53 protein-coding genes (2 of these 53 running past the window's edge) are annotated in these 56,211 nt (G+C 70.2%); 26 read left to right on the top strand and 27 right to left on the bottom strand.

Translation table 11 applies throughout. The features are described 5' to 3' along the window. The 4 genes from Q9G87_RS35310 to Q9G87_RS35295 all read left to right on the top strand — a co-directional run. A protein-coding gene (locus Q9G87_RS35310) for an alkaline phosphatase D family protein (protein WP_305920894.1) crosses the window boundary here: on the top strand, window positions 1-167 show its 3' portion. The gene continues 1,390 nt to the left of window position 1, outside the view; 167 of the gene's 1,557 nt are visible here — the last part of the coding sequence; its start codon lies off the left edge, out of view; the stop codon is at window positions 165-167. Window positions 168-188: 21 nt separating this feature from the next. Beyond that, window positions 189-905, top strand: coding sequence for a class I SAM-dependent methyltransferase (locus Q9G87_RS35305; RefSeq protein ID WP_305920893.1), 717 nt, complete (start codon window positions 189-191; stop codon window positions 903-905). Window positions 906-985: 80 nt separating this feature from the next. Then, window positions 986-1,567 carry an RNA polymerase sigma factor gene (locus Q9G87_RS35300; protein WP_305920892.1) on the top strand — a complete coding sequence of 194 codons (582 nt, stop codon included), beginning with the start codon at window positions 986-988 and terminating at the stop codon, window positions 1,565-1,567. Further along, window positions 1,560-2,795 (top strand): CU044_5270 family protein, encoded by a 1,236-nt coding sequence (locus tag Q9G87_RS35295; protein ID WP_305920891.1) that lies wholly within the window; start codon window positions 1,560-1,562, stop codon window positions 2,793-2,795. Before Q9G87_RS35300 ends, Q9G87_RS35295 begins: the two co-directional genes overlap by 8 nt. Window positions 2,796-2,925: 130 nt before the next feature. Here the strand turns inward: Q9G87_RS35295 and rocD are convergent, their stop codons facing one another. The 3 genes from rocD to Q9G87_RS35280 form a co-directional block, all read right to left on the bottom strand. After that, complete coding sequence (gene rocD / locus Q9G87_RS35290) at window positions 2,926-4,146, bottom strand: ornithine--oxo-acid transaminase (RefSeq protein ID WP_305920890.1); 1,221 nt, start codon at window positions 4,144-4,146, stop codon at window positions 2,926-2,928. A 1-nt stretch (window position 4,147) separates the two neighbouring features. Continuing rightward, complete coding sequence (gene ddaH, locus Q9G87_RS35285; RefSeq protein ID WP_305920889.1) at window positions 4,148-4,945, bottom strand: dimethylargininase; 798 nt, start codon at window positions 4,943-4,945, stop codon at window positions 4,148-4,150. 129 nt (window positions 4,946-5,074) lie between these two features. After that, window positions 5,075-5,548 carry an Lrp/AsnC family transcriptional regulator gene (locus tag Q9G87_RS35280; RefSeq protein WP_305920930.1) on the bottom strand — a complete coding sequence of 158 codons (474 nt, stop codon included), beginning with the start codon at window positions 5,546-5,548 and terminating at the stop codon, window positions 5,075-5,077. Window positions 5,549-5,641: 93 nt separating this feature from the next. Here Q9G87_RS35280 and Q9G87_RS60875 point away from each other — a divergent pair, with 93 nt between their 5' ends. Then, window positions 5,642-7,990, top strand: coding sequence for a GH1 family beta-glucosidase (locus Q9G87_RS60875; RefSeq protein WP_371825867.1), 2,349 nt, complete (start codon window positions 5,642-5,644; stop codon window positions 7,988-7,990). A gap of 6 nt (window positions 7,991-7,996) precedes the next feature. Here Q9G87_RS60875 and Q9G87_RS35265 read toward each other — a convergent pair whose 3' ends face one another. Continuing rightward, the gene (locus tag Q9G87_RS35265; protein ID WP_305920888.1) at window positions 7,997-9,169 is read right to left on the bottom strand and encodes a hypothetical protein; all 1,173 of its coding nucleotides are present in this window, start codon (window positions 9,167-9,169) and stop codon (window positions 7,997-7,999) included. A 62-nt stretch (window positions 9,170-9,231) separates the two neighbouring features. On the opposite strand from Q9G87_RS35265, the gene Q9G87_RS35260 reads away from it, so the two are divergent. After that, complete coding sequence (locus Q9G87_RS35260) at window positions 9,232-10,191, top strand: isopenicillin N synthase family dioxygenase (RefSeq protein ID WP_305920887.1); 960 nt, start codon at window positions 9,232-9,234, stop codon at window positions 10,189-10,191. Here Q9G87_RS35260 and Q9G87_RS35255 read toward each other — a convergent pair. The 4 genes from Q9G87_RS35255 to Q9G87_RS35240 form a co-directional block, all read right to left on the bottom strand. Further along, window positions 10,172-11,554, bottom strand: a complete 1,383-nt coding sequence (locus Q9G87_RS35255; protein WP_305920886.1) for a glycoside hydrolase family 16 protein — start codon at window positions 11,552-11,554, stop codon at window positions 10,172-10,174. The two genes, Q9G87_RS35260 and Q9G87_RS35255, sit on opposite strands and share 20 nt — an antisense overlap. A gap of 124 nt (window positions 11,555-11,678) precedes the next feature. Further along, entirely contained in the window at window positions 11,679-12,386 is a 708-nt protein-coding gene (locus tag Q9G87_RS35250; protein ID WP_305920885.1) for a vWA domain-containing protein, read from the bottom strand. A 118-nt stretch (window positions 12,387-12,504) separates the two neighbouring features. Further along, on the bottom strand, window positions 12,505-13,350 hold the full coding sequence (locus tag Q9G87_RS35245) for a hypothetical protein (protein WP_305920884.1): 846 nt from the start codon (window positions 13,348-13,350) through the stop codon (window positions 12,505-12,507). A gap of 179 nt (window positions 13,351-13,529) precedes the next feature. Further along, on the bottom strand, window positions 13,530-14,015 hold the full coding sequence (locus tag Q9G87_RS35240; protein WP_305920883.1) for a MarR family winged helix-turn-helix transcriptional regulator: 486 nt from the start codon (window positions 14,013-14,015) through the stop codon (window positions 13,530-13,532). A gap of 71 nt (window positions 14,016-14,086) precedes the next feature. On the opposite strand from Q9G87_RS35240, the gene Q9G87_RS35235 reads away from it, so the two are divergent. Then, on the top strand, window positions 14,087-15,364 hold the full coding sequence (locus Q9G87_RS35235) for an MFS transporter (RefSeq protein ID WP_305920928.1): 1,278 nt from the start codon (window positions 14,087-14,089) through the stop codon (window positions 15,362-15,364). Window positions 15,365-15,422: 58 nt separating this feature from the next. On the opposite strand, the gene Q9G87_RS35230 is transcribed toward Q9G87_RS35235, so the two are convergent. The 3 genes from Q9G87_RS35230 to iscB all read right to left on the bottom strand — a co-directional run bounded on the left by Q9G87_RS35230 (window position 15,423) and on the right by iscB (window position 19,058). Next, entirely contained in the window at window positions 15,423-16,142 is a 720-nt protein-coding gene (locus tag Q9G87_RS35230; protein ID WP_305920882.1) for a DUF5941 domain-containing protein, read from the bottom strand. After that, window positions 16,139-17,650: a CDP-alcohol phosphatidyltransferase family protein gene (locus tag Q9G87_RS35225; RefSeq protein WP_305920881.1), complete on the bottom strand. Its 1,512-nt coding sequence runs from the start codon at window positions 17,648-17,650 to the stop codon at window positions 16,139-16,141. Before Q9G87_RS35225 ends, Q9G87_RS35230 begins: the two co-directional genes overlap by 4 nt. 100 nt (window positions 17,651-17,750) lie before the next feature. Beyond that, on the bottom strand, window positions 17,751-19,058 hold the full coding sequence (gene iscB, locus Q9G87_RS35220; protein ID WP_305920880.1) for an RNA-guided endonuclease IscB: 1,308 nt from the start codon (window positions 19,056-19,058) through the stop codon (window positions 17,751-17,753). Window positions 19,059-19,530: 472 nt separating this feature from the next. On the opposite strand from iscB, the gene recO reads away from it, so the two are divergent. Both recO and Q9G87_RS35210 read left to right on the top strand, forming a co-directional pair. Further along, entirely contained in the window at window positions 19,531-20,265 is a 735-nt protein-coding gene (recO, locus tag Q9G87_RS35215; protein ID WP_305920879.1) for a DNA repair protein RecO, read from the top strand. After that, complete coding sequence (locus tag Q9G87_RS35210; RefSeq protein WP_305920878.1) at window positions 20,262-21,035, top strand: isoprenyl transferase; 774 nt, start codon at window positions 20,262-20,264, stop codon at window positions 21,033-21,035. Before recO ends, Q9G87_RS35210 begins: the two co-directional genes overlap by 4 nt. On the opposite strand, the gene Q9G87_RS35205 is transcribed toward Q9G87_RS35210, so the two are convergent. Further along, window positions 21,036-21,815 (bottom strand): alpha/beta fold hydrolase, encoded by a 780-nt coding sequence (locus tag Q9G87_RS35205; RefSeq protein ID WP_305920927.1) that lies wholly within the window; start codon window positions 21,813-21,815, stop codon window positions 21,036-21,038. It abuts the gene before it with no gap. Window positions 21,816-21,817: 2 nt separating this feature from the next. Next, window positions 21,818-22,693: an AraC family transcriptional regulator gene (locus Q9G87_RS35200; protein WP_305920877.1), complete on the bottom strand. Its 876-nt coding sequence runs from the start codon at window positions 22,691-22,693 to the stop codon at window positions 21,818-21,820. A gap of 223 nt (window positions 22,694-22,916) precedes the next feature. Here Q9G87_RS35200 and Q9G87_RS35195 point away from each other — a divergent pair, with 223 nt between their 5' ends. From Q9G87_RS35195 to Q9G87_RS35185, 3 genes are all read left to right on the top strand, one after another. Then, a complete protein-coding gene (locus Q9G87_RS35195; protein WP_305920876.1) occupies window positions 22,917-23,972 on the top strand; it encodes a saccharopine dehydrogenase family protein in 1,056 nt (351 codons plus the stop codon). A gap of 165 nt (window positions 23,973-24,137) precedes the next feature. Next, window positions 24,138-25,022, top strand: a complete 885-nt coding sequence (locus Q9G87_RS35190) for an RpnC/YadD family protein (RefSeq protein ID WP_305920875.1) — start codon at window positions 24,138-24,140, stop codon at window positions 25,020-25,022. A 338-nt stretch (window positions 25,023-25,360) separates the two neighbouring features. Then, on the top strand, window positions 25,361-25,531 hold the full coding sequence (locus tag Q9G87_RS35185; protein WP_305920874.1) for a dihydrofolate reductase family protein: 171 nt from the start codon (window positions 25,361-25,363) through the stop codon (window positions 25,529-25,531). On the opposite strand, the gene Q9G87_RS35180 is transcribed toward Q9G87_RS35185, so the two are convergent. Together Q9G87_RS35180 and Q9G87_RS35175 are read right to left on the bottom strand one after the other, a co-directional pair. Continuing rightward, window positions 25,518-26,012, bottom strand: a complete 495-nt coding sequence (locus Q9G87_RS35180; RefSeq protein ID WP_305920873.1) for a pyridoxamine 5'-phosphate oxidase family protein — start codon at window positions 26,010-26,012, stop codon at window positions 25,518-25,520. The genes Q9G87_RS35185 and Q9G87_RS35180 overlap by 14 nt on opposite strands. Window positions 26,013-26,091: 79 nt before the next feature. Then, entirely contained in the window at window positions 26,092-26,619 is a 528-nt protein-coding gene (locus Q9G87_RS35175; protein ID WP_371825871.1) for a CGNR zinc finger domain-containing protein, read from the bottom strand. Between the two features lie 50 nt (window positions 26,620-26,669). Between Q9G87_RS35175 and Q9G87_RS35170 the strand changes: the two genes are divergently transcribed. Beyond that, window positions 26,670-27,632 (top strand): DMT family transporter, encoded by a 963-nt coding sequence (locus tag Q9G87_RS35170; protein WP_305920871.1) that lies wholly within the window; start codon window positions 26,670-26,672, stop codon window positions 27,630-27,632. On the opposite strand, the gene Q9G87_RS35165 is transcribed toward Q9G87_RS35170, so the two are convergent. The 9 genes from Q9G87_RS35165 to Q9G87_RS35125 all read right to left on the bottom strand — a co-directional run bounded on the left by Q9G87_RS35165 (window position 27,569) and on the right by Q9G87_RS35125 (window position 37,213). Next, complete coding sequence (locus Q9G87_RS35165) at window positions 27,569-27,961, bottom strand: Fur family transcriptional regulator (protein WP_305920870.1); 393 nt, start codon at window positions 27,959-27,961, stop codon at window positions 27,569-27,571. The genes Q9G87_RS35170 and Q9G87_RS35165 overlap by 64 nt on opposite strands. Next, window positions 27,958-28,824: a metal ABC transporter permease gene (locus Q9G87_RS35160; protein ID WP_305920926.1), complete on the bottom strand. Its 867-nt coding sequence runs from the start codon at window positions 28,822-28,824 to the stop codon at window positions 27,958-27,960. The genes Q9G87_RS35165 and Q9G87_RS35160 overlap by 4 nt, the downstream gene beginning before the upstream one ends. Next, entirely contained in the window at window positions 28,824-29,624 is an 801-nt protein-coding gene (locus Q9G87_RS35155; RefSeq protein ID WP_305920869.1) for a metal ABC transporter ATP-binding protein, read from the bottom strand. Before Q9G87_RS35155 ends, Q9G87_RS35160 begins: the two co-directional genes overlap by 1 nt. Then, complete coding sequence (locus tag Q9G87_RS35150; RefSeq protein ID WP_305920868.1) at window positions 29,621-30,583, bottom strand: metal ABC transporter substrate-binding protein; 963 nt, start codon at window positions 30,581-30,583, stop codon at window positions 29,621-29,623. Before Q9G87_RS35150 ends, Q9G87_RS35155 begins: the two co-directional genes overlap by 4 nt. A 158-nt stretch (window positions 30,584-30,741) precedes the next feature. Then, window positions 30,742-31,602: a formate dehydrogenase accessory sulfurtransferase FdhD gene (gene fdhD / locus Q9G87_RS35145; protein ID WP_305920867.1), complete on the bottom strand. Its 861-nt coding sequence runs from the start codon at window positions 31,600-31,602 to the stop codon at window positions 30,742-30,744. A 20-nt stretch (window positions 31,603-31,622) separates the two neighbouring features. Further along, window positions 31,623-32,465, bottom strand: coding sequence for a 2Fe-2S iron-sulfur cluster-binding protein (locus Q9G87_RS35140; RefSeq protein WP_305920866.1), 843 nt, complete (start codon window positions 32,463-32,465; stop codon window positions 31,623-31,625). After that, the gene (locus Q9G87_RS35135) at window positions 32,462-34,291 is read right to left on the bottom strand and encodes an NAD(P)H-dependent oxidoreductase subunit E (protein ID WP_305920865.1); all 1,830 of its coding nucleotides are present in this window, start codon (window positions 34,289-34,291) and stop codon (window positions 32,462-32,464) included. Before Q9G87_RS35135 ends, Q9G87_RS35140 begins: the two co-directional genes overlap by 4 nt. A 4-nt stretch (window positions 34,292-34,295) precedes the next feature. Then, on the bottom strand, window positions 34,296-36,197 hold the full coding sequence (locus Q9G87_RS35130) for a molybdopterin oxidoreductase family protein (protein WP_305920864.1): 1,902 nt from the start codon (window positions 36,195-36,197) through the stop codon (window positions 34,296-34,298). 38 nt (window positions 36,198-36,235) lie between these two features. Continuing rightward, window positions 36,236-37,213: a 2-dehydropantoate 2-reductase gene (locus Q9G87_RS35125; RefSeq protein WP_305920863.1), complete on the bottom strand. Its 978-nt coding sequence runs from the start codon at window positions 37,211-37,213 to the stop codon at window positions 36,236-36,238. Window positions 37,214-37,372: 159 nt separating this feature from the next. On the opposite strand from Q9G87_RS35125, the gene Q9G87_RS35120 reads away from it, so the two are divergent. From Q9G87_RS35120 to Q9G87_RS35090, 7 genes are all read left to right on the top strand, one after another. Next, window positions 37,373-38,968 (top strand): molybdopterin-binding protein, encoded by a 1,596-nt coding sequence (locus tag Q9G87_RS35120; protein WP_305920862.1) that lies wholly within the window; start codon window positions 37,373-37,375, stop codon window positions 38,966-38,968. Between the two features lie 80 nt (window positions 38,969-39,048). Further along, window positions 39,049-40,719, top strand: a complete 1,671-nt coding sequence (locus Q9G87_RS35115; protein WP_305920861.1) for a thiamine pyrophosphate-binding protein — start codon at window positions 39,049-39,051, stop codon at window positions 40,717-40,719. Between the two features lie 202 nt (window positions 40,720-40,921). Next, window positions 40,922-42,148, top strand: coding sequence for a formyl-CoA transferase (gene frc / locus Q9G87_RS35110; RefSeq protein WP_305920860.1), 1,227 nt, complete (start codon window positions 40,922-40,924; stop codon window positions 42,146-42,148). Continuing rightward, window positions 42,149-44,260 carry an acetate--CoA ligase family protein gene (locus tag Q9G87_RS35105; protein ID WP_305920859.1) on the top strand — a complete coding sequence of 704 codons (2,112 nt, stop codon included), beginning with the start codon at window positions 42,149-42,151 and terminating at the stop codon, window positions 44,258-44,260. It abuts the gene before it with no gap. Window positions 44,261-44,423: 163 nt separating this feature from the next. After that, window positions 44,424-45,830, top strand: coding sequence for an Nramp family divalent metal transporter (locus Q9G87_RS35100; protein ID WP_305920858.1), 1,407 nt, complete (start codon window positions 44,424-44,426; stop codon window positions 45,828-45,830). Beyond that, complete coding sequence (locus Q9G87_RS35095) at window positions 45,830-46,318, top strand: hypothetical protein (RefSeq protein ID WP_305920857.1); 489 nt, start codon at window positions 45,830-45,832, stop codon at window positions 46,316-46,318. The genes Q9G87_RS35100 and Q9G87_RS35095 overlap by 1 nt, the downstream gene beginning before the upstream one ends. Next, window positions 46,315-47,280 (top strand): TerC family protein, encoded by a 966-nt coding sequence (locus tag Q9G87_RS35090; protein ID WP_305920856.1) that lies wholly within the window; start codon window positions 46,315-46,317, stop codon window positions 47,278-47,280. The genes Q9G87_RS35095 and Q9G87_RS35090 overlap by 4 nt, the downstream gene beginning before the upstream one ends. A gap of 42 nt (window positions 47,281-47,322) precedes the next feature. On the opposite strand, the gene Q9G87_RS35085 is transcribed toward Q9G87_RS35090, so the two are convergent. The 3 genes from Q9G87_RS35085 to Q9G87_RS35075 form a co-directional block, all read right to left on the bottom strand. Continuing rightward, entirely contained in the window at window positions 47,323-47,499 is a 177-nt protein-coding gene (locus Q9G87_RS35085; RefSeq protein WP_305920855.1) for a hypothetical protein, read from the bottom strand. Between the two features lie 90 nt (window positions 47,500-47,589). Next, complete coding sequence (locus tag Q9G87_RS35080; protein WP_305920925.1) at window positions 47,590-48,333, bottom strand: GntR family transcriptional regulator; 744 nt, start codon at window positions 48,331-48,333, stop codon at window positions 47,590-47,592. Between the two features lie 106 nt (window positions 48,334-48,439). Further along, window positions 48,440-49,786, bottom strand: a complete 1,347-nt coding sequence (locus Q9G87_RS35075; protein ID WP_305920854.1) for an MFS transporter — start codon at window positions 49,784-49,786, stop codon at window positions 48,440-48,442. Window positions 49,787-49,874: 88 nt separating this feature from the next. Here Q9G87_RS35075 and sucC point away from each other — a divergent pair, with 88 nt between their 5' ends. The 6 genes in view from sucC to Q9G87_RS35045 are tightly spaced (at most 16 nt apart) and all read left to right on the top strand, a layout consistent with a single transcriptional unit that may run on beyond the window. After that, window positions 49,875-51,005 carry an ADP-forming succinate--CoA ligase subunit beta gene (gene sucC, locus Q9G87_RS35070; protein ID WP_305920853.1) on the top strand — a complete coding sequence of 377 codons (1,131 nt, stop codon included), beginning with the start codon at window positions 49,875-49,877 and terminating at the stop codon, window positions 51,003-51,005. A 1-nt stretch (window position 51,006) separates the two neighbouring features. Further along, entirely contained in the window at window positions 51,007-51,888 is an 882-nt protein-coding gene (sucD, locus tag Q9G87_RS35065) for a succinate--CoA ligase subunit alpha (RefSeq protein WP_305920852.1), read from the top strand. Further along, window positions 51,885-52,649 (top strand): hydroxypyruvate isomerase family protein, encoded by a 765-nt coding sequence (locus Q9G87_RS35060; RefSeq protein ID WP_305920851.1) that lies wholly within the window; start codon window positions 51,885-51,887, stop codon window positions 52,647-52,649. Before sucD ends, Q9G87_RS35060 begins: the two co-directional genes overlap by 4 nt. Continuing rightward, the gene (locus Q9G87_RS35055) at window positions 52,646-53,506 is read left to right on the top strand and encodes an NAD(P)-dependent oxidoreductase (RefSeq protein ID WP_305920850.1); all 861 of its coding nucleotides are present in this window, start codon (window positions 52,646-52,648) and stop codon (window positions 53,504-53,506) included. Before Q9G87_RS35060 ends, Q9G87_RS35055 begins: the two co-directional genes overlap by 4 nt. Further along, window positions 53,503-55,224: a glyoxylate carboligase gene (gcl, locus tag Q9G87_RS35050; protein ID WP_305920849.1), complete on the top strand. Its 1,722-nt coding sequence runs from the start codon at window positions 53,503-53,505 to the stop codon at window positions 55,222-55,224. The genes Q9G87_RS35055 and gcl overlap by 4 nt, the downstream gene beginning before the upstream one ends. 16 nt (window positions 55,225-55,240) lie before the next feature. Next, window positions 55,241-56,211, top strand: partial view of an aldehyde dehydrogenase family protein gene (locus tag Q9G87_RS35045; RefSeq protein ID WP_305920848.1) — the 5' portion only. Its footprint extends 565 nt past the window's final position; 971 of the gene's 1,536 nt are visible here — the first part of the coding sequence; it begins with the start codon at window positions 55,241-55,243; its stop codon lies off the right edge, out of view.

The following is a 56,211-nucleotide window of genomic DNA, read 5'->3' as shown; positions in this document are numbered from 1 at the left end:
TGCTGGCGCGCCTCGCGCGCATCCCGCGGCCGCCGTTCCGCTGGCGCATCACCAAGGGCCCGTGGTTCCAGAACGCCGTCGCCACGCTCACCCTCCCCGACCAGGTGACCTGGTACGAGTCGCGCGACGAGGTTCTCAGGCCGATCGATTCTGTACGACTCGAGTGAAAACGGTTATCGTCACGCCCTATGGATGAAGACCACTACTCGCTGGCCGTGCCGTTCTACGACCTGTGGCATGAGGACGGGCACGTCCCCATGATCCGCGACCTGCTGCCACCCCTGCTGAAGGGCGTGCGGCGGAGCGTCATGGAGATCGGTGCGGGCACCGGCCTGATCACCCGGGTGATCCTCCGGGAGACGCCCGCGGAGGTCTACGCCGTCGAGCCGTCGTTCGGCATGCGCTCCGTCCTGCTCAACCGGCTGGCCGAGGACCCCGACGCGCTGAGCCGGGTGACCGTGTTGTCGTGCGGCGCGCTGGAGGCGGAGGCCGACGAGCCCGTCGAGGCCATCGTGATGATCTCGGTGCTGCACAGCTTCGACGCCGAGCAGCGGGCGGAGCTGTGGCGGGTGCTGCGCAGACAGCTGGAGCCGGGCGGGCTGTTGCTGTTCAACTGGCGCGAGCGGGCCACCCCCGTGCCGGGCGAGCCGGAGGTCGTCGGCTCCTACCGGGTCGGCAGGCACACGTACGAGATCGCGGGTCAGGTGCTCACGGTCACCGGCGAGACGGCCAAGACCCGCTACTTCTACCGCGTGAAGCAGCGCGGCGTGGTGATCAGCGAGGACGTGGTGGTCTCCGAGAGCCACTGGCCGGCACGGGAGCGCCTGGTCGCCGAGCTGGAAGCGGCGGGCTTCACCCGGGACGGCGCTCCCGACGGCTTGGAAGCCTGGCGGCTCACGAAATAGTGGGAACCGGACTCCGGCGTGCGGTCAACAACAGGGTGACCGCATGAGAGAGGACCGGCACAGTGGTGGGTGTTCAGGATGTGCCTGAGACGCTGGATGACTCGACGCTGATCGGGCATTCGCTCAGCGCCCCCGAGAGCTTCGCGGCGCTGTTCGATCGGCACGCCGACGAGATCCACAGGTACGCGGCCCGGCGTCTCGGGGCGGAGCTGGCCGAGGACGTGACGGGGGAGGTATTCCTCGTCGCGTTCCGCGGGCGGGCCCGCTACGACCGCTCCTGGCCCGACGCGCGGCCGTGGTTATACGGCATCGCGACCAAGGTCGTCGCCCAGCATCGCAGGGCGGAGCGGCGGCGTACCGCGGCCATGGCCAAGGTCGGGGCGGAGCGTCCGGGCACGTTCGACGAGCGCAGCGCCGACCGGGTCACCGCCGAGCAGCTCCAGCCCCGGCTGGCCAGGGCGCTGACCGGGCTCAGCGCGAGCGAACGCGACCTGCTACTGCTGGTGGCCTGGGCGGACTTGACCTACGAGGACACGGCACTCGCGCTCGGCGTGCCCGTCGGCACCGTACGGTCCAGACTGCACCGGCTCCGCGTCAAGGTGCGCAGGGCGCTCGGCGGCATCGATCCCTTCGCAGCAGCAGAGGAGCCCCAGCATGGATGATGACGAGATCCGCGTGTTCGCCGACGGCCGGCCGGCGACCCCGCCATACCGGGCCGAGGCCCGCGCGCAGGCCAGGGAGCGGCTGCTGGCGGAAGCACGCGGGGCCGGGAGCCGCTTTCGCCTGCCGCGCCTGGGCTGGCAGGCCGCGGCCGCGTTCGGGGTGACGGTCGCGCTGATCGGCGGCGTGGCGGTGACCCTGTCGAACCAGGGCACCGGAGCGACGGGCCCGGCCACGTCCCTGACCCAGTCAGCCGCCGTGTCCGATGAACTCGACCCCCGTCCCGGGCAGTACATCCTGATCGAGTCCGACACGATGTACGGCTCGTACAGTGTCGGCAAGGACGGCGAGGAAACCCGGCACCTCTACCGGACGCACAGGAAGATCTGGCAATCGGTGGACGGCAGCGCCGACGGCCTGCTGCTGATCGAGAGCCGCGACCCCAGACCGTGGCCGGGCCGGGAACTGCCGGAATCCGCCGAGAGCGAGGGCAAGGGCTCCACCTGGCACGTGCTGCCGTCATGTCCCGGCACCCGCGCCGACACCGCCTACACCTCGCTCAGCACGCTGCCGGCCGACGCCGCCGCGATGCGCGAGCACGTCTACCGGGCGGTCGAGGGGCAGGCGAGCGCCGGCAAGAACGTGTCCGAAGACGATGCGGCGTTCACTTACGTGACGGACCTGGTCAGAGAGACGTACCTGCCGAAGGCTCAGCGTGATGCGCTGTTCGGGGCCGCCAAGACCATCCCCGGCGTGCGGGTCGCCGAGGGCGTGGAGGATTCGGCGGGCCGCAAGGGGGTGGCGCTCGGCCGCATGGACCGGCAGGGAACGCTCACCCAGGCCATCTTCGATCCGTCCACGCACCTGTACCTGGGGGAGCGGCAGACGGTCGTGGAGGACAAGGGCGTGGGGGCGCCCCCAGGAAGCGTTCTGGCCCTGACGGCCCAGCTGAAGGTCTCGGTGGTGGACGAACTCCCCAAGGTCCCGCCCTCGGCCAGGTCCGGCTCATCCTGTGCGCCCGCCGAGCCAGAGCCCTCAGCCGCCCCATCGCAGGAGCCGTCCCCGTCGGAAGACCCGTTGCCGTCAGAGAAGCAGACGCCGACGGAGGAGACTCAGCCGGCCGAGGAAGCCGTGCCCGCTGACGAAGCCGTGCCTGCCGACGAACCCCAGCCCGTCGAGGAGCCCTCGACGGTCGACGAACCGATCGAGGAGCCCCCGGCCGGCAACTGACCACGGAGCCCGGTGCCCATGCGCCGTAACGGCGCCCGACCCCGTAAACCACAGGACCGTCTCCCTGGACAGGGCCCGGCCACGTACGGTGGTCGGGCCCAGCCGGCGCAGCCGTAAAGGATGGATGTCTTTATGGGTGTTGGTTTTTGATGTCGTAGAGGGCGTCGGCGAGCTGGTCGATCGCCCAGAGGAGGTCCTCCTCGGAGACGACGATCGGCGGCGCGAGCCGGATCGTGGACCCCTGGGTGTCCTTGGCGAGCACACCCCGCTTCATCAGCGCCTTCGACACCTCACGCCCCGTGGCGAGATCAGGAGAGATGTCCACACCGGCCCACAGCCCCCGTCCGCGCACCTCGACCACGCCCTTGCCGACCAGCTCGCGCAGCCGGGCGTGCAGCACCTCGCCGAGCTTGGCGGCCCTGGCCTGGTACTCGCCGGTGTTGAGGAGCTCGACGACCGCGTTGCCGACCGCACACGCCAGCGGGTTCCCGCCGAACGTGGACCCGTGCTGTCCCGGGTGGATGACCCCGAGCACGTCCCGGTTGGCCGCGATGGCCGACACGGGGACGACGCCGCCGCCGAGTGCCTTGCCCAGGACGTACATGTCGGGCACGACCCCTTCGTGGTCGCACGCAAACGTCTGCCCGGTCCGCCCCAGCCCCGACTGGATCTCGTCGGCGATCATCAGGATGCCCTCGGCCGTGCACAGCTCCCGGATGTCGGTCAGGTAGCCGTCCGGCGGCACCAGCACCCCGGCCTCACCCTGGATCGGCTCGACCAGCACGCCGACCGTGTTGGCGTCCACGGCCTCCCTGATCGCCTCGATGGACCCATACCGCACGATCCGGAAGCCCGGCGTGTACGGCCCGAAGTCGTCGTGCGCGTCGGGGTCAGTGGAGAAGCTGATGATCGTGGTGGTGCGGCCGTGGAAGTTGTTCTCCATCACGATGATGTTGGCGAGGTCCGGCTCCACGCCCTTGACCTCGTACCCCCACTTGCGCGCCACCTTGATGGCGGTCTCGACGGCCTCGGCGCCGGTGTTCATGGGCAGGATCATGTCCTTGCCCGTGAGGTCGCCGAGCCCGGCGCAGAACCGCGCGAACTGGTCGTGGTAGAAGGCACGGCTGGTCAGGGTCAGCCGCTGCAGCTGCTCCTGGGCGGCCTCGAGGATCTTCGGGTTGCCGTGGCCGAAGTTGAGCGATGAATAGCCGGACAGACAGTCCAGATATCGCTTGCCGTCCACGTCGGTGACCCAGGCGCCGTTGGCCTCATGGATCACGACGGGCAGCGGATGGTAGTTGTGCGCGCTGCGACGCTCGCTGAGCTCGATCAGCTCTGCGCTGCTGGTCATGTCAGTTCTCCCCCCTGATCTCCAGTGTGCAGCACTTGGGGCCCCCGCCTGCCTTGCGCAGCTCCGAGAGATCGACCGGAATGACCTCGTACCCACGGCGCTTGAGCTCCAACTGCAGGCCGGAGGCCTCGGCGTTGATGACGACGTGCGTGCCGTCGCTGACCGCGTTCAGGCCGAGCACCTCGGCGTCCTCGGCGGTGGCGAGCACCGCGTCGGGGAACATCCGGCGCAGCACCTCCCGGCTGCCCGCGGAGAAGGCTTCCGGGTAGTAGGCTACGTTGTGCCCGTCGAGCGGGAACAGCGCCGTGTCGAGGTGGTAGAAGCGGGGGTCGACCAGGGTCAGCGAGATCACCGGGCGGCCCACGTATTCCTGCGCCTCCTGGTGGGCCACCACCTCCGTGCGGAAGCCCGTGCCGGCCAGAATGACGTCCTCGAGCGTGAGGAAGTCGCCCTCACCCTCATTGACGTGCTGCGGCGCCTGCACCGGATAACCGTGCTCGGCGAACCACCGCAGGTAGGCCGGCCCCTCGGGACCGCGCTGCGGGTAGGCGAACCTGGCGCCGTAGACGCGCCCGCCCACGACCAGGGCGCCGTTGGCGGCGAACACCATGTCCGGCAGCCCGTCGATCGGGTCGATCAGGCTGACCTGGTGGCCGAGCTCCTCGTAGGCGGCCTTCAGCCCCTCCCACTGCCGGACCGCGATGTGGCGGTCGGCGCCGGCCTCGGGATGCATCCACGGGTTGATCGCGTACTCGACCGTGAAGTAGTCCGGACGGCACATGAGGAAGTGTTTGGGCATGCAGGTCTCCGTCGAGCTTTATGAGCGGATGTCCCTGATCTGATCGGAGGGGACGGAGACAGCCTAAGAATGTATGTTTATGCAGGCCAAGTCGTTGCATTGCGTGTTTGCGCGGGTCTGTTGCGTCTTTCAGGCCGTGGTGGGCGATCCATTGCGTACGACCCCCGGAGGGGCCTCGACCAGCCGTGACAGCACGATGGAGCTCTTGGTCCTGACCACGAAGGACTGCGCCGCGATGCGCTCGATCACCCGCTCCACGTGGCGCACGTCCGTCGCCCTGATGTGCAGCAACGCGTCCGCCTCGCCGGTGATCGTGGCCGCCCCCACCACCTCGGGGAACTTGGCCACCGCCAGCGCGATGTCCGACGGCTTGGTCTTGCCCTGGCAGAACAGCTCCACGTACGCCTCGGTCGTCCAGCCGAGCGCCTGCGGCGAGACCACGGCGCTGAACCCGGTGATCGCCCCGCTGTCGAGCAGCCGGTCCACCCGTCGTTTGACCGCCGACGCGCTCAACCCCACCTGGTGGCCGATCTCCGCGTAGGTCGCGCGGGCGTCGTCGACGAGCGCCGCGATGATGTCACGATCGAGCCGGTCCAGTTCCACGCGCTCTGTATACAGCGTGGCCAGGCTGGCGCGCGACGAGCGGCGCGCGGGAGACTGGACGCTCTGCCGCTTCACCGGAGGACTTCCGCCAGAATGAGCACAGCTGCCTTCCCCGAGGGATTCATCTGGGGTGTGTCGACGTCGGCCTTTCAAATCGAAGGTGCCACCTCGGCCGACGGCCGCGGCCAGTCCATTTGGGACACCTTTTCCGCGGACCGCGCCGACGCCTGCGACCATTACCACCGCTATCGCGAAGACGTGCGGTTGATGAAAGACCTCGGAATGGCCGCATACCGATTTTCCGTCAGCTGGCCGCGGGTGTTTCCCGACGGCTCCGGGAAATTGCACGCGGCCGGGCTCGATTTTTACGACCGGCTGCTCGACGAGCTGCTGGATGCGGGCATCACGCCGTATGCGACGCTTTACCACTGGGATCTGCCGCAGGCATTGGAGGACGCCGGCGGCTGGCCGTCCCGGGACACCGCCCGCCATTTCGCCGATTATGCCGCCGCCGTGGCCGACCGGCTGGGGGATCGGGTCGACACCTGGTTCACCGTCAACGAGCCGTGGGTGGCCGCCTTTCTCGGCTACGGGTCCGGCATTCACGCGCCGGGCCGGGAATCGGCCGCCGACGCCTTCCGCGCCGCCCACCATTTACTGCTCGCACACGGGCTCGGCGCACAGGCGTTGCGCGCGGCCGGGGCGGCGCGGGTGGGCGGCGTGCTCAACATCTCGCCCGTCATGACGCCCGGCCAGGTGAGCGACGCCGGCCGGGCCCTGTCGGCCGAGGACGCCGAGGCCGTGGCCAGGATCGACGTGCTGGCCAACCGGCAGTTCCTGGAGCCCATGCTGCGCGGCGCCTACCCTCCGGAGCTGCTGCCGATCATCGAGCGCACCGCTGGGCTCGGCCACGTGCACGACGGCGACCTGGAGCTCATCTCCCAGCCGATGGACCTGCTCGGCGTCAACTACTACACCCCGCTCGTCGTGCAGGCCCAGCCCAGCGAGCCCGCCGACCCCGCCTACCCGGGCAGTGAGGGCGTGCTGTTCTGCACGGTCCCCACCGCCGTCACCGCCATGGGCTGGCCCATCGTCCCCGGCTGCCTGACCCACCTGCTGCGCCGCCTGACCGCGGAGTACCCCGACACCGAGCTGATGATCACCGAGAACGGCGCCGACTTCGTCGACGTGGTGACCGGCGGCGGCATCCACGACGTGGAGCGCATCAGCTTCATCGAGGAGCACCTGCGCGCCGTCCGCGCGGCCGTCCAGGACGGCGCCAAGGTCCGCGGGTTCCTCGTCTGGACGCTGCTCGACAACCTCGAATGGGCCGACGGCTACCGGCGCAAGTTCGGCCTCGTCCACGTCGACTTCGCCACCCAGCGACGCCGGCTCAAGGACAGCGCGCTGTGGTACCGCGACGTCATCAAGCGCAACGGCCTGACCGAGACCCGCCCGAAGCGCCCCACCCTCGAGACCGTGGCCGCCCGCTCCGGCGTCTCCCGCGCCACGGTCTCGCGCGTCGTCAACGGCGAGGCGTCGGTCAGCCCCGAGGTCCGGGAGTCGGTGCTGCGGGCGGTCAGGGAGCTGGGATACGTGCCCAACGCGGCCGCCCGCAGCCTCGTCACCCGCAGGACCAACACGATCGCGCTCGTCCTGTCCGTCCCCCGGCAGGGCGGCGACCAGCTGACGGCGGCCGTCGTCCAATACGTGACCAGCCTGCTGGAAGGCGCGGGCAAACAGATCACGCTCATGCTCGCCGACACGGCCGACAGTCACCGGCGCATCGTCCAGCACGTGCAGGCGGGCCTGGTGGACGGGGTGGTGCTGCTGCCCCCGGACCGCGGCGACACGCTGGCCGAGCGCCTGTCCCGCACCGGCGTGCCGATCGTGCTGCTCGGCAAGCCGGCGATCGCGTCGATGATGCCGTACGTGGACGTGGACAACGCCGGCGGCGCGAAGGCCGCGACCGAGCACCTGCTGGCCCGCGGCCGCCGCCACATCGGCATGATCTGCGGCCCCATGGACCTGGTGGCCGTACAGGACCGGCTGGACGGCCACCGGACCGCGATGCGGCAGGCCAACCGGCAGCCGATGCTGGCCCTCGCGGACCTCACCCGCTCCTCGGGCGCGGCGGCGACTGAGCAGCTGCTCAGCGACGATCCCGCCCTGGACGCCGTCTTCGCCGCCACCGACCAGCTGGCCATCGGGGCGCTGCAGGCGGCGCGGGAGGCCGGGCGGAGAGTGCCGGAGGATCTGGCGATCGCCGGCTTCGACGACATCGACGCCGCCTCGGCCACCACACCCGGCCTCACGACCATCCGCATACCGGTCGCCGACCAGGCGCTGGCGGTCGCCCGGCTGCTGCTGTCCCGGTTGGAGGGCCGCCACACCGAGTCCGTGGTCCTGCCCACCCGCCTCGTCGTCCGCGACTCCACCTGACCGTTGTCAGGATCGGGTACGGCGGCGCAGCACGATGCGCTCGGCCCAGCTGGCCGCCTCCGGATCCTTGAGCCCTTCGACCACGCCGCCGAGGTACGCGGTGGCCAGGCTGTCGAAGCCGCTGTCCAGCTGACGCAGCCTGCTGGCCTTGCGTCGGTCCACCGCCTGCAGGTATTGGGCGATGCTCTCCGCGTACCCGGCGTCGTGCTGGTAGGCGCGCTGGGCGGCGGCGCTGGCGGCGGCCTCGGCGTCGCGTTTGGCCCGCAGCTCCCGCAGCCGGCGGTCGTTGGGGTTGTGCATGCGCCGCCCCAGGTCGGCGGCGATGAGCGCGGTGGCGATCAGCAGCGCCAGCAGCAGGATCATCGTGGGCAGCTGGCCGACGCCCTCCGACGTGGGGCCGATCTCCTGACCGTCCACGATCAGCGGCTTGACCAGGGCGTCCCTGCGCAGCACGGCGACGGCGACGATGAGGCCGAGCCAGACCAGCGCCACGCCGATCAGCAGCCAGCGGCCCTTGGCCGAGCTGCCGTGCTCCTGCCAGGACCGGAACGCCCTGCCGTACATGTGGGGCGCGACCAGCATGATGAGCGCCGCGCCCGCGGCCAGCAGCGCGGTCATCGCGATGCTGTCGCCCCAGCTCAGGATGACCTGGTAAAGGATCGGGACCTCGACGATCAGCAGGAGCAGCAGCAGGAGCGCGGCAGGCAGCCAGCGGCGGATCAATGGCCAGTGGCTGCCGGAGATCGCGATCGAGCTGGGCCGGCCGTCGCCCGGCCGCTTGCTGGGCTGCTCCAGCTCCGTCACCCGGCGCTGGCTGTCCTCCAGGGCCTTGCGCGCCTCCCCGAACGTGCGCTGCGACTCCGCGAGCCTGATCTTCTGGGACTCGAACTCGGCACGCGCCCGCTGGATCTCCTGCTCGGTGCGCTCGTCGAGCTCGGCCAGCTCCGCCAGCCGCTCGTCCTCCAGCTCGTGGAAGCGCGGCACGCTGCCGGTCTGCAGCGTCAGCGTGTCGATCTGGCCGTCGGCGGCGTGCGTACGGCCGAGCTCGCGCTCCTCACGGCGGCGGCGCGGCCAGTCGGGCAGGCGGTAGAGGTCGCCGTCGTACGCGACGGCAGGCGTGATGCGGGTGACCTGGCCAGGCTCGAACGACTCGTCCTGCTTGCGGCGTAAGAAGCGCATCGGGCCTCCAACGAGGGTCCTGCCTCCGATGCTAAGCGCCCGAACTGTAGAACAATGGCGTGGTGAGCGAATTGCCGGTCATCGAGGTCGCTTCCCTTCTCACCGACGCCCCGGATCCCGCCAAACGCGCCGTCGCGGACGCCATCGGCGCCGCCTGCCGCGACAGCGGCTTCTTCTACGTCACCGGCCATGGCGTGCCGCCGGAGCTGCTCGCCCGGCTCGATGCGGCGAGCCGGCGCTTCTTCGCCCTCCCCGACGAGGTGAAGGCGGAGATCTCCATGGACAAGGGCGGCACGGCCTGGCGCGGCTTCTTCCCGGTCGGCGGGGAGCTCACCTCGGGCCGGCCCGACCTGAAGGAAGGCATCTACCTCGGCCCCGAGGACCCGCCCGGTCCGCTCCCGCTGCACGGGCCCAACCTCTTCCCCGCCCAGGTCCCCGAGCTGCGTGAGGCCGTGCTCGAATACCTCGACAGGATGACCGCGCTCGCCCAGGCCGTCATGTCGGGCATCGCCCTGAGCCTCGGCCTGGACGAGGACTACTTCCGCACCGGCTACACCGCCGACCCGACCATCCTCTTCCGGATCTTCCACTATCCGCCCGCTCCGCCGGACGACACCGGCACCTGGGGCGTGGGGGAGCACACCGACTACGGCCTGCTCACCCTCCTCCTCCAGGACGAGAACGGCGGCCTGCAGGTCCGCACCCCGCGCGGCTGGATCGAGGCCCCGCCGCTGGCGGGCACCTTCGTCTGCAACATCGGCGACATGCTCGACAAGCTCACCGGCGGCCACTACCGCTCGACCCCGCACCGCGTACGCAACCGCAGCGGCAACGAGCGCCTCAGCTTCCCGTTCTTCTTCGACCCGGGCTGGGACGACGAGGTGCCGCCCCTGCCGTACGCGCCCGGCCACCGCTGGGACGGCCAGGTGGACTTCACGGGCACGTACAGCGAATACCTGCTTTCGAAGGTCGCGAAGGTCTTCCCGGCCCTCTTCGAGAACGTCAAGAGGTCGAGAACGTGAACCAGTTGACGTTGACGAAATCGGCCGGCTGACCGCTGCTGAAGGTCAGGTAGACGGTGTGCGTGCCCGTGACGGCCGAGATGTTGGCCGGCACCGTGCGCCAGCTCTGCCACCCGCCCGTGTTGGCGAGGGCGAAGTCGCCGATGGGCGCGGCCGTGGGGCTGTCCAGCCGCACCTGCACCAGCCCGCTCACCCCGGCCGCGGCTCCCGAAGCCACCCTGGCCCTGAACTGCCTGGCCGCCTCGGTGCCGAAGTTCACCCCGTCGAAGCGCAGCCAGTCGCCGTTGGAGATGGCGCCGACGTTCTGCCCGCCGCCCGTGTCGGTGGTCGTCTCCACGATGGTGCCCGACTGAGCCTGGTAGCGCTCCGCCTCGATGGTGGAGCGGGCGTCCACGCCACCGGGCGGCGTGGTCGGGGTGGTGGTGCCGCTCTGCCACACCGCCACGTAGTCCACCACCATGGGACGCCCGGGCACGGTGGCGGCCGTCGGGGTCTGGCCGCCGAGGGCGTTCGGGAACGCGCCGCCCATCGCCACGTTGAGCAGCAGGAAGTAGCCGGCGTGGCCGGTCATGTTGGTCCAGGTCGTGGCGTCGAACTGGGATTGGCTCACGCTGTGGAACTGCTGGCCGTCCACGTACCACCGCAGCTGGTTCGGGCTCACGCTGCGGTCCCACTCGAACCGGTAGGTGTGGAAGGCCGACTGGCAGGTGGAGCCGGGGCAGGCGCGGCTGGCGCCGAGGCCGGTCGTCTCGTTGCACGGCCCGCCCGGGTTGACGCCACAGTGGAGCACGCCCCAGACGGAGTTGATGCCGTTGACGTTCTCCATGATGTCGAACTCGCCGATGCCCGGCCAGTTCCAGTAGTTCCCCCGGTACGGCGACCCGAGCGCCCAGAACGCCGGCCAGTAGCCGAGGGCCGCGTCGCCGGTCACGTTCGGCATCTGGATCCGGCTCTCGATACGCAGGATCCGCCCGTCGGCGGGTTTGAAGTCGGCGCGCCTGGTCTCGATGCGGGCCGACGTCCACTCGCCTGAGCTGCTCCGCAGGGGCGTGATGCGCAGGTTGCCGCCGCCGTCGAGGCTGAGGTTGGAGGTGCTGGAGGTGTAGTTCTGGATCTCGCCGGTGCCCCAGTTGGCCGGGCCGCCGGGGTACGCGTGCCCCGTGTCGATGATCCAGTTGGTCGACGAGGGCAGGGTGCCGGCGTTGCCGTTGAAGTCGTCTGACCAGACCAGGGACCAGCCGGACGGGGTGGGCGGGACGGCGGCCGAGGCGCCGACGGCCACCTGAACGAGCAGGCCGGTGAGCGCCGTCAGCGCCACGGCCACGGCCGTCAGGCGCCGCCTTTGTCTGCTTGCTGTTGTCATCGTTTTCGCTCCTGGGGGGTGCGAGCGGCGTGTTTGAGAGAGCGCTCTCTCACGTGATGTGACCACAGCGTTTACGTGCTGTCAATATCGTTGCACCGGGGAAGAGTTGCTTCCGTGAGCGCTCTCAGAGCAGATCGACCGTGCTCGCCCCCGCGGACTCGAAGGCCTCCCGCCAGAAGTCCTCGAGCCGAGGGAACCGGTCGGGGTCCGACGTCTTCGCCCGCAGGAAGCCGTGGACGACCACCGAATACCCCGACATGTCGGGGAGCAGCCGTGCGTCCCGCAGTTCCTTGATCTTCTGCTCTCGCCCGCCCTCGCTCAGGTCCAGCTTGTTGATGTCCAGGTCGCCCCGGTTGTTGATGAGGTCGCTGAACACGATGATCTCGTGGCCCTTGTCCGGCTGCCGCTGTGCGCTGAGCTGCTTGACCACGTAGCGCAGGGCCCCCAGCACGTCAGAACCCTGTCCCTCTGTCGGGCAGTCGAACAGCTGGACCGCCCTGGGCAGGACCTCCTTGATGCGGTGGGCCCTGACGCGGTCCTCGACGACCGGGTTCTCGTTGGGGTTTTCGGCCCGGGTGGCGGCGATGGCCACGGGGTCCTGGCGGCACGTACTGCTCTCGGAGCTTCCTGTGACGGCGGCGAAGGCGATCCAATCGCAGTTCTGGGCGAAGGGGATCAGCTTTGAGGTGACGTCGCTCCTGGAGGTGGCGGGCTCGGCGTAGCTGGTCGAGTCGACGATCACACCACAGATGGAACGCGCCTCGGTGCCACACCCCGCCACCCCGGCCACGACCAGGAGCAACCCGCACACGGCCGCGACCAGCCTGTGCACGACCCCACGCCGGGTCCGCGCTCGTAAGGCCGCGCACCGCCCGTGAACGCTCCCTTCGCCACCGTCCCCCGCCATCAGGCGCCCTCCGCCATCATGTGCCTTCGTCATGCCGCGATCCTCACCGAGCGTCCTGGTCCGGCCCGGCCGAATCGTTCTGGGCGGGGTGGTCGTGCCCGGTGTGCTCGGCCGTGGGGTGGTCGTCGGCCGAGATCGCCGGGCCGAGCCGGCGGCGCGACTCGGTCGTCAGCTCGCGCGGCATCACCTCCGCCCGCCACACTTCGATCCGGCTCTCCACCTCCCGCAGGATCCGCCCGATCTCCTCCCGCCCCGAGACCGCCGCAGGTGTGTCACCGGCCGCCCCCATCGCGATGACCTCACCCTTCCACAGGGACGGAATCTCCTCCCGGCGCGGATGGGCCTCCAGCACGCCCCCCTTGTACGCGGCGATGAGCTGCTCGGCCCTGGCCTGCACCGCCTCCACCTCGTGCTCACGCTCGATCAGCGCGCTCTCCCACTCCTGGCTGAGCTGCTCGACCCGGGCCCTGGCCCGCTGCACATTGGCGTTGGCCTCCTCGACCACGGCCCGCCGCCGCGCCTCCGCCCGCCGCGTCCTGGCCTCCGCGATCGAGATGAACGCATCCTCATCACCCGGGGCGTGCCCGTTCACCTGTGAGGGCCGTGGCTCCGGCCGCGTGTCGCTCCTGCCCAGCTCCCGCAGGATCGCCTCCCGCGCCCCCACCGCCCGCTCCAGCAACGCCGTACGGGCGGCCGCTAACCGCCGATCGACCTCGGTGATCTGCTCGCGGGCCCGGGCCCGGATCTCCGTCACGTACACGGGCTGGTAGTCCGGATCCGTGAACTCGCCCAAGGGGTGCCGGCGGGCGTCCCGCATCCCCTGCCGGCGCGCCTCCTCGCGCTCGGCCAGCGGATCGCCCCGCTTGAACAGCCGCGACAAGAACGCCATCCGCGTCTCCTGGCTCGGGCCGGACCGGAACCCGGCCCGGGTCTGCCTGAACCCCAGACTATGCGCTCACTTCTCAGGGCGGCGGCCACCACGACGAGCTCCCGTCGACACAGTCGAAGACGAACGCGAAGTAGATCAGTACGCCGCCCAGCACCATCCACGGGCGGTCGCCGGTGGGGTCAGTGGGTGGCTTCTGTCTTGACGAGGAGTCTCTTGAGCAGGTCGTTCAGGACGACCTGATCGGCCGGGGTGAGGGCGTTCACCATGTTGGCCTCCACCTCCGCCCGGATCGTCATCGCGTCCATCCACAGGTCATGGCCCTTGGGAGTGAGCTCGACGTCCACCCGCCGGCGATCTTCCGTGCTGCGCACCCGCCGTACCAGGTCGGCTCGCTCCAGCGTGTCGAGCCGGCCGGTCATCCCGGCCGGGGACAGCAGGAGGTCCGTGGCGAGCTCGGACGGGGTGGCCGAGCCGCCGCGCGCTATCAGCCGGTGCAACGTCTCGAACTCGAAGTCCTGCATGCCCACGTCACTCAGCGCCGCCTCCTTGGTGTGGGCCAGGTGCTTAACGAGGACCTGCATCCGCGTCACGATCGCCTCCACCTGCTCGTCGAAGGGCGCCTTGCCGCGCCAGCGGGCCAGGTGACGGTCGACCGAGTCCTTCATGCGACGGATCATACGGCAGCAAGTATTTTGTTGACGAAACATTCGGTAGCGAAATATCGTGCTTTGTCGTGATGAACCGACTGCTGATCGGGCGATGCCTGTCCGCGCTCGCCACCGCTCTCATCCCCACCACCCTGACCCTCGCAGTGCTGCGGGCGACCGGGGATGGCGCGGCGCTGGGCGCCGTGCTGGCGAGCGAGATGGTGCCGCTGCTGCTGTTGCTCCCCGTGGGTGGGGTGCTGGCCGACCGGATCCGGCCCCAACGGGTCGCGTTGTTCGCCGACCTGACCCGATGCCTGTCGCAAGCGGCCATAGCCGTCGAGCTGTTGCTCGGAGTGAACCGTCTCCTTGACCTGGCGCTGTTGTCGGCGGTGGCGGGAGCGGCCATCGCGTTCGGCAGCCCGGCCGTGCCGAGGCTGGTGGTCGCGGTGGTGCCCGGGCCGGACCGGTTGCGGATGAACGCGCGGATCGGCGTGGCGACGAGCCTGTCCGCGGTGGTGGCTCCGGCGCTGGCGGGCGCTATCACGCTGGCCGCCGGTCCGGGCTGGGCGGCCGCGCTCACGGCGGCGCTGTTCGCCTGCTCGGCGCTGACGCTTGGCGGTATCCATACGGCTTCCCCAGGCGCTCGTACGTCTGGCCCACGTCAGACGTCCGCCGCGTCCGCGAGGCGACTTGTCGGGCGAGGTGCGGCCTCCTCGTTCGGCAGGGATCTGGTCGAGGGATGGCGGGAGATCAGGGAGCGTCCGTGGTTCATGGCGTGCGTGCTGGGACACGGCGTGTGGCACTTCATGGCCGGGTTGTTCCTCACGCTCGGCCCGGTGGCCGCCGTGCAGGAGTTGGGCGGCGAGGCGAGCTGGATGGTGATCGTGCAGAGCGGCATGGTTGGTCTGGTCCTGGGCGTGTTCGCGGCTCCTCGGCTGCCCATCCGGAGGCCGCTGGCCGTGGTGCAGCTCGGTGCCGCGTGTTACCTGCTGCCCATGGTGGCCCTTGCCGTGACAGCGCCCGCGCCGGTGATGGCGGGAGCCTACTTCGTGGGGATGTTCGGGCTGGGGCTGCTCAGCCCGCTGTGGGAGACCGTCGTGGCCGATGAGATTCCGGAAGCGGCGTTGGGGCGGGTGCGGTCGTTCGACCAGCTCATCTCGTTCGCGTCCAGGCCGTTCGGGCTGGCGGTGGCGGCGCCGCTGGCCGGCCTCACCGGGGTGACGGCGCTGGCGCTGACGGGCGGCGTGCTCGTCGCCGCCGCCAACCTGGCCGCGATCGTCCCGATGGCGCGTTCGCGCAGGAGGCGCGCCGCCGAGGAGGCCGAACCCGCGCTCCCCGTCGCGACGTCCCAAAGCGAGGGAGAATGAAAAGTGCGGCGCCGCTAGAGATCAGCGGCGCCGCACAAAACGAGATAAAAAAGGGAAGTTACCCCTTCTCGGCCTCGCCAGTGGCCTGCTCCAGGGCGTCCTCCGGGGAGGCCTCCAGGTCCTGCTCGGCGTCCGCGCCGGCCTGGGCGGACGCCTTGTCCAGGCGGACCCAGCTCGTCACGCTCTCCACCGCGAACAACACGAACAGGTACGCCGTCAGCACCGCCAGCACGGGCGTCACGATGCCGAGCGCCGCGCCCACACCGATGATCAGCAGCCGCACCTCCCAGCCGAGCCCTGCGTGGAACACCCACGCGGGCGGCCAGATGCTCTGCCGGGTGCGGTAAACGGTGTCGTAGGTGTGATAGCCCACGACGTACACCAGCACGAACAACAACCACTTCGGCGCGTCGGCGGCCAGGCCGATGGCGATGATGGCGAGGAACTCGGTGGCGCGCAGCAGCGGCGGCGTCAGCCAGTCGAAGCGGCCCAGGTGGTTGCGCGGCGCCGTGGGCAGGATGAGCAGCAAGCAGATCGCCACGGGCACGAGCAGGATCGGGCCGGGCTGGAGCAGCCCGGTGACCGCGACGGCGGTGACGGCGAGGAGGGCGGCGAGCGTGGCGGGCACGGGCAGCAGGCCACGGCCCAGCCGGGGCGCCAGCAGGTGGGTGAGGGGGCCGTCGTCGCGGTACGCGAGCAGACGGGCGGTCTGGATGCGCCGGCGCTCCTCGTCGGGGTCCGGCGTGGGGGTGGCCATGGCCTGCGGTGCGGTGATCATACGAGGGACCTCATCAAGCGACCGGTGAGGGTGTAGGCGGCGGCGAGGGAGCCCCAGATCACCAGTGTGAGGAAGGTGATCCGGGCGTCGAAGAGGGCGGCGGTGATCGCGATGGCCGCGAACCGCTCGCCGATGGGGAACACGATCATCTTGCGCGCCCAGTGGACAGCACGGAACTTGCCCGCCTTGGTCCACATCTTGAGCAGGCCCCGCAGGCCCTGGCTGCGCTCCTCTTTGCGGCGTACGAGGGCCTTGCGCAGTGCGCGGTCGTCCGGCGCGTCCAGCGGCAGCGTGGGCAGCTGCGCGGGCGGCTTGCGGCGGTTGGAGATGCCGAAGGAGAAGTCGAGCAGGTGGCGCACCGACTGCAGACCGAGCGCGGCCAGCGCCAGGATCCAGATGTCGTCGCTGTTGCCGGCGATCACGTAGCCGAGGGCCAGGCCGGCGAAGACCACGTATTCCTTGAACCGGTCGAACGTGGCGTCCAGCCACGCCCCCAGCACGCCGAACTTGCGGGCGTAGCGGGCGACCTGCCCGTCGACGCAGTCGAAGACGAACGCGAAGTAGATCAGCACGCCGCCCAGCACCATCCACGGGCGCTCGCCGGTGGCGAAGCAGGCGGCCGCGGCCACGCCCAGCGCGATCGAGATCAGCGTCACCTGGTTGGGCGTCAGCCCGCGGCGGGCCGCCCAGCGGGCGATGAAGCGGGAGTAGGTGGAGACGAAGTACGTAGTGAAGAAGCCGTCGGCGCCCTTGACCGCGTTGTTGAGCCGGGCGCGGTCCTCGTCCATGCCGGCCATCTCGGCGCCGGCCTCGTTGGCCTCCTCCTGGGTGGTGACCCGGCGGTAGAACAGGTCGCGGCGGCCGCGGATGCCGACGGACACGCCATTGCGCACCAGGCCGAACACGACGAGCTGCACCAGGTCGTCGTCCGGGCCGAAGGTGTGCGCCATGGCGGCCAGCTCCCGGCAGGTCTGCGCGAGCACGGGGGCGTTGCGCGCGCTGAGGTGCACGGGGCCGAGCATCACGGCGTTGGGCCGGGTCACGGCGTGGGCCGCGGTGCCGACGGACACCACGCGCGATTTGCCGACGCGAGAGCGCACGGGCAGCCCCTCGACCAGGCTGAGGCCGATCTCCGGATCTGCCTCGTCGATCGGGACGCTGTCCTCCTGAGCCTCCTCGTCCGCCATGTCCGGACGCGGCTCTTTCGCGACGAGCGCCAGCGCACCGCGCTTGGTCTTGGTGATCTGATAGATCAGCTCGTCGTGGACGACCGAGTTTTCCGGGATGATGAGCAGGCTCTCCGTCGTTGATTCCGCGACGTCGGCCAAGTCGAGAAGGGCGGCTGCCACGTCGTCTGGCGCGATGGTGGCGGGCCGCGGGTCAAGGGAAGCGAGTTGGCTGCGCAGCCGTTCGCCGACGGTGGGATTGCCGGGCAGCGCGGGCAGCCGCAGGCCAGTCGGTGAGGTGTCGGGGCCGGGCGATCCGCCCAGCAGCACCACGCGGGTCATCCGACTTTCTCCGTGAATACTCCGGCCTTCAGACGGGAGAGGATACAGACTCCCGCATAGCGGGACAGGGAAGGGCGGTTCGCCGCAGGGCGAACCGTCGTCAGGGCGTGCACTGGTGTTCTTCCTTCTTAGTCGTGTAGGCGTAGCCGTCGGCTCGCTGGAGGAGGCGGAGATGCTTGTGTGAGGTTTTCACAGGGCCGGTGGGGGTCTGCACGGTGTGGCTACCGGATATGCGGACGGCAACCCTGCCGGTGTGGGACCCGGCATGCTTGCCTTTCGGCACCAACGCGCGTACGAGGTCCCCGGTCTGGTACCCGTGGATCTGCTTGGTGCGGGGCAGGCGCAGTCGGGGGAATCCGAAGGCGTCGCTGCGGGTCCGGCAATACGCGCCTCTGCCGGTGGCGGCAATCACCGTGATTTGGCTCGGCCAGGAGGCCACATAGCCGAGGTCGCCCACGTGTAACGCGTCCAGGGCATGGGATTTGGGTACGCCGGTGCGGTGCCGGTTCCACTTCGTGCGGCCGCCGCTGCCGCAGCGCACGGGCAGGCCGGTCGTCGTCAACGCCGCGTAGAGTGCCCAGCGGGTGGCATTGTCGCCGGCGGCGTCCCGCAGCGGCGCTTTGGCGTGCGCGAGCACCCGGGAGAGAACCTCTGGGCGGCCTGCCAGGAACTCGGTGACCGGCATGCTGTTCTTGGCTTGGTTGCAGGGCACGCATGCCAGGCACAGGTTGCTGATCCGGTCCGAGCCGCCCCTGGAGCGGGGCTGGATGTGGTCGATGTTCAACGGGATGCCGCTCGCCGCGCAGTACGCGCATGCCCGCCCCCATTTGGCCAGCAGGTACTCGCGGACTTCATAACCATGCAGGGTGCCGTGCTGGTACTCCACGCCTTCCAGCGGCTTGCCCGCGGCCAGGGCGTGGGTGTCGAACCGCACGACCTCCATATGGATCGCCCGTACCGGGGCCAGGCGGCACAGCCGCTGCACCCAGCTCATCGTGGCATCCACGCGATGCCGAAGGCTCGGGGCGAGCCAGCCGTCCGGGCGCCTGCGGTTGGCGAACCTGGGAGCGCGGTAGCGCAGGTTACGCGACCTCCTGCTCCGCCGGTAGGAAGCCCGGGCCGTGAGCTTGTCGCGGATCTTGCCGCCGCGATGATCGATCTGGATGCTGTACCGCCCATGCCGGGTGCCGTCGTGGGCGCGAAAGACGCTGATGCCGGTGTGCTTGCTGCCGGGGTCCAGGGCGACCTCCACGCCCTGGGTCTCGGATTGGCCGGCGGTGCGGTCTTTCAGGCGGATGGCGAAAGGGGTGTGGCGGACCACCACCGCACGCCCCGATGCCAGGAGCTTGCGGGCGCGGGCGGGGTGGCAGGGGTCCAGCGGTGTGCCGTCGGAGGCCAAGACGAACACGTGGGGTACGGTCTCACGGCCGTGTGCTCCGCTTGCGCGGGTGACGCCCTCGCCGCCAGGTGAGGCGGCGTGAGTCTCCCCTCGACCATGTTCCACGCCGGGTACCCGCGCGTGGCGGGTGTCCGCGTCCCGTTTCGTTCCTGCTCCGGGAGTGTCTGCTGACGCGGATTCCAGGGTCCACCGCTGAGGAAGCACGGTGGAGTGGGTCTGCTGTCCTACGTGAAACGTAGCCATCAAGGTCACCTCCTTGTGCGTGATGGCTGGGTCTGGTCACTCCGGCTCACCCCGTCTAGCGGGGCAAGCCCTGGTTTTCAAGCCGAGGAGCGAGTGACGACTCCCTTTCGAGACGATGGCTGGGGGCTGAACAACGGGTAGAGCGCGGACAGAGGTCAAAGTCTAGTGAGGGTCACGTAAAGTCGCGTCATCAGAGCATGCCCGTAACTCCTCCCCGATCCAGCCGTAAGATGTCCGAGTGAGTCTCTACCGTGACGAAGGCGTAGTTCTGCGTACGCAGAAGCTCGGCGAGGCCGACCGCATCGTCACCGTCCTGGCCAAGCGCACCGGCAAGATCCGGGCGGTGGCGAAGGGCGTGCGCAGGACCACGTCGCGCTTCGGGGCGAGGCTGGAGCCGTTCACCCATGTCGACCTGCAGTTTCACGTCGGCCGCACGCTCGACGTCGTCACGCAGGCGGAGACGATCAGGCCTTACGGTGAGGTGCTGGCCGCCGACTACCCCCGCTACACCGCCGGCACGGCGATGCTGGAGACGGCCGACCGGCTGACGCACGGCGAGAAGGAGCCGGCGCTGCGGCAGTTCCTGCTGCTGGTGGGAGGGCTGCGCACGCTCGCCGACCGGGTGCACGAGCCCAGGCTGGTGCTGGACGCCTACTTCCTGCGCTCGCTGGCCGTGGCCGGCTACGCGCCGGCGCTGGAGGCGTGCGCCAAGTGCCAGGCGCCGGCGACCAGGGCGTTCGCCATCGTCGCGGGCGGCGTGGTGTGCGGGGCGTGTAAGCCGGCCGGATCGGCGGTGCCCGCGGGGGAGACGATCGGGCTCATGACGGCGCTGCTGCGCGGAGACTGGGCCACCGCCGACGCCTCGGACTCCCGCCATCGCAACGAGTGCAGCGGGCTGGTCGCCGCTTATCTGCAGTGGCACCTCGAACACGGAATACGCTCTCTTCGACATGTCGAAAGGGAGCATGCGTGAACGTCAGACCTCCGACCCCGCATCCGTCCGGCGCGACGCCGCCGCCGATCCCGCGTGAGTTGGTGCCCCGGCACGTGGCCATCGTCATGGACGGCAACGGCCGCTGGGCCAAGGCGCGCGGCCTGCCGCGCACCGAGGGGCACAAGGCAGGCGAGTCCTCGCTGTTCGACGTCATCGAGGGGGCGCTGGAGCTGGGCATCCCCTATTTGAGCGCCTACGCGTTCTCGACGGAAAACTGGAAGCGCTCGCCCGACGAGGTGCGATTCCTCATGGGCTTCAACCGGGACGTGATCAGGCGGCGGCGCGACGAGCTCAACGCCATGGGAGTGCGCGTGCGCTGGGCGGGCCGGCCGGGCCGGCTGTGGAAGAGCGTGATCTCCGAGCTGCAGACCGCTGAGGAGATGACCGTCTCCAACCGCAAGCTGACGTTGCAGTTCTGCGTCAACTACGGCGGGCAGGCCGAGATCGTCGACGCTGCGGTCAAGCTGGCCCAGGACATCGCGGCCGGGCGGGTCAAGCCGGGCAAGGTCAACGAGAAGGTGTTCGCGCGTTACCTGGATGAGCCGGAGATCCCCGAGGTGGATCTGTTCGTGCGCTCGTCGGGGGAGCAGCGCTTCTCCAACTTCCTGCTGTGGCAGTCGGCCTACGCCGAGATGGTGTTCCTGGACCGGCTGTGGCCGGACTTCGACCGCAGGGACCTGTGGGAGGCGTGCGAGATCTACGCCAAGCGCGACCGGCGCTACGGCGGGGCGATCCCCAACCAGGTCTGACTAACTCAGGAACTCCGCCACGTCCTCGGCGAAGCGCGGGTGGGCGAACGTCCCGATGTGGCTCGCCCCGGGGTAGACGATCAACTCCGACTCCGGCAGCCGCTCGGCCGTCTCCCTGAAGAGCTCCACGGGGTAGGCCATGTCACGCCCACCGCCGATGATCAGCGTGGGCGCCGTGATGCTGGTGAGCCGGTCGCGTACGTCGAAGGAGTCCTCGGCCTGGGCGAAGTGCAGCATGTCCAGGGGGTTCGCCGGCCGCATCGGGGGGTCGGCGAGCCAGAGCAGGGGCCGGAACAGTGCTCTGGTGAGCGCGGTCCTGCCGACCAAGGGCGCTTGGTGCTGCGCTCCGCGCCGCCCGGCCGCCACCGCTTCGGTGTAGCGCTGCTGGGCCTCGCGGGTACGCGGAGTCAACGTGTACGCCGCCCCGGCCACCACCAGTCGCCTCACGACCTCCGGATGATCGGCGGCCAACTGCAGTGCCAGCGACCCGCCTGACGACATGCCCAGCACGTCCACGGGCTCGCCGAACCGCTCGGCCAGAGCTTGGGCGTGCTGGGTGGCGATGTCCGCCATGGTCGTACCCGCGGGCATCCCCGGCGCCCGGTTGACCGCGTATACGTGGAAATGCCGCCCGAGCGGGTCCATCGACTTGCGCTCCATCCTGAGCGCCCACCCTGTCGGATTGGCGTGGTCCGGCGTGAACCACCGCAGCACCACCAGCGGCTTCCCCGCACCGACCGTGTAGTACGGCAGTCCGTGCGCGAGCGTGCCCGTGTCCATCGTCACCCTGCTTCCCTCATGCCGCGGTACCGTCCGGGGGCGGTGCCGTACTCCCGCTTGAACGCCTTGGCGAAGGCGAACTCGGTCGCGTACCCGGTGCGGTCGGCCACCGACCGCAGCGGCAGGTCGGAGTCGCGCAGCAGCCGCGCCGCCGTGGTCATCCGCCACCACGTCAGGTACGTCAGCGGCGGCGACCCCACCGTCGCGGCGAATCGCTGCGCGAACGCCGTCCGCGACAGCCCGGCCAGGGCCGCCAGCGACTGGACCGTCCACGGGTGCTCCGGCCGCTGGTGCATGGCCCGCAGCGCCTCCATGATCTGCGGGTCGCGCAGGGCGGCGCCCCAGCCGGTGGTCTCGTCGCCGGGGCGGCTCTCGTACCAGGCCCTCAGCATGTAGAGCAGCAGGACGTCGAGCAGCGCGGCGGCGGCCGCGTCGGATCCCGGGCCGGGGGCGGCGCCGAGCTCGCGGTCGAGCAGGTCGATCGCGCCCCGGAGGGCGTCGGTCGCGGGGATCCGCATGACGTCGGGCAGCTCGGTCAGCAGCGGGTGGAGCCTGGCCTGGTCCAGCCGGTACGCGCCGCACAACATCTCGGTCTCCGGCCCGTCGCCGCCTCCGGCGAACGCCTCGGCCAGCGGGGTGGTGATCGCGTCGGCGATGCCGTGGCCGAGCTCGCGCGGCAGGAACACCATGTCGCCGGGCGTCAGCTCGAGCGGCTCGCCGCGCACGGGCACCAGCACGCAGCGGCCGCGCAGCATCACGTGGAACCCGGCTCCCTGCTGCGGCCGGAAGCGTACGCCCCAGGGGGCCCGCAGGCGGGTGCGCGAGGCGTGCGGTAACCCCGTGCGCATGCCGGTAACGGCGTCGCTGAGCACGTCCATGCCCTCCACGGTATCTCCGGGGCTCGCGCGTTCGGCGGTGGCTGAACGATCGGACATGATCTCCGGATTTCGGGACATGGGAGCGCCCCCGTCCCTCCTCCTAGCGTCGTTCCCGCACAGATCACCACGACGCCGGCGCAGGTCTCTTCAGAGAGGCCGGCGGCCGGGCTGCTACGACGGGGCATGCGCGGACATGAGCCGAGGCGTGCGGAGAAGGAGTGACATGAGAATCGCCGTGCATGGGGCGAGCGGGTTCACGGGGCGGCTCACGGCCGCGGAGACCGGCCGCCGGGGGTTCACGCCGGTGCTGGTGGGGCGCGACGAGGAGCGCCTGCGCAAGGCCGCGGTCGAGGCGGGCGTGCCGGGGGCGGAGGTCCGGGTCGCCGCGCTGGACCAGCCGGCGGCGCTCGTGGACGCTCTGCGCGACTGTGAGGTCGTGATCAACTGTGCCGGGCCGTTCACGCTGCTGGGAGAGCCGGTGATCCGGGCGGCGATCGCGGCCGGGACGCACTATCTGGACACGACGGGGGAGCAGCACTACATCAGGCGGGTGCTGTACGGGTTCGGGGATGAGGCCGAGCGGGCCGGGGTGTCGGTGGTGCCGGCCATGGCCGATGACGGCGGCCCCGGTGACATGATCGCGCACCTGACGGCCGCCCGCCTCGAGGCGGCGGGCGGCGTCGCGGAGATGCTGATCGGGGACCTGCGCAGGCCCTCGGCGGCGTCGCGCGGCACGGCGCGGTCGATGGCGGCGGTTCATGAGAAGGGTGCCCTGGAGTACGCGGAGGGCGCCTGGCAGCAGGCGGGCGACGACGCCCCCGGCGCGCTGGCCGTCCCTGGCGAGGACGGCGAGGTCCCGGTGACCGTCTTCGCTCTCCCCGGTGTGGTCACCGTGCCGCGCCACGTCCGCGCCGGGCGGGTGCGCAGTGTGATCCGTACTCAAGTGGCGGAGCTGTTCTCCGCGCTGACCTCGGACATCGTCGACAGCATCCCAGAGATCCCGGACGAGCAGGCCCGCCTCACCTCACGCTGGCTCATGATGGCTCAGGCCGTCGCCCACGACGGGACACGCGCCCGCGGCTGGGTGACCGGCCTGGACGCCTACGGCACGACCGCGGTGATCGCCGTCGAAGGCGCCCGCCGCCTGGTCGCCGACGGCGCTCCGGCTGGCACGCTCACGCCGGCCCAGGCCTTCGGCCCGGCCGCCTTTCTGGATCACCTGGCCACCGTCCACAACATTACTTATCGAGTGGAAACAGTAGGTTGTACGGGCGAATAGGAGCGCCACGGCACTGATGGTCGTGGCCGGACTGCCAGCCCTTCATCCGCATACTCCTTGACCACCTGTGTCACCTCCCCGGTTGCGCCAATCGTCGTCACTTTGCGTTTGCAGTCTGTAACAATAAGTGACATGCCGTCCCCCCGACATGACGCCCTCATCAAGATGTTCACCGAGCGTCCCCAACTAGCGGTGGAGATCCTGCGCGACCTTCTGGGAGTGCAACTGCCCGCCACTCCGCTGATCCGTGTAGAGGACAGCACCTTCAACACCCGGCGTTCCGACGATATCGAAGCCGATCTGCTGTTCGTCCTGGGATCCCCGCAAGACCCCGCGCATGCCATCATCGTGGAGATCCAGCAGGACAAGTCCAAGGAGCCCCGGCAGCTCGCCCGCTACGCTGCCGCGCTGTGGCTGATGCTGGGCTGCGACGTCACGGTGCTGGTGATCTGCCCCGATCGCGGGGTCGCCGACCACTACGCGCAGCCGATCGAGTCGGGGTTGACCGGCTATCGGCTGCAGGCCCGGGTGCTGGGGCCGGACGGCATCCCGGTCATCACCGACCCCCAGGAGGCGGCGGACCACCTGGCCCTGTCGGCCATGTCAGTTATGGTCCACGGCCGCGACCGTAAGGTCGTCGAGGCGTTCGCCGCGGCACTGAACGACACGCCCGACGACCACGCTCCGAAGTACTATGAATACGCCTACAGCATGGCCGGGCCTGACATCCGGCGCCTCATGGAGGAGATCATCATGACGTCCACCGACTGGCCTGTCTACAGCCCCTTCGCCCGTGAACACTTCGGCCGCGGCCTCAAAGAGGGCGAAGCGAAAGGCGAAGCGAAAGGCGAAGCGAAAGGCAAGGCGGAGGAGGCAGCAAGGATGGTGCTCCTGGTCCTGACCGCCCGCGGCCTCGACGTCCCAGATGACGCCCGCGCACGCATCACCGCCTGCACCGACCTTATCCAACTCGAAATCTGGGCCACCTGCGCAGCCACCGCCCGGACCATCCAAGACCTGTTCGCCGAGCCGGACGCACAACCCCGTTAGCCACACCACCGCAGGAGCTCGATCCTCGTGGGCTCCTGGCACGTTCCCACTCTCCCGTCCCTCTGCTCACTTTCAACGGATCCGACGTCAGGGCCGTGCCATGAAATGAATGGTGCTGATGCACACCAATCAAGAGTGGCCGAGGAGGTGGTCCGCTTCGAGTGGTGTGGCGCCAGAGCCACCGCGGCGAATCCTGCGTCCTCCTGTCGAATTCGAGCCGGTCCCGTCGACGCGTAAGCAGGGACGCGACAACGTGGCAGGAGGGAACGAGATCAGGAGGAAGATCATCGAGCAGGGTGTGGTGACGTTGGACGGCCAGATCGGCACCCCGCAGAACTGTGGAGGAGGTCGCCAAGCTGAAGAACCGGCCCGGCGGCGACATCCTGAAGGTCGGCACCGGCGGCACGTTCAGCCGCACCCTGCTCAAGCACGGGATGGTGGACGAGTACCTGTTCTGGCTGTTCCCGGTGATCGCCGGTAGCGGGGCGGCGCCCTTCACCCGCCCATGACCTCCGGAAGGCGATTCTGGAAGTCGAGGACGCCTACCCAGGTGGGACGCAGGGCGATGCGTGCCATCTTCGTGTCTGGATGGTCGGCCTGGGCTACGTAGCCGGCGCCGCCCTCCTCGCCGAGGAATCGGCGTGCCGCCTCGGCCTGTTCCGGCACCATGCCGGTGACCTCGGTGATCGAGACTCGGCCGCGGAGCAGGAGCACCTGGGGCGGCTGGGGCTCGGTGTCGATCGTGATGGCGACGTCCGGGTTGGCACGCAGCGCGTGCAGGCGTCGCGCCGGCCGCTGGATTCCCATCGAAGGGCAGCGCACGAAGGTGGCCATCACTAGTTCCTCGCCCGTCCAGACGAACCATGTCGACATCACCCGAGGCGTCCCATCGCCGGCTATGTAAGCAAGGCGGGCCGGAATCGTCGAGTGGAGCAGATGCTGTGCGACGTCGGTCTGGAGCAGTCGTACATCGCCCTGCGGGAAGTCCATGATCATCTCCTTGTGGGTGGTTCACTGAAGATGACCGGGATGCTGCCGGAAACTCATCGCCGTCCACCCCGGGGAGGACTCAGGCGCGGCGGCGGGCGCGGTACGCCGCTACGTGCATGCGGTTCCCGCACGTCCGGCTGTCGCAGTAGACCCGTGACCGGTTGCGCGACTCGTCCACGAAGACCCTGTCGCAGTCCGGGGCCGAGCACGTGCGCAGGCGTTCGGCCTCGCCTTCCACCAGCAAATGCGCCAGCGCCACGCCGCAGTCCGCCGCCACGTGCTCGGCCAGCGTCGCGTCCGCGGCGAAGTAATGCACGTGCAGCGGGTGGCCGTCGTGTTCGGTGAGCCTCGGGGTGATGCGGGTCTCGGCCAGCAAGGCGTTCAGGGTGCGGACGGCGGTCGCCTGGTCGGGGGCCGTGAAGACGCGGTGGAAGGCCTCGCGGACCATCCGCACCTGGCCCAGGTCGCGGGGTGTGAGCCTGCCCACGCCGCTGATCTGGCGGGAATGCACGAACGCCTGCAATTCGGCCAGGCTGGACAGGCCTTCGTCGCCCCCCGTGGAGGGCGAGGTGTTGACCAGTTCGACAACGGTGGCCAAAGAATGCACCATGTCATGGCCAAACGGCATGTTGACTCCTGTCCGCGCCGGCTTCTAGCGTGGTCGAACTGTATCTCTTGCGTGGGCATCGGGGGGTTTCTGTGAGTGCACATCGCCGTATCGTGCTGATCGCGATCATAGGCGCGCTCGTCATCTCCACCTCCGCTCCCTTGGTTCGGCTCTCCGATGTATCGCCGGCGACGTCCGCGTTGTTCCGCTGTGCGTACGCCATCCCACCCATGCTGATCTTGGCCTGGCTGGAGCGACGCAGGCTCGGGCCGCTGCCGCGCAGGGCCCTGATACCAGCATGGCTCGCCGGCGTGGTGTTCGCGCTCGACCTGCTGTTCTGGCATCACGCCATCGACTACGTGGGTGCGGGGCTGGCCACCGTGCTGGGGAATCTCCAGGTGTTCATCGTGGCGTTCGCCGCGTGGGTGTTGTTCAAGGAGCGGCCGTCCACGCGGTTGATGGTGGCGACGCCCGTGGTGTTCGGCGGCGTGGTGCTGATCTCCGGGGTGTTCGACAGCGCCGCGTACGGCCGCGATCCGGTCATGGGGGTGCTCGCCGGAATCGCCACGTCCGTCGTGTACGCGGCGTTCTTGTTGCTGATGAAGGGCGGCTCGGACCGGGCGGCGGGGCCGCTGGCGCACGCGACCGTGGTCGCGACCGTGATGATCGCCCTGCTCAGCCCGTTGTTCGGGGGCGCCGACTTCGTGCCGAGCTGGCCGGCGCACGGGTGGCTGCTGGTGCTCGCGCTGGGGCCGCAGGTGCTGGGGTGGTCGCTGATCACGTTTTCCCTGCCGCGGCAGCCGGCCGCGCTCACCGCGTTGCTGCTGCTCATCCAGCCGATGACGACCGTGGCACTGTCGGCGGTGGCGCTCGGCGAGCGGCCGTCGGTGTGGCAACTCGCCGGGTGCGCGGTGATCGTGCTCGGCGTCCTGTATGGGTCCCGCCGCGCTCAGCCCGCCTTGGCCGGGGCGGAGGAGCAGGAGGAGCAGGTGCCGAAGACCTCCACCGTGTGAGTGATCTCGGTGAACCCGTGCTCGCTGCCGACCGCCTCGGCCCATCGCTCGACGGCGGGCCCGGCCACCTCGACCGTGCGGCCGCAGCGGCGGCACACCAGGTGGTGGTGATGGGCTTCGCTGGCGCACGCCCGGTAGACGGACTCGCCCTCGTCGGTGCGGAGCACGTCGACCTCGCCCCTGTCGGCCAGCGCCTGGAGAGCCCGGTAGACGGTGGTCAGACCGATCTTGGCCCCGTGCAGACGCATCTCGGCATAGACGTCCTGCGCGCTGCGAAAACCCTCGCTGCTACGCAGGGTGTCGTGCACGGCATCGCGTCTCGTCGTCATGCGACCTCCTCGACGCGCATCCTTGAACTCACTCTCGACTCCTCGCTACGGCCTCGCCGTACGAATTTACCGACCCCGAGGGCCAGGACGAAGCCGGCCAGAGCAAGAAGCACGATAGCGGCGCCGGGCGGCACCTTGGTCGACACGGTGGAGGCCAGCAGCCCGCCGACCGAGGCGAGCACTCCGAACAGCATGGCCAGCGCCATCGTCGTACGGAACCCGCGGGTCAGCTGCTGGCTGGTGGCCACCGGGATCACCATCAGCGCGCTGACCAGCAGCAGCCCGACCACGCGCATGGCGATGACGACGGTGAGCGCCGCCGTGACGGCGATGAGCAGGCTGAGGAAGCGTACCGGCAGGCCGCTGGCCCTGGCCATCTCCTCGTCCTGGCAGAGCACGAACAGCTCCCTGCCGAAGATCACGACCACGCCGATCACGGCCACGGCCAGCGCGGCGATGATCCAGATGTCCTGCGGTGTGACGCTGGCGATGGCGCCGAAGAGATAGGAATTCAGCTTGGCGTTGCTGCCGCCCGGCGCGATCGCCATGAGCATGACGCCGCCCGCGATCCCCCCGTAGAACAGCAGCGCCAGCGCCACGTCGCCGCTCGTCCGCCCGCGCGCCCTGACCAGCTCGATGGCCACGGCCCCGGCGACGGCCACGAGCACGGCGGTCAGCACCGGCGCTGAGCCGGTCAGGAAGCCGAGCGCCACGCCGGTCAGCGCCACGTGGCCGATGCCGTCGCCGAGCAGCGCCAGCCGGCGCTGCACGATGAACGTTCCCACGGCAGGCGCGCAGAGCCCCACCAGCAGCGCCGCGATGAGCGCCAGCTGAAAGAGCTGCTCCTGCAGAAGTTCGAAGATCACCTTGGTTCCCCCTGCCACCCGGTGAGTTCCGCCTGCCACCCGGGGAGCGGCCCCGCGACGGTCTCGGCGGCGTGCGGGTGCTGGTGCTCGTGCCCGGGCCGCGCGCACTCGCCCTCCGGCCGCGGCGGGCGGCCGTCGTGGGCGATGACGCCCTCGCGGATCACGACGCCGCGCGTGACGATCGGCTCCAGCGGGCCGAGCTCGTGCGCGACCAGCACCACGGTCTTGCCGTCGAGCACGAGCCGCGACAGCGTGTCGGCGAGCAGTTGCTGGGTCGCGGCGTCCACGCCGGCGGTCGGCTCGTCCATGACGTACGTGTCCGGCGCCCCGGCCAGTGCGCGGGCGATGAGCACCCGCTGCTGCTGGCCGCCCGACAGCGACTGGACGGGGTCGCCGGCGCGGTCGGCCAGGCTGACGGCCTCCAGCGCCGTGGCCACGGCCGCCTTGTCTGCCCCGTTCGTCCGGCGGAGGCGGCGCTGCCTGGCGATGCGGCCCGAGGCCACGACCTCCCGTACGGTGGCGGGCACGCCGCCGCCGACCTGGAGCCGCTGCGGCACATAGCCGATGCGCCACCAGTCGCGGAACCTGCCGGGTGGCGAGCCGTAGATCAACGTCGTGCCGCCGGTCAGCGGCGTGAGGCCGAGCAAGGCGCGGACCAGCGTCGACTTGCCCGAGCCGTTGGCGCCCAGCAGGGCCACGACCTCCCCCGGACAGACGGTCAGATCGATCCCCCGGAGAACGGGCGTGCCGTCATAGGAGACCTGGCCGTCTGTCATCGAGAAGGCCGTTTCACTCATCCCGTACACCCCAGTGCTGTTTGTAGGGTTTTGAGGTTATCGCGCATGGCGGACAGGTAGTCGCCCGAGGGCTTGCTCTCGAGCGGGTCCAGCACGGCGGTCTTGGCCCCGATCTGGCTCGCGAGCACCTCGGCCACCTTCGGGCTGACCAGGGCCTCGGTGAAGATCGTGGTCACGCCTTCCGCCTTGGCGATCTTGGCGACCTCGGACAGGCGGGCGGGGGAGGGCTCGGTCTCGGGGTCGAGCGTGATGCCGACCTGCTTGAGCTTGTAGCGGTCCGCCAGGTAGCCGAACGCCTCGTGCGCGGTGACCAGCGTCTTGGCCTTGCACGTGGTCAGGCCCTTGGTGAACTCCTGGTCCAGGGTGCCGAGCGTGGCGGCCGTCTGGGCGGCGCGGTCCTTGTACGCCTGTGCGTGCGCGGCGTCGGCGGCGGCCAGGCGCTCGCCGAGCTTGGTGGCGACGGTGGCCATGCGGGAGGGGTCGAGCCAGATGTGCGGGTCGTAGGAGATCTCCTCCTCAGGGCCGTGCTCTTCCTCCCCGGCGTGGCCCTCCTCCTCGGCGTGCTCGACTGCGGCGAGTGTGGTGACGGCGGTGGCGGCGTCGAAGCTCTTGTCCGCGGCCACGGCGTCGTCCACGGCCGGCTGGACGCCCTTGATGTAGACGGTGAGCGCGGCGTTCTGGATGTCGGACACCTGCTTGACGCCGAGCTCAAGATCGTGCGGCTCCACGCCGGGGGCGGTCAGCGTCGTCAGCTGGACATCGGATCCCCCGACCTGCTCGGTCAGCCACTGGAGCGGATAGAAGGCAGCGACCACCTCGGGCTTAGCGCTCGAAGCGGAAGTCTGGGCCGAACCGGAAGTGGGGGTTTCGGCCGCGCCGGATCCGCAGGCAGCAGTGGTGAGCAGCGCGGCTCCGGCCAGCAAACCGGCAGCACGCGACCGGGAAAATCCTGACATCATGTGAGTCAGTATGCGCCAAAATGAAAACGGTTGTCAAAATCCGGCCGTAGGCCTGAATACAGCGGGGATGCCGGACGGCGTACCGGGGGCTACGCGGACGCCGTCCGGTGAGCCGCGTGACGCGGCCCTCCGCACGTGGTGTGCGGCATCCCGCTCCATCACCCCGGTAGGCGTGCGCCGGCAGAGCCAATGCCGACGCCCGAGGTGAGGTCCAGCCGCCGTTCGCCCGCGTAGACGTTCATCGAGGTACCGCGGAGGAACCCGATGAGCGTCAGCCCTTCCTCGGCGGCCAGCTCCACCGCCAGGGAGGACGGCGCGGAGACGGCGGCGAGCACCGGCACGCCGCCCATGACCGCCTTCTGCACCAGCTCGAACGACGCTCGCCCGGACACCATCAGCACGGTGCCGCGCAGCGGCAGGCGCTCGTTCCGCAGTGCCCAGCCGAGCAGTTTGTCCACGGCGTTGTGCCGCCCCACGTCCTCGCGGACGCACAGCGGCTCGCCGTCGGCGGTGAACAGGCCGGCCGCGTGCAGGCCGCCGGTCCTGTCGAACACCCGCTGGGCCGCACGCAGCCGGTCCGGCAGGGTGGCCACCGTGGACTGCCGCACCGCGACGGGGTCGTCGGCGGCGCTCCAGCGGGCCACGGTGCGCACCGCCTCCAGCGACGCCTTGCCGCAGACGCCGCAGGAGGAGGTGGTGTAGAAGTTGCGCGGCTCCGGCGCGGGCACGCCGGGCGCGAGGCGCACATCGAGCACGTTGTACGTGTTCGAGCCGTCCACGGTCGCGCCGGCGCAGTAGCGGATCGTGGCGATGTCCTCCGCCGAGCCCACGGCCCCTTCGCTGACCAGGAACCCGGCGGCCAGGTCGAAGTCGTCGCCCGGGGTCCGCATGGTCACGGTCAGCGGGGTGCCGTCGAGCCGGATCTCCAGCGGCTCCTCGGCGGCCAGCGAGTCGACCTTGCTGAGCCGGGCGCTGTCCTTGACGCGCAGGATGCGCCGCTTGACGGCGACCCTAGACATGGGCGCTCACCTCGGACCCGTCAGACATAGCCGTACCCGAAGCGGCCCTTGACGCACAGGTTGCCCTTCGTGACCGGGTTGTCGTGCGGTGACGTCACCTTGACGATCTTGTTGTCCTGCACGTGCAGGGTCAGGTTGCAACCCACACCGCAGTAGCTGCAGATCGTCGTGGTCTCGGTCTGCCGGGACTCGTCCCAGGTGCCCTCGGCCCGCATGTCGAACTCGGTCTTGAACGACAACGCCCCGGTCGGGCAGACCTCCACGCAGTTGCCGCAGTAGACGCAGGCCGAATCGGTGAGCGGGGCGTCGAACTCCGTGGAGATCGTCGCGTCGAAGCCCCGGCCCGCGACAGCGATGGCGAAGGTGTTCTGCCACTGGTCGCCGCAGGCGTCCACGCACTTGTAGCACAGGATGCACTTGTTGTAGTCGCGGACGTAGAGGTCGTTGTCCACCTTGGCGGGCTGCTCGACGGTGGCCGCGTCGTCGCCGAACCTGGCGGGGTCGGCGCCGTACTCCTCGGTCCACTCGGCCGCCCGGGGGGTGGTCGACAGGTCCACTGAAGAGCCGAGCAGCTCCAGCACGACCTTGCGGCTCTGCCTGGCCCGCTCGGTGTCGGTGCCGACCTTCATGCCCTGCTCGGCCTTCCTGGAGCAGGACGGTGCCAGCGTCCTGGCGCCCTCCACCTCCACGACGCAGACCCGGCAGGCGTTCTTCGGGGTGAGCGTGTCGCCGTAGCAGAGGGTCGGCACGTCCTTGCCCGCCGCGTGGCAGGCGTCGAGGATGGTCGAGCCCTCCGGCACCCGGACGTCCTCGCCGTCGATCTCGACGTCGATGAGCCGCCGGGGCGGCTGGAGCGGGATCATCTGAACACTCCCAGGCGGTCGATGGCGGATTCGACGGCGTTCCAGGCGGTCTGCCCGAGGCCGCAGATCGAGGCGTCGCGCATGGTCTGGCCGACTTCGCGCAGCAGCACGAGGTCGTCGTCGTCGCTTCGACGCGAGTTGGCAGGGTCGACGCGGCGGGAGAGGCGGTGCAGGGCCTCCTCCTGGCGTACGGTGCCGACCCGGCAGGGAACGCACTGGCCGCACGACTCGTCGCGGAAGAACTCCGCGATGCGCAGCAGCAGCCGTTTCATGTCCACGGTGTCGTCGATGACGAGCACCACGCCGGAGCCGAGGGTCGCGCCCGCGTTCCTGGTGCCCTCGAAGGTGAGCGGGATGTCCAGGTCCGTGACGAACGCCCCGGCCGCGCCGCCCAGCAGCACCGCCCTGGTCGTGCCAGTGGTCCCGGACAGCTCCAGCAACTCCCGCAGGGTGGCGCCGAAGGGAAGCTCGTACACGCCGGGCCGCTCCACCGCACCCGAGACGCAGAAGAGCTTGGGCTCGGCCGCCGCGTACGCCTGGGCTCCGCGCTCCAGGATCGGCAGCACGTTGACCAGCGTCTCGACGTTGTTGACCACGGTCGGCTTGCCGAACAGGCCCTTCTCCACCGGGAACGGCGGTTTGCTGCGCGGCTCGCCCCGCTGCCCCTCGATCGAGTTGAAGATCGCCGTCTCTTCGCCGCAGATGTACGCGCCCGCGCCCCTGCGCAGCTCGATGTCGAAGGACAGCCCCTTGCCGAGGATGTCGTCGCCGAGCAGGCCCCGGGCGCGGGCGGTCGCGATCGCATGCTGGAGACGCGCGGTCGCCCGCGGATACTCGCCCCTGATGTAGAGGTAGCCCTTGGCGCAGCCGGTGGCGTAGGCGGCGATCGTCATCGCCTCCACCAGCGCGTACGGGTCGCCCTCCATGACGACCCGGTCCTTGAAGGTGCCCGGCTCGCTCTCGTCGGCATTGCACACCAGGTAGTGCGGGTGGTCGGGCTGGCGGGCGGTGGCGTCCCACTTGCGGCCGGTCGGGAAGGCCGCGCCGCCCCGCCCGACCAGGCCGGATTCCAGCACCTCGCGGATCACCCCGGCGGGGCCCAGCTCAAAGGCCCTGCGCAGTGCGGTGTAGCCGCCGCTCGCCCGGTAGTCGTCCAGGCTGGCCGGGTCCACGACGCCGGCCCGCCGCAGCAGGACCAGATCGGGGTTGCCGGCCTGCGGCACCGCGTCCTTCACCGGGGTCTCGCCGGCGACGTTGACGCTCGGCGCGTGCCCGTTGGAGCTCGGCGCCACCTCGGTCACGGTGGTGATCGTGTCGGGGGTGGCCGGGGCGTACACCTCGGCCCGGTGCGGCTGCCCGGCCTCCAGGGCGAGCGCGGCCGGGGCCCGCTCGCACAGGCCCAGGCAGGGGCTCTCGTGCCAGTCCGTCCCCGCCGGGCCGAACCGCTCCTCCACCCGCCGGCGCACGTCCTCCGCACCCTTCGCCTGGCAGGCCAGGTCCGTGCAGACGTGCAGCACCCGCTTGGGCCGTGGCTTCATGGAGAACAACGAGTAGAACGTCGCCACCCCGTACGCCTCCGCCGGTGGCACGGTGAGCCGCCGGCAGATGTAGTCGAGCGCGCCCTCGCTGATCCACCCCACCCGGTCGTTCACCGCGTGCAGCGCCGGCAGCAGCAGGTCGCGCTGGGACTCGGCGCGGGCGGCGGCGCGCAGGTCCGCCTCGCTCCTCGAGCCGCCATCCCAGGCCGTGGCGGGCGGCCCGAGCAGGGCGTCGACCGCTGCCCGCTCCTCCTCGGAGGGTTCGGCACCGCGGAATCTGATGTCCATCCGATCACCCGGCCTTGACGAGCTTCTCGACACGTACGGCCGCCGCCTTGAACTCGGCGGTGCCCGCGATCGGGCAGGTGGCCTCGATGGTCAGCGCATTGGTGTCCACGTCGTCGGGGAAGTGCATAGTCATGAACACCAGCCCGGGCCGCAACGCGGGATCGATGTAGACGGGGGCGACCACCGAGCCGCGCCGCGAGGTGATCCGCACCTCCTCGCCCGCGACCAGGCCGAGCCGCTCGGCGTCCTCGGGGCACAGCTCGATCGTCTCGCCCCGGCGCAGGGGAGAGGCGAACCCCGACGACTGCACGCCGGTGTTGTAGGAGTCGAGCCGGCGGCCGGTGGTCAGCCGCAGCGGGTACTCCTCATCCAGCAGGTCCACCGGCGGCGAGTGCCGCAGCACCGCGAACGGCGCCGGCACGCCCCGCTTGACCGGGTCGTTCTCCCACAGCCGCCCGTGCAGGTACGGCGGCTCGAGCGAGTCCTCCGACGGGCACGGCCACTGGATGCCCTGCAACTCCGCCAGCCGCTCGTACGTCATGCCCTTGTGCTGCGGCGACATCGCGCGCAGCTCGTTCCAGACCTCTTCGGCGCCGTCGTAGTGCCAGTCGTGGCCCAGCCTGCGGGCGATCTCGCACATGATCCAGATGTCGTCGCGGGCCTCGCCCGGCGGGTCAAGGGCTTTGCGCACCCGCTGGACGCGCCGCTCGCTGTTGGTGAACGTGCCGTCCGCCTCGCACCAGGCGGCGCTGGCCGGCAGCACGACGTCGGCCATCTGGGCGGTCTTGGTGAGGAAGATGTCCTGCACGACCAGGTGGTCGAGCATGGACAGGCGCTTGATGCAGGACAGGGAGTCGGCCTCGGACTGCACCGGATTCTCGCCGATCATGTAGCAGGTGGTCACCTCGCCCTCGGCCATGGCCTCCAGCATCTGGGTGAGGTTGAGGCCGTAGCGGGGCTGGATCTCCCGCCCCCAGGCGCCCTCGAAGCGGGTCCTGATGGCCGGGTCGAGAATGTCCTGGAAGCCGGGCAGCCGGTTGGGGATGGCGCCCATGTCGCCGCCACCCTGCACGTTGTTCTGGCCGCGCAGCGGCGACAGGCCCGAGCCGTAGCGGCCGACGTGGCCGGTCAGCAGGGCCAGGTTGATCAGCGCCCGGACGTTGTCCGTCGCGTTGTGGTGCTCGGTGATGCCGAGCGTCCAGCACAGCTGGGCGCGGTCGGCGCGGGCGTACGCGTGCGCCAGCTCTCTGATCGCCTCCGCCGGCACGCCCGTGACCTGCTCGGCGGCGCTGAGCGTCCACGGCTCGACGGACTCCTTGAACTCCTCGAACCCGATCGTGGCCCGCTCGATGAACGCCTTGTTGTGCAGCCCGGCGTGGATGATCTCCCTGGCCACCGCGTGGGCCAACGGGATGTCGGTGCCCACGTTGAGCCCCAGCCAGAGGTCGGCCCACTGGGCGGTGCCGGTGCGGCGCGGGTCGACGGCGAACATCCTGGCGCCGTTGTGGATGCCCTTCAGCACGTGCTGGAAGAAGATGGGGTGGGCGTTGCGGGCCGCCGAGCCCCACATCACTATGACGTCGGTGTCCTCGACCTCCTGGTAGGAGGAGGTGCCACCGCCGCTGCCGAACACCGCCGACAGCCCCGCCACACTCGGGGCGTGGCAGGTGCGGTTGCAAGAGTCCACGTTGTTGGTGCCGATCACCACGCGGGTGAATTTCTGCCCGATGTAGTTCATCTCATTGGTGGAGCGGGCGCAGGACAACATCGCGAAGGTGTCGGGCCCATGCTTGGCGATGTTGCGGCGAAAGCCCTCGGCCGCTCGCTCCAGCGCCTCTTCCCATGTCGCTTGGCGCAGCACGCCGTTCTCGCGCACCAGTGGATGGGTCAGGCGGTCATAGCTCATGATCCCTCCATTCTGTATACAGGCTACGGTATTCGGGCCTAGACCGCACGGACAAGGTTCTCGTTGAGCAGGTCACTCACCGCGTGGATCGCCCGCAGTGTCGGAACCTCTGCGCCGGTCAGGTCGGCGAGCTCGACCACCGCCGCGAGTAGCACGTCGAGCTCCAATGGTTTGCCCTTCTCCAGGTCCTGGAGTGTGGACGTCTTGTGTTCGCCCGCCTTCTCCGCACCCCGCAGCCGGCGCTCGATGGAGATCCCCGGATCGCAGCCGACCCTGTTGGCCACGTCCACCGTCTCGCGCATCATGGCCACGACCAGCTCCCTGGCGCCGTCGTGGCGGCAGATGCCGGCCATCGTCGCCCTGGCCAGCGCGCTGATCGGGTTGAAGGCGATGTTGCCCATGAGTTTGATCCACACGTCGCGGCGCAGATCGCGCTCGACCGGGCACTTCAGGGCGCCCTCGATCGCGGCCCGGCTGAAGGACAGGCACCGCTCGGTGAGCTCGCCGCTCGGCTCGCCGATGGAGAAGCGGGTGCCTTCGAGGTGGCGGATCACGCCTGGACGTTCGATCTCGGTGGCGGCGTACACGACGCAGCCGATCGCCCGGTGCAGCGGGAGCGCGGCCGTCACCGCGCCGCCCGGGTCGACGCTCTCGATGCGGTAGCCCTCGTAGGGGCCCTTGAGTCCGTGGAAGTACCACCACGGGATGCCGTTCTGCGCGGCGATGATGCTCGTGGTCTCGTGCAGGAGTGGCTGGATCATGGGGCCGGCGGAGGCGTAGCTGTTCGCCTTGAGGCCCAGGAAGACGTGGTCCACCGGCCCGACCTGGGTGGGGTCGTCGGTGGCATGGGGATGGGCGGTGAAATCGCCCCGGGGGGTGAGCACCCGCACACCGGTGCTGCGTATCGCCTGCAGGTGCTCGCCTCTCGCGATGAGGTGCACCTCGACTCCCGCCCTGTGGAGGGCGGCCCCTACGTATGCGCCGATGGCGCCGGCGCCAAGAACAGCGACCTTCATGCTCGCGCTCCGTTCTCGCGTCGGATTGTAGGCGCGGATCCGCGACCTGCGATGACCCGCTGGACGCAGGCCATCGTGCATTCGGTATACAGTATGGAAAAAGACGGGTCAAGGAGTGTGCCGGTGACCGTTGTGCGGCATGGACCAGTGGTGGAAGCAATGTCATGGGAGGCCGCGCGGGTCGTGGCGGCGGGCGCGGCCCGCCCGCTCGGCCCGTTGTCGGTGCCGTTGTCAGAAGCGCTCGGGTGCCGGTTGGCCGGGCCTTTGGCGGCGCTGGTGGCGGTGCCGGGAGTGGACGTGGCGGCGATGGACGGCTACGCGGTGGCGGGCGGAGGTCCGTGGCGGGTGGTCGGCCGCGTCCTGGCCGGAGGCGCGTTCTACGAGGGCCGGTTGCGGGCGGGGGAGGCGGTGGAGATCGCCACCGGCGCCCCGGCGCCTGCGGGGGCCGAGGCGGTCCTGCCCTACGAGCAGGCGGACATTGTGCCGCCCGATGCGCTATTGGGGCTCGCAGGAGTGCCCCGGATGCGCGACGAGCCGGGGTCGCGGCGCGGTGAGGCACCGCCGGTGTGGGTGGACGGTCCCGCCGAGCCGGGCCGCCACATCCGGCGGCGCGGCGAGGACATCGCCGAGGGCGCCGTGGTGCTGGGGGCGGGCGCGGTGGTGACGCCGGCCGCGCTCGGGCTGGCCGCCGCCTTGGGCCACGACGAGTTGCTGGTACGGCCGAAGCCGCGGGTGATGGTGCTGGTCACGGGCGACGAGGTCGTGCAACACGGGCTACCGGGGCCGGGCCGGGTGCGTGACGCGATCGGGCCGTTCCTGCCGGGCCTGGTGGAGTGGGCCGGAGGTCGTGTGACCGGCAGCGTCCGGCTGCCCGACGGCGCCGCGCCGCTTCGTGCCGCGCTCGCCGCGCACCTCAATGCCACCCACCCGCCCACCGGCACTCACGGGCCCACCGGCACTCACGCGCCCGGTGGCGCCCATCAGTCCGGTGGCGCCCCTGCGTCCGGCGACGCCGGCCCGCCGCCGGCGTGGCGCGATGGCGCCGCCGGCGTGGGCGGTCCGGCTGGTGGCGTCGGTGGGGCCGGCGGCGTTGGCGGTCCCGGTGGTGCCCCTGCACCCGCCGATGCCGGCCCGCCTATCCCGTCTGCCGGCGCCGAGCCGTCCGGCGTGCGCTGGGGCGGCGCGGCGTGGCGCGATGGCGTCGGTGGTGTGGGCGTGGCGGCGGCTGACGTGATCGTCGTGTGCGGCGCGTCGTCCAAAGGACCTGCTGATCATCTGCGGGCCGTGCTGGGCGACCTCGACGCCGAGGTCCTCGTAGACGGTGTCGCGGTGCGGCCAGGGCACCCGCAGTTGCTCGCCCGGCTGCCCGGCGGCCGGCTGGTCGTCGGGTTGCCGGGGAACCCGTTCGCGGCACTCGCCGCATCCCTCACCTTGCTCGCTCCCGTCCTGCGGACGCTGGCCGGACGGGTGGCGGCCGGCGAGACGAGCGCCTTGCTCGGAGCGGTGGGCGAGCAGCCGCCGGGGGCCGGGCGGCCGGCGGGCGGGGAGAGGAGTGCACTGGCCGGTCACGTGCGGGCACATCCCCGCGACACCCGCCTCGTGCCGGTCAGGAGGACCGGCCGGGGAGCCGTGCCCGTGGGGCATGACCGGCCGGGATCTCTCTGGGGAGCGGCGCTGGCGGAGGCCCTGGCCGTGGTCCCTCCGGGATGGGCCGGCGAGCAGGTGGAGCTGATCGAGTTGCCCCCCGGGGTCTAGACAGGCCGATTCGGGCGGAGTAACTATTGCCTTCATACGGTATGCAGTATGCGGAAGACAGACGCCGGAAAGGTGGCACAATGTCGGAAACGATCTCTGGCGGTCATCTCGTAGCCAAGGCACTCAAAGCCGAGGGCGTGGACGTGATCTACACGCTCTGTGGCGGCCACATCATCGATATCTACGACGGCTGCGTCGATGAGGGCATCGAGGTCATCGACGTACGCCATGAGCAGGTGGCCGCGCACGCCGCCGACGGGTACGCCCGCATCACCGGCAAACCCGGCTGCGCGGTCGTCACCGCCGGACCCGGCACGACCGACGCGGTGACGGGCGTGGCCAACGCTTTCCGAGCGGAGAGCCCGATGTTGCTCATCGGCGGCCAGGGCGCGCTGAGCCAGCACAAGATGGGCTCACTCCAGGACCTGCCGCACGTGGACATGATGACCCCGATCACCAAGTTCGCCGCTACGGTGCCCAGCACGGAACGGGTGGCCGACATCGTGTCGATGGCCTTCCGCGAGTGCTACCACGGCGCGCCCGGCCCCTCCTTCCTGGAGATCCCGCGCGACGTGCTCGACGCGAAGGTGCCCCTGGAGAAGGCACGCATCCCCAAGACGGGGCACTACCGGGCCTCCACCCGGCAGCAGGGCGACCCCGAGGCGATCGAGCGGCTCGCCGACCTCCTCGCGCACGCCGAGAAGCCGTGCATCCTGCTCGGGAGCCAGGTGTGGACGTGCCGGGCGACCGACGCCGCGATCGACTTCGTCCGGGCCCTCAACGTGCCCGCGTACATGAACGGCTCGGGCCGCGGCACGCTCCCGCCGGGAGACCCCCACCACTTCCAGCTCAGCCGCCGGTACGCCTTCACCGAGGCGGACCTGATCATCATCGTCGGCACCCCGTTCGACTTCCGGATGGGCTACGGCAAGCGGCTCTCGCCGACCGCGACGGTCGTGCAGATCGACCTCGACTACCGCACCGTCGGCAAGAACCGCGACATCGACCTGGGGATCGTCGGCGATGCCGGCCTCATCCTCGCTGCGGCCGCCCAGGCCGCCAGCGGCCGCATCGGCGACATCACCGCCAAGCGCAAGGCGTGGATGGACGAGCTGCGCGCCGTCGAGACGCAGGCGTACGAGAAGCGGCTGCCCCGCCAGCTGTCCGGTGCCCAGCCGATCGACCCGTACCGGCTCGTGCACGAGATCAACGAGTTCCTCACCGAGGACACCATCTACATCGGTGACGGCGGCGACATCGTCACCTTCTCGGGCCAGGTGGTCCAGCCCAAGTCGCCCGGCCACTGGATGGACCCGGGCCCGCTCGGCACGCTCGGCGTCGGCATGGCCTTCGCGATGGCCGCCAAGCAGGCGCGGCGCGACAAGGAGGTGCTGTGCCTGTTCGGCGACGGCGCCTTCAGCCTGACCGGCTGGGACTTCGAGACCATGGTCCGCTTCGACCTGCCGTTCATCGGCGTCATCGGCAACAACTCGTCCATGAACCAGATCAGGTACGGCCAGGCCGCCAAGTACGGCGAGGACCGTGCCCGCGTCGGCAACACGCTCGGCGACATCCGCTACGGCGACTTCGCCAAGCTCCTTGGCGGCTACGGCGAGGAGGTGCGCGACCCGGCCGAGATCCGCCCCGCGCTCGAGCGGGCACGGGAGTCGGGTAAGCCCTCGCTGATCAACGTCTGGGTGGATCCGGAGGTCTACGCCCCCGGAACCATGAACCAGACGATGTACAAATGATCTCCTCCTCCACACGAATGCGGAAGATGCTTCCCGTCATACCGAGTAACCAGTATCCGGGGGTTCGCGCTTCACAGACTGCCCATCGGCCAGGTCTCCACGCGCTGTCACCGCCGACCCAGCGGCCTGGATCAGCATATCCAGCCGAGAAGACGCTCACAAGCCGTATGCGTCAAGTCACGTTCCGTCAGGGAGAATGAAGATGCCCAAGGCTTTGGACGGTGTCCGTGTTCTCGACATGACCCACGTCCAGTCCGGCCCGTCCGCCACCCAGCTGCTCGCCTGGCTGGGTGCGGACGTGGTCAAGCTGGAGGCCCCGACCGGTGACATCACCCGGCAGCAGCTGCGTGACGTGCCCGACGTCGACAGCCTCTACTTCACGATGCTCAACTGCAACAAGCGCAGCATCACGCTCAACATGAAGAGCGAGCGAGGCAAGCAGATCTTCACCGAGCTGGTGCAGACGGCCGACATCCTGGTGGAGAACTTCGGCCCGGGCGCGGTGGACCGCATGGGCTTCTCCTGGGAGCGCCTGCAGGAGCTCAACCCCCGCCTCATCTACGCCTCGATCAAGGGCTTCGGCCAGGGCCGGTATGCCAAGTTCAAGGCGTACGAGGTGATCGCGCAGGCCATGGGCGGCTCGATGAGCACCACCGGCTTCGAGGAGGGCCCGCCGCTGGCCACCGGCGCCCAGATCGGCGACTCGGGCACCGGCATCCACGCGGTCGCCGGCATCCTGGCGGCCCTCTACCAGCGTGAGCAGACCGGCCGCGGCCAGCGGGTGCAGGTGGCCATGCAGCACGCCGTGCTGAACCTGTGCCGGGTCAAGCTCCGCGACCAGCAGCGGCTGGCGCACGGCCCGCTGCGCGAATACCCGAACAAGACCTTCGGCGACGAGGTGCCCCGCTCCGGCAACGCCAGCGGCGGCGGACAGCCGGGCTGGGCGGTGCGGTGTGCGCCCGGCGGCCCGAACGACTACATCTACGTGATCGTCCAGCCGGTCGGCTGGAAGCCGATCTCGAACATCATCGGCCGTCCCGAGCTGGCCGACGATCCCGAGTGGGCGACACCGGAGGCGCGGCTGTCGAAGCTGGACAAGATGTTCCAGCTCATCGAGGAGTGGACCATCCGCCACGACAAGTGGACGGTCCTGGACCGGCTCAACGCCGAGAACATCCCCTGCGGGCCGATCCTGTCGACCAGGGAGCTGGTGGAGGACGAATCGCTGCGTGACGAGGGCATCGTCGTCAGGGTCGAGCACCCCGAGCGCGGCGAGTTCGTGACGGTCGGCAGCCCGCTGCAGCTGTCGGACTCGCCGGTCGACGTCCGCACTCCGCCGTTGCTCGGTGAGCACAACCTGGAGATCTACGGCGAGCTCGGCGTGAGCGCGGACGAGCTTGCCGAACTCAAGACGAACGGAGTCATTTAAGTGGTGCGCGACATCATCGACAAGGCGCTCGCCGAAGGGCGCACCGCCCTGACGGCTCCCGAAGGACGGGAGATCTGCGAGGCCTACGGCATCACCACGCCGGGTGAGGGGCTGGCCACGTCGGCGGCCGAGGCGGTGGAGATCGCCGAGAAGATCGGGCTTCCGGTCGTCCTCAAGATCGTCTCGCCCGACATCCTGCACAAGACGGACGCCGGCGGCGTGCTCGTCGGGCTGAAGACCGCGGAGGAGGTGCGGCAGGGTTACGACACGATCCTGGCCAACGCCCGCGCCTACAACCCCGACGCGAAAATCGACGGCATCCAGGTGCAGCAGCTGGTCGGCGGCGGGTACGAGGTCATCGTCGGCGCCGTCACCGACCCGACCTTCGGCAAGGTGGTCGCCTTCGGCCTGGGCGGTGTCCTGGTTGAAGTACTTAAGGACGTGACCTTCCGACTTGCCCCGCTTTCGGGTGATGATGCCCTTGGGATGTTGGACGACATCAGAGCGGCCGAAGTGCTGCGTGGTGCCCGTGGTGCCGAGCCCGCGAACCGGGAGGCGCTGGGGGCGCTCATCGAGCGCGTCGGCAAGCTCGTATCCGACTTCCCCGAGATCATCGAGGTGGACCTCAACCCGGTCTTCGCCGACGCGAACGGCGCGGTCGCCGCCGACGTGCGCATCCTCATCGGTGAGAAGCCGAAGGACGTCGAAAGGCTGTCCCGCGACGAGATCCTCCGGCAGATGACGCGGATCTTCAAGCCGCGCTCGGTCGCCGTGATCGGCGCCTCGGCCGAGACCGGCAAGATCGGCAACTCGGTCATGCGCAACCTCATCAACGGCGGCTACAAGGGGCAGATCTTCCCGATCAACCCCAAGGCCGACGAGATCATGGGGCTGCCCGCGTACAAGAGCGTCTCCGACGTGCCGGGAGACGTGGACGTGGCCGTGTTCGCGATCCCCGCGAAGTTCGTGGCGGCGGCACTGGAGGAGGTGGGGAAGAAGGGCGCGGCCGGCGCGGTCATGATCCCGTCCGGGTTCGCCGAGACGGGGAACGTCGAGGGCCAGAAGGAGATCGTGGAGATCGCCAAACGGCACGGCGTGCGCATGCTCGGCCCGAACATCTACGGCTACTACTACACGCCGGAGAACCTCTGCGCGACGTTCTGCACCCCGTACGACGTTCGCGGCAGCGTGGCGCTGACCTCGCAGAGCGGCGGCATCGGCATGGCCATCCTGGGCTTCAGCCGCACCACCAAGATGGGCGTCTCGGCCATCGTCGGCGTCGGCAACAAGGCCGACGTGGACGAGGACGACCTGCTGACGTTCTTCGAGCAGGACGACAACACCAAGGCCGTCGCCATGCACCTGGAGGACCTCAAGGACGGGCGCGGCTTCGTCGATGCGGCCCGCCGGGTGGTCAAGGAGAAGCCGGTCATCGTGCTCAAGGCCGGACGCACCGCGATGGGCGCGCGGGCGGCCGGATCCCACACGGGCGCGCTGGCGGGCGACGACAAGGTGTACGACGACATCCTGCGCCAGGCCGGCGTGGTGCGCGCGCCCGGGCTCAACGACATGCTGGAGTACGCCCGCGCGCTGCCCATCCTGCCGGCGCCCAAGGGCGAGAACGTCGTCATCATCACCGGGGCGGGCGGCTCGGGCGTGCTGCTGTCGGACGCCATCGTGGACGCCGGGCTGACGCTCATGGACATCCCGCCCGACCTGGACGCCGCATTCCGCGCCTACATCCCGCCGTTCGGCGCGGCCGGCAACCCCATCGACATCACCGGCGGCGAACCGCCCTCGACGTATGCGAACACGGTCCGCCTGGGCCTGGCCGACGAGCGCATCCACGCGCTGGTCCTGGGCTACTGGCACACGATCGTGACGCCGCCGATGGTGTTCGCCGAGCTGATCGCCCGGGTGGTGAAGGAGGAGCGGGAGAAGGGCAACGTCAAGCCGGTCGTGGCGTCACTGGCCGGCGACACCGAGGTTGAGGAGGCCTGCGAGTACCTGTTCGAGCATGGCGTGGTCGCGTACCCGTACACGACGGAGAAGCCCGTTGCGGTCCTCGGTGCCAAGTACCGCTGGGCCAGGGCTGCCGGACTGCTGCGCTAGAGCCAGGCGCAGCTGATCTGGCAATAAGGGGGCTATTCGGGGCGCACGAGGAAGCAACAACCCCCCAGGAGGTCCGTAGGTGGACACATCGAACACACCACCGGCGACTGCCACGCCGCCGGTTGAGGATCAACGAGTATGGAAAGCGGGCCGGCTTGAGCCGATGCCCATAAGAACGCTCCCGGACGCACCACCCTCGGTGCACATTCTCGGGCCGACGGTCTTCCTCGTCGCGCTGGGTGTGGGCATGGGCGAGTCGTACATGTGGCCCCGCCTGGTGCTGCTGTTCGGGCCCGAGATCAGATGGCTGTTCCTGATCGGCGTCACCCTCCAGGCCGTGGTCATGCTGGAGATGGCGCGCTACGCCATGGCCACGGGGGAGAGCATCTTCTCCGGCGCGGCCCGCGTGTTCAAGCCGCTGATGTGGTTCTTCTTCGTCGTCGCGATAGCCGTCTACATCTGGCCAGGGCACCTGTCGGCGGGTGCGGCGGCCTTCGAGGAGATAACCGGGATCCCCTGGGTGGTGACCGCGGTCATCGGACTCATCCTGGTCGGCGTGGTCTTCAGCCTGGCCAAGGTGATCTACAACGTGCTGGAGAACGTGTTGTCGCTGCTCATCGGCGCACTCGTGCTCGGCACGGCCGTGGTGGCGGCCATGGTCGGCTCCTGGGGCGACGTGGCCACCACGATCACCGGCATGTTCGCCATCGGCTACCTGCCTCCCGAGGCCATGTCGGCGGCCTGGTTCCCGGTGATCGTGGGGGCGTGCGCGTTCGCCGGTCCTTCGGGCATGCAGCAGATGTGGTACACGCTGCACCTGCGTGACTCCGGAGCCGGCATGGGCGCGCACATGCCCAAGGTCCGCGGGCTGCGGCACGCGGGCGAGCAAGAGGCCATGCCCGCGCGCGGGTTCATGTTCGACACCGAGGACCCGGCCGAGATGGCCAAGTGGAAGGGCTGGCGGCGCTGGGTCACGTTCGACGCGCTGCTGCTGTTCTGGGGCATCACCATGCTGGTCACGATCTCCTTCACGGTGATCGCCCAGTCGGCGGTGCGGATCGACCCGGGCGTGCGCGACGTCATCCGGGGCGACGACCGGGAGGTGGCGCTCTCCGCCATGGCCAACGCCGTCTCCTCGGCCGGCAGCTCCGTGCTCGGCACGATCTTCCTCGGGTTCATCGCGCTGATCGGCCTGAACGCGACGCTGGGGCTCTTCGACTCCTTCTCGCGGGGCCAGGCCGACATGACCTACAACTTCGTGCCAGGGGCGAAGAAGCTGCGGATGTCGCACTTGTACGCAGGCTTCCTCTGGGGCGTGATCATATTCGGCATCCTGATCCTGCTGTTCGGGCCGGCTGACGGGCCGAGCGGGATCCTGGACACGCTGGCGTTCCTGTCGACGTTCGCGATGGGCGCGTACTGCGTGACGTTGCTCCTGGTGAACAACCGCATGCTGCCCAAACCGATCAGGCCGAAGTGGTGGTCCAACGCGATCATCGGCTTCGGTGCGGTGTTCTACCTCGGGATGCTGTTCTACAGCCTGTTCGCCTTCGGCGTGGTCGTGGGCTGATGGAGGGACGGCACAGCATCGAGCTCGCCCTGCCAGGGGCGTCCATCGGAGCCGTCGCCGGTGCCATGGCCGGTGGGCTGACCCTGTTCGCAGGGCTGCCCACCGGTATGGCCGCGCTGTCGGCGCTGGCGCTGGCCGTACCGCTCGCCGTGTTCGGCGGGATGTACGGCATGCTGCTCGGCCACGGCGTGTTCCGGCCGGGGACCTTCGGGCCCGCGGGCCTCTACTGGATGGCGGTCTTCCCGCTGTCCCGGCTGCTCCAGGAGGGTGTGGCCGGGGTCGGCATGGCCGACGGCGTGTTCGGCTTCCTCGCCTACCAGGCGATGGTGGCGCTCGGCTTCGCCATCGGCTTCGTCTGGATCCACGAACGGCTCATGCCGTACTGGCTGCTGCGCCGCGCGGGCGCCAACCCGCGCGCTGAGGCGCTGCTCGGCCTCTACGTCCAGCACGCCGAGGCAATGCGCGCGAGGAAGGGAGCAAAGCGTTGAACCTGCCCGTCTGGGTCTGGCTGGCCACGATCGGCGGATTCGGTCTCATCCTCGCGCTCGACTTCTGGCTGGTGGCGCGCAACCCGCGTGAACCGTCCTTCAAGGAATGCGTGGGCTGGGTGTCGTTCTACGTCGGCCTGGCCGTGGCCTTCGGCGCCGGCCTGCTGGTGCTCTCCGGTCCCGCGCACGGCGGGGAGTTCTTCGCCGGCTGGATCACCGAGTATTCGCTCAGCGTGGACAACCTCTTCGTCTTCCTGCTGATCATGAGCCGGTTCCGCGTGCCCCGGCAGTATCGCCAGAAGGTGCTGCTCATCGGCATCATCCTGGCGCTGGTCATGCGGGGCGGGTTCATCGCGGCAGGGGCGGAGGCGGTCGCCCGGTTCGACTGGCTGTTCTACGTGTTCGGCGCCTTCCTGGTCTACACCGCGTGGAAGCTGATCGGGCACGAGGACGAGGAGGCGGAGTTCTCCGAGAACATCGCCCTGCGTACGGTGCGGCGGGTGCTGCCGACGACGGACACCTATCACGGCGCCCGGCTCACCGTGCACCACGGGCGCAGGATGGTGACCCCGATGCTGATCGTGATGGTCGCCATCGGGACCACGGACCTGCTGTTCGCGCTCGACTCCATCCCGGCCATCTTCGGCCTCACCAAGGAGCCCTACCTGGTGTTCACGGCCAACGCCTTCGCCCTCATGGGGCTGCGGCAACTCTTCTTCCTCATCGGCGGCCTGCTGGACCGGCTCGTCTACCTGAGCAAGGGGTTGTCGGTGGTGCTGGCCTTCATCGGGGTGAAGCTCATCCTGGAGGCCCTGCACCACGACGGCGTGTCGTGGGCGCCGGAGATTCCGATCCTGGTGTCTCTCGGCGTCATCGTCGGGACTCTCGCCGTCACCACGGTGCTGAGCCTGATCAAGTCGGCCCGCGACGCCAAGAAGGAGCCGGTTTCCGTAGATCGCTGACCATGCCGCGGTGGGGGGTGCTCCGGCGGCCCCTGCCGCGGCTCAGCGCCTCGGGGTCTTGCGTACGTCGTGCTCGGCGGCCCACTGCCGCAGGTAACGCTCTGCGTCGTCGGCCGAGTAGTGCTTTCTGAGCGCTGCGCTCAGGCCGATGCCGATCGCCCGGCCATCTGCTGATTGGCCCGGGGGATCACCAAGGAGAAAGCGGATGAACGCCTTCATGGTCATGCACCTCCCATCCGTGCTGCTCCATCCTCTGCCCGAGGTGTTTCGGAGCATGTCTTTTACTGTGAACGTCAGGTCAACCCGTCCTCATCCCGCCTGCTGGGTGCGCGGACGGCGGCGGCGCACCGGCTTCGGGGCGGGCTGGACGGGCTCGTTCTCCCGCTGCTCCATGTAGGAGACGCGGGTGTGCTCGGTGTGCTCGCGCATGATCTTCGCGGCGCGGCGCTCGTCGCCTGCCTCGATGGCGTCGATCAGCGCCGTGTGCTCTTCCCACGAGGCCATGCCCCGCTGGCGGGCCACCGGCGTGTGGTACCACCGCACCCGCCTGGCCACCTGGCTGGCCAACTCGGCGAGCACCTTGTTGCCGGACAGCGCGGTCACCAGGGCGTGCAGCTCCGAGTTGATGGCCACGGCGCCGTCGATGTCGTCGGTCTGCACGGCAGCGATGCCGCGCGCGCACAGGGCGCGCAGCCGCTTGACGCCGTCCTCGCCGGCATGTTTCGCGGCGAGCCTGGCGGACTCGGTCTCCAGCAGCGCGCGCACCGCGAGCAACTGGTCGGCTTCCTCTACCGTAGGTACGTGCACGAACGCGCCCTGGCCGGGGTGCAGGTCGACCCAGCCCTCGCCGCTGAGCTGCTGCAGGGCCTCGCGAACCGGCTGCCTGGACACGCCGAGGAGATCGGCCAGCTCGCTCTCGACCAGGTGCTGGCCGGGCTTGAGCTGGCCGGAGACGATGAGCTCCTGGATGGCCTCGATGACGCTCTCCCGGAGCGTGGCGGGACGCTGAATCTTGGTGGCCGCCGTCTGACCGGCCTGATCCGACAGCAACATGGTCACGTCTCCAGGGAATGCGTGGTTTTAACGGTTTTTCGTCGACTGCCTACAGCATACCGTTCGCTGGATGAACCCGGCTGGTGAACCTCGTCACAAGGCCTTGTCACACGGGGATTGTGGTCGGCAGGCCCGGGATGCGCAGGCGCGGCGTGGCCAGGGCCGGCAGCGCGGCCAACGTCGTGGCGACGAGGAGGGCGGTCGCGGGCGTGGTGAGCGCCAGCAGGGCGAGGGCGACGGCGCCGACCCCGGCCAAGGCTTTGGCGCTGTAGACGACGGCATGGATGTCGCCGGCCCGCTCGACGCCGAAGAACTCGCGCACCAGGCTGGCGAGGAGCGGGTAGAACGCCCCGCCGCCCACCCCGGCCGCGATGACCCCCAGCCACAGCAGCACGCCGCTGCCCGTCCATCCCGTGCCCGGCGCCACCACGCCCTCCGTCGCCAGGCCGGCCGGCACGGCCGCTGAGAGCGGGCCGGTGGCCGGTGGCGCGGCGTCAAGGGCTGCGGCGGCCAAGAGGATCTGGCCGAGGGCGAGGGCGCCGAGGACGGCGGCGAGCACCCGCCGGCGGCCGAAGAGCTCCGAGTACCGCATGGCCAGCGACCGGCTGGTGCCGTTGAGCGCCACCAGCAGGGCCACCGCGGCCCACGAGCCGGTGCTCGCCACCACGATCACGTCGAACACCGACACCGCGCCCGCGCACGTCAGGATGAGCGCGAGCGCCGGCAACGTCCGCGTGCGCAACGCCTGCGGCAGCAGGAACTGCCTGGCGGCATCGGGGGTGACGCGCAGCCGGGCCGCGTCCAGCGCGTGCGTGCGCGGGTCCACGTCCTCGGGCCACCACAACGCCGGAGGCAGCCGCAGGTGCCGGGCCGCCGCACCGATGACGGCCACCGCGACGACCGCGGCGACCAGAAAGGCGGCGGACGTCGCGCCCGGGGCGATCCCCGCCCATACGAGCAGGGGGACGGCGCCGTACCCGAACGCGCCGGTGATGAGCCCGACCCGGGCGGCGGGCCGCTCCGGGTACCAGGAGGAGACCACCTCGCCGCACACCCCGTAGACGAGGCCCGCGCCCAGCCCGCCGAGCAGCGCATAGCCCACGAAGGCGACCAGGCCGGCGCTCCCGGCGATGAGCCCTGGGGTGGTCAGCGCGGCCGTGAACAGCCCGAGTCCGCTGAGCGCGGCGCCGCCGAACAGCGCGGCGCGCACGCTGAGGCGGCCGTGCCGTACCAGGTGAAGCGCGGGCAGCGCGCCCGCGGCCTGGCAGGCGATCCAGACCGCCAGCAGGGTCAGCCCGGCGGCCTGCTGGGCGAGGAGGGCGGCGTAGCCGTACTGGAGCGGGCTGATGGCCGCCATGGCGGCCCAGGCCAGCCAGAACATGCGGGTGCGGTCGGCGGGGACGGGGCCGGGGACGTACGCGCGCCCGCGCCAGTCCTTGATTGCATTCTCCATACTGTATGGAATATCCAGAAGACCGGGCCCTGTCGAGACCTAGACGGAGAATATTCCATACGGTATACCGTAGACAAAGGAGGCTCGAATGGACCTGTACGAGTATCAGGCGAAGGAGCTCTTCGGGCGTCACGGGATCCCGGTCCCGGCAGGCAAAGTAGCGGCCACGCCGGCCGAGGCCCGCGAGATCGCGGCCGAGCTGAACGCGCCCGTTGTCATCAAAGCCCAGGTGAAGACCGGTGGACGGGGCAAAGCAGGCGGGATCAGACCGGCGGCGGGGCCGGTCTCGGCCGAGCAGGAGGCGGCCCGCGTGCTCGGGATGGACATCAAGGGCCACGTCGCCCGCCGCGTGCTGGTCGAGGCGGCGACCGTGCCGTTCGAGGAGTATTACGCGGCCTTCCTGGTGGACCGCGCCGAAGGTGGCTTCCTGGCCATGGTGTCCGGTCAGGGCGGCATGGAGATCGAGGAGCTGGCGGCCACCGACCCCGACGCCATCGTGAAACTGCCGATCGACTCGGTGACGGGGGTGGACGCGGACACCGCGCGGCTGCTGGCGGCCAAGGCGGGCCTCCCCGAGCAGGCCGCCGGCGTGCTGGAGAAGCTGTGGCACGTGCTGGTCGCGCAGGACGCGCTGCTGGTCGAGGTCAACCCGCTGATCTGCACGACCGACCAGCGCGTGGTGGCCCTTGACGGCAAGGTGACCCTCGACGACAACGCGTACTTCCGGCACGCCTGGCAGTACGCCGAACGTACGGACAGCTTGGAGGACCGGGCCAGGGCCAAGGGGTTGAACTACGTCAAGCTGGACGGCCGGGTCGGTGTCATCGGCAACGGCGCGGGCCTGGTCATGAGCACGCTGGACGTGGTGGCCGGGGCCGGCGCCGCGCCCGCGAACTTCCTGGACATCGGCGGCGGCGCGTCCGCCCAGGTCATGGCCGACGGGCTGGAGATCATCCTGGCCGACCCGGACGTGCGGTCGGTGCTGGTCAACGTCTTCGGCGGCATCACGGCCTGCGACGCCGTCGCCAACGGCATCGTGACCGCACTCGAGCTCCTCGGCGAGCGCGGCCGGGCCAGGCCCATCGTCGTACGGCTGGACGGCAACAACGCCGAGGTGGGGCGGCGCATCCTGAGCGAGGCCCGGCACCCGGCCGTCCGCCAGGTCTCCACCATGGACGGCGCCGCCGAGATGGCGGCCAGACTCGCGGCAGGTGCGTGAGATGGCGATCTTTCTGACCAAGGACAGCCGGGTGCTCGTGCAGGGCATGACGGGCGCGGAGGGCACCAGGCACACGGCCCGCATGCTGGCCGCCGGCACCGATGTCGCGGCCGGGGTCACCCCGGGCAAGGGCGGGCGGTCGGTGGACTTCGGCGAGCGTACGGTGCCGGTGTTCGGCTCCGTGGCCGAGGCGGTGGCCCAGACCGGGGCTGACGTGTCGGTGGTCTTCGTGCCGCCGCGCTTCACCGGCGGCGCCGTGGAGGAGGCGGTGGCGGCGGGCGTGCCGCTGTGCGTGGTGATCACCGAGGGCGTCCCGGTCCATGACGCGGTACGGTTCCGCGCGCTGGCGAACGGCCGTACCCGGATCATCGGGCCCAACTGCCCCGGACTGATCAGCCCCGGGCAGTCCTCGGCCGGGATCATTCCCGCCGACATCACCTCGGCCGGCCGCATCGGCCTGGTCTCCAAGTCCGGCACGCTCACCTATCAGCTCATGTACGAGCTGCGCGACCTCGGCTTCTCCACCGCCGTCGGCATCGGCGGCGACCCCGTCGTGGGGACCACCCACATCGACTGTCTGCGGGCGTTCCAGGACGACCCCGGCACCGACGCCATCGTGATGATCGGTGAGATCGGTGGCGACGCCGAGGAACGGGCCGCGGCCTACATCGCCGAGCACGTCACCAAGCCCGTGGTGGCCTACGTCGCCGGCTTCACCGCGCCGGAGGGCAAGACCATGGGGCACGCCGGCGCGATCGTGTCCGGCTCGTCCGGCACCGCGCAGGCCAAGAAGGAGGCCCTGGAGGCGGTCGGGGTGCGGGTCGGCCGGACCCCGTCCGAGACGGCCCGGCTCATGCGCTCGGCCCTGGCGGGTGTCTCGTGAGGTTCGACGTCAACCTGTCCATTCTGTTCACCGATCTGCCGCTGCTGGAACGGCCGGCCGCGGCGGCCAAGAACGGGTTCGACGCCGTCGAGCTGTGGTGGCCGTTCGACGGCCCGGACCCGACGGGCGCCGAGCTGGCCGCGCTGCGGCAGGCCATCGAGCACGCCGGGGTGCGGCTCGTCGGGCTGAACTTCGACGCCGGCGACATGGCCGCGGGCGAGCGCGGCCTGCTGGCCAGGCCGGACGGCTCGGCCCGGTTCCAGGCCAACATCGACGCCGCCGTGCGGCTGGCCGGCGAGCTGGGCTGCGGGGTGCTCAACGCCCTGTACGGCAATGGCCCCGACGTCGACAGGGACCTCGCCGTGGCCAACCTGCGCACGGCGGCCGACGCGGCCGCCGGCATCGGCGCGACCGTGGTGGTCGAGGCCCTCAACTCCCACGAGAACCCGAAATATCCGATCACATCGTCACAGGCGGCGTTCGAGCTGATCGACGAGGTGGATCGGGAGAACGTGGCCTTCCTGGCCGACCTCTACCACCTGCACCGGATGGGCGAGGACGTGCTCGCGCTCATCGACCGGCACTGCGCACGATTCGGCCACGTGCAGATCGCCGACGATCCCGGCAGGGGCCGGCCGGGGAGCGGGCGCATGCCGTACCGGGAGATCTTCGCGCGGCTGGAGGCCGCGGGCTATCGGGGTCACGTCGGCCTGGAGTACCGGCACGAAGGGCCGGGCGCGTTCGACTGGAGGCAGGGATGAACATCGGGTTCGTCGGCTTGGGGATCATGGGCAGCCCGATGGCGGCCAACCTCCTCAAGACCGGACATGCCGTGACCGGCTATGACGTGAGCGCCGAGCGCGTCGACCAGCTCGCCGGCCTGGGCGGCAAGGGCGCGTCGAGTGTGGTCGACGCGGTTGGCGGCGCGGACGTCGTGATCACCATGCTCCCCGACTCGCCGCAGGTCGAGGAGGTCGCGCCGCTGGTGATCGAGTACGGCCGCCCCAACCTCCTCTACATCGACATGAGCACGATCAAGCCGGAGACCTCCCGGTGGGTGGCGCGGCAGGCAGCGGCCGTCGGCGTACGGGCCCTCGACGCCCCGGTCAGCGGTGGCGAGCGCGGCGCGATCGACGGCACGCTCTCGATCATGGTCGGCGGCGCGGCCGAGGACGCCGAGGCGGCCCGGCCGATCCTGTCGACGCTCGGCACGACCGTGGTGCACGTCGGCCCGGCCGGCGCCGGGCAGACCGTGAAGGCCGCCAACCAGCTCGTCGTCGGCGGCATCTACGGGCTGGTGGCGGAGGCGATCGTGCTCCTGGAGGCGTCCGGCGTGGACCCGGCGGGCGGGCTCGACGTGCTCGCGGGCGGCCTGGCAGGTTCCCGGATCCTGGAGCTCAAGCGGCACACCATGGTCAAGCGTGAGTTCGCCCCGGGCTTCCGCATCGACCTGCACCACAAGGACATGGGCATTGCGCTCGCCGCCGCCCGCGAGGCCGGGGTCAGCCTGCCGCTCACCGGGCAGGTCGCCCAGCTCGTGGCCGCGGCCCGGGCGCAGGGCCACGGCTCGCTCGACCACTCCGCCCTGCTCAAGGTCGTCGAAAGGCTCAACGGATGAACCGAATCCCTTGCATGGAGGCCGTGGTGGCGGTGCTGGAGTCGGAGGGGGTGGACACCGTCTTCGGCATCCCCGGGGCGGCCATCCTGCCGCTCTACGCCGCGCTCCAGCACAGCTCGATCAGGCACATCACGGTCCGCCACGAGGAGGGCGGCACCCACGCCGCCGACGGCTGGGCCAGGGTGACGGGCAACGTCGGCGTCTGCATCGGCACATCCGGCCCCGCCGGCACCAACATGATCACCGGCCTCTACACCGCCCTGGCCGACTCGATCCCGATGATCTGCGTCACCGGGCAGGCCATGACCTCCAAGCTGCACCAGGAGGCGTTCCAGGCGGTCGACATCGTGGAGATCGCCCGGCCGGTGACCAAGTGGGCGGTGCAGCTCAAGGAGCCGGCCCAGGCGCCGTGGGTGTTCAGGGAGGCGTTCAGGATCGCGCGGTCCGGGCGGCCCGGGCCCGTGCTCATCGATCTGCCGATCGACGTGCAGCGCGGCACCTGCCTGTACGACCGGGACCTGGACGCGCCGCTGCCCGTCGAGGTGCCGAGGCCGCTGCCCAGGGCGGTGAGCGCGGCGGTGGACATGCTGTCGGTGGCCAGGCGGCCGATCATCCTCGCCGGCGGCGGAGTGATCATCGGCGACGCGAGCGAGGAGCTGCGCGCGCTGGCCGAGCACCTGCAGGTGCCGGTGCAGGTGACGCTCATGGGCAAGGGCGCCTTCCCCGAGGACCACCCGCTGTTCGCCGGCATGGCCGGCATCCAGACCCAGACGCGGTGGGGCAACGCCGCGTTCCTGGAGAGCGACCTGGTCCTGGCCGTGGGGGCGCGCTTCGGGGACCGGCACACCGGCGACCTCGACGTCTACCGCAGGGGCCGGAAGTTCATCCACGTGGACATCGAGCCCACGCAGATCGGCCGGGTCTTCGAGCCCGACCTGGGGATCGTCGGGCACGCCCGGCCGGTGCTGGCGGAGCTGCTGGACCAGGCGCGCCGTCGTACCGCCCGCAGAGAGCCGGGCACGTGGGTGCGCAAGGTCGCCGACCTGCGCCGCACGATGGGCCGCCGCGACGACTTCGACGACGTGCCGATCAAGCCGCCTCGGGTGTTCAAGGAGATCAACGAGTTCTTCGACCGGGACACCACGTTCGTCACCGCCATCGGGCTCTACCAGATCTGGTCGGGGCAGTTCCAGACGACGTACCTGCCGCGCCGCTACCTCGTGTGTGGGCAGGCCGGGCCGCTGGGCTGGGAGGTGCCGGCCGCCATGGGCGTCAAGTGCGCCCATCCGGAGCGGCAGGTGGTAGCCGTGGTGGGCGACTACTCCTTCCAGTTCCTCATGGAGGAGATCGCGGTGGCCGCCCAGTACCGCATCCCGTTCGTCATCGTCATGATCAACAACGAGTATCTGGGGCTGATCAGGCAGGCCGAGATCCCGTACGGCATGAACTACGCCGTGGACCTGCACTACGGCGAGGGCGGCATCGACCACGTCAAGGCCATGGAGGCGTTCGGCTGCCCGGCCCGCCGGGTGGAGGTGCCCGGGGACCTGCGGGACGCGCTGGCCTGGGCCTCGGCCGAGGCGGCGCGGGAGCGGCTGCCCGTCCTCGTCGAGGTGATGGTGGAGCGCGAGGCGAACGCCGCCATGGGGCCCTCACTGGAAGCCATCAAGGAGTTCGAGCCGCTGCCCGAGCTCATGACCGCCGACTGGTCCGACTGATTCCGACTCTGGAGGGATGCACATGCGGCTCAAGCCGGGTACGGCCTGGCGGGACGCGTACGACCGCTGCTGTGCGGTGGCGCCCGAGGCCTTCCACGACGACCGCGTGCTCAACCACTGGGGCGGCGTCTGGCACCGTGACGGGCGCCCCGTGCCCGGTTTCTCGCCGCTGGACGGCACCGCCATCGCCGGGCCGCCCAGGCTGGACCGGGCCGGAGCGGGACGGGCGGTGGCCGGGGCGGTCGAGGAACACCGGCGCTGGCGGCACCTGCCGCTCGACGAGCGCAAGGCCATGGTCTCGGCCGCGGTCGACTCCATGGCGGCCCACCGCGACCTGCTGGCCCTGCTGCTGGTCTGGGAGATCGGCAAGCCGTGGAAGACGGCCTGCGCGGACGTGGACCGCTGCCTGGACGGGGTCCGGTGGTATGTGGCGGAGATCGACCGCATGGTCGCAGGCCGCATGCCGCTGCCCGGGCCGGTCAGCAACATCGCCAGCTGGAACTATCCGATGAGCGTGCTCATGCACGCCATGCTCGTGCAGGCGCTGGCCGGCAACGCGGTCATCGCCAAGACCCCCACCGACGGTGGCCTGAGCTGCCTCACCCTCGCCTGCGCGCTCGCCGTACGGGAAGGGCTGCCGTTCACGCTGGTCAGCGGGGGCGGCTCGGAATTGTCGCCCGTGCTGGTGGCGGGCCGCTCGCTCGGGTGCGTGTCTTTCGTCGGCGGCCGGAGCGCCGGGGCGAAGGTCGCCGGCTCCGTGGCCGACCTCGGGCGGCGGCACGTGCTGGAGCAGGAGGGGCTCAACTGCTGGGGCGTGTGGGACTACGGCGACTGGGAGCTGCTCACCCGGCAGATCCGGGCGTCGTTCGACTACGGTAAGCAACGTTGCACGGCCTACCCGCGGTTCGTGGTGCAGCGGTCGTTGTTCCACGAGTTCCTGCAGACCTATTTGACGGCGGTCGGATCGCTGCGCTTCGGGCACCCGCT

Origin of the sequence: Nonomuraea turcica, assembly GCF_030718205.1 — a bacterium.
GTDB lineage: Bacteria > Actinomycetota > Actinomycetes > Streptosporangiales > Streptosporangiaceae > Nonomuraea.
Note: the sequence above shows the minus strand (reverse complement) of the source record. Positions and strands in the feature narration are given on the sequence as shown.

Bases quoted from the DNA above. Each gene is read 5' to 3' on its own strand.
- Q9G87_RS35245 (WP_305920884.1), bottom strand. From the start codon at position 13,350: ATGGCGTTCTTGTCGCGGCTGTTCAAGCGGGGCGATCCGCTGGCCGAG.
- Q9G87_RS35095 (WP_305920857.1), top strand. From the start codon at position 45,830: ATGGAGGGACGGCACAGCATCGAGCTCGCCCTGCCAGGGGCGTCCATC.
- Q9G87_RS35085 (WP_305920855.1), bottom strand. From the start codon at position 47,499: ATGAAGGCGTTCATCCGCTTTCTCCTTGGTGATCCCCCGGGCCAATCA.
- Q9G87_RS35235 (WP_305920928.1), top strand. From the start codon at position 14,087: ATGAACCGACTGCTGATCGGGCGATGCCTGTCCGCGCTCGCCACCGCT.
- frc (WP_305920860.1), top strand. From the start codon at position 40,922: ATGCCCAAGGCTTTGGACGGTGTCCGTGTTCTCGACATGACCCACGTC.
- Q9G87_RS35075 (WP_305920854.1), bottom strand. From the start codon at position 49,786: ATGGAGAATGCAATCAAGGACTGGCGCGGGCGCGCGTACGTCCCCGGC.
- Q9G87_RS35120 (WP_305920862.1), top strand. From the start codon at position 37,373: ATGTCATGGGAGGCCGCGCGGGTCGTGGCGGCGGGCGCGGCCCGCCCG.
- Q9G87_RS35150 (WP_305920868.1), bottom strand. From the start codon at position 30,583: ATGATGTCAGGATTTTCCCGGTCGCGTGCTGCCGGTTTGCTGGCCGGA.
- Q9G87_RS35125 (WP_305920863.1), bottom strand. From the start codon at position 37,213: ATGAAGGTCGCTGTTCTTGGCGCCGGCGCCATCGGCGCATACGTAGGG.
- fdhD (WP_305920867.1), bottom strand. From the start codon at position 31,602: ATGTCTAGGGTCGCCGTCAAGCGGCGCATCCTGCGCGTCAAGGACAGC.
- Q9G87_RS35055 (WP_305920850.1), top strand. From the start codon at position 52,646: ATGAACATCGGGTTCGTCGGCTTGGGGATCATGGGCAGCCCGATGGCG.
- Q9G87_RS35305 (WP_305920893.1), top strand. From the start codon at position 189: ATGGATGAAGACCACTACTCGCTGGCCGTGCCGTTCTACGACCTGTGG.
- Q9G87_RS35225 (WP_305920881.1), bottom strand. From the start codon at position 17,650: ATGACCCGCGTGGTGCTGCTGGGCGGATCGCCCGGCCCCGACACCTCA.
- Q9G87_RS35155 (WP_305920869.1), bottom strand. From the start codon at position 29,624: ATGAGTGAAACGGCCTTCTCGATGACAGACGGCCAGGTCTCCTATGAC.
- Q9G87_RS35130 (WP_305920864.1), bottom strand. From the start codon at position 36,197: ATGAGCTATGACCGCCTGACCCATCCACTGGTGCGCGAGAACGGCGTG.
- Q9G87_RS35195 (WP_305920876.1), top strand. From the start codon at position 22,917: ATGAGAATCGCCGTGCATGGGGCGAGCGGGTTCACGGGGCGGCTCACG.
- Q9G87_RS35180 (WP_305920873.1), bottom strand. From the start codon at position 26,012: ATGGACTTCCCGCAGGGCGATGTACGACTGCTCCAGACCGACGTCGCA.
- Q9G87_RS35100 (WP_305920858.1), top strand. From the start codon at position 44,424: ATGCCCATAAGAACGCTCCCGGACGCACCACCCTCGGTGCACATTCTC.
- Q9G87_RS35295 (WP_305920891.1), top strand. From the start codon at position 1,560: ATGGATGATGACGAGATCCGCGTGTTCGCCGACGGCCGGCCGGCGACC.
- Q9G87_RS35135 (WP_305920865.1), bottom strand. From the start codon at position 34,291: ATGGACATCAGATTCCGCGGTGCCGAACCCTCCGAGGAGGAGCGGGCA.
- Q9G87_RS35165 (WP_305920870.1), bottom strand. From the start codon at position 27,961: ATGACGACGAGACGCGATGCCGTGCACGACACCCTGCGTAGCAGCGAG.
- sucD (WP_305920852.1), top strand. From the start codon at position 51,007: ATGGCGATCTTTCTGACCAAGGACAGCCGGGTGCTCGTGCAGGGCATG.
- Q9G87_RS35080 (WP_305920925.1), bottom strand. From the start codon at position 48,333: ATGTTGCTGTCGGATCAGGCCGGTCAGACGGCGGCCACCAAGATTCAG.
- Q9G87_RS35240 (WP_305920883.1), bottom strand. From the start codon at position 14,015: ATGAAGGACTCGGTCGACCGTCACCTGGCCCGCTGGCGCGGCAAGGCG.
- Q9G87_RS35200 (WP_305920877.1), bottom strand. From the start codon at position 22,693: ATGGACGTGCTCAGCGACGCCGTTACCGGCATGCGCACGGGGTTACCG.
- Q9G87_RS35255 (WP_305920886.1), bottom strand. From the start codon at position 11,554: ATGACAACAGCAAGCAGACAAAGGCGGCGCCTGACGGCCGTGGCCGTG.
- Q9G87_RS35115 (WP_305920861.1), top strand. From the start codon at position 39,049: ATGTCGGAAACGATCTCTGGCGGTCATCTCGTAGCCAAGGCACTCAAA.
- Q9G87_RS35230 (WP_305920882.1), bottom strand. From the start codon at position 16,142: ATGATCACCGCACCGCAGGCCATGGCCACCCCCACGCCGGACCCCGAC.
- Q9G87_RS35140 (WP_305920866.1), bottom strand. From the start codon at position 32,465: ATGATCCCGCTCCAGCCGCCCCGGCGGCTCATCGACGTCGAGATCGAC.
- Q9G87_RS60875 (WP_371825867.1), top strand. From the start codon at position 5,642: ATGAGCACAGCTGCCTTCCCCGAGGGATTCATCTGGGGTGTGTCGACG.
- Q9G87_RS35265 (WP_305920888.1), bottom strand. From the start codon at position 9,169: ATGCGCTTCTTACGCCGCAAGCAGGACGAGTCGTTCGAGCCTGGCCAG.
- Q9G87_RS35205 (WP_305920927.1), bottom strand. From the start codon at position 21,815: ATGGACACGGGCACGCTCGCGCACGGACTGCCGTACTACACGGTCGGT.
- ddaH (WP_305920889.1), bottom strand. From the start codon at position 4,945: ATGCCCAAACACTTCCTCATGTGCCGTCCGGACTACTTCACGGTCGAG.
- Q9G87_RS35190 (WP_305920875.1), top strand. From the start codon at position 24,138: ATGTTCACCGAGCGTCCCCAACTAGCGGTGGAGATCCTGCGCGACCTT.
- gcl (WP_305920849.1), top strand. From the start codon at position 53,503: ATGAACCGAATCCCTTGCATGGAGGCCGTGGTGGCGGTGCTGGAGTCG.
- sucC (WP_305920853.1), top strand. From the start codon at position 49,875: ATGGACCTGTACGAGTATCAGGCGAAGGAGCTCTTCGGGCGTCACGGG.
- rocD (WP_305920890.1), bottom strand. From the start codon at position 4,146: ATGACCAGCAGCGCAGAGCTGATCGAGCTCAGCGAGCGTCGCAGCGCG.